General features: G+C 62.4%; 52 protein-coding genes and 1 pseudogene (2 of these 53 running past the window's edge). 30 read left to right on the top strand and 23 right to left on the bottom strand.

From position 1 onward, the window contains the following. From FW796_RS09640 to FW796_RS09615, 6 genes are all read left to right on the top strand, one after another. On the top strand, positions 1-914 hold the 3' portion of the coding sequence (locus FW796_RS09640; RefSeq protein ID WP_346632138.1) for a glycosyltransferase family 4 protein. 187 nt of this gene lie to the left of the window's left edge; only the last 914 of its 1101 coding nucleotides appear in the window; its start codon lies beyond the left edge, outside the window; its stop codon occupies positions 912-914. Continuing rightward, positions 914-2332 carry an O-antigen ligase family protein gene (locus FW796_RS09635; protein ID WP_446439280.1) on the top strand — a complete coding sequence of 473 codons (1419 nt, stop codon included), beginning with the start codon at positions 914-916 and terminating at the stop codon, positions 2330-2332. Before FW796_RS09640 ends, FW796_RS09635 begins: the two co-directional genes overlap by 1 nt. Continuing rightward, a complete protein-coding gene (locus FW796_RS09630) occupies positions 2329-3150 on the top strand; it encodes an acyltransferase (RefSeq protein ID WP_446439279.1) in 822 nt (273 codons plus the stop codon). Before FW796_RS09635 ends, FW796_RS09630 begins: the two co-directional genes overlap by 4 nt. Before the next feature lie 9 nt (positions 3151-3159). Then, positions 3160-4575: a lipid II flippase MurJ gene (locus tag FW796_RS09625; protein ID WP_346632141.1), complete on the top strand. Its 1416-nt coding sequence runs from the start codon at positions 3160-3162 to the stop codon at positions 4573-4575. Positions 4576-4591: 16 nt separating this feature from the next. Next, positions 4592-5518, top strand: coding sequence for a glycosyltransferase family 2 protein (locus FW796_RS09620; protein WP_346632142.1), 927 nt, complete (start codon positions 4592-4594; stop codon positions 5516-5518). A 128-nt stretch (positions 5519-5646) separates the two neighbouring features. Continuing rightward, positions 5647-5901, top strand: a complete 255-nt coding sequence (locus FW796_RS09615) for a hypothetical protein (protein ID WP_346632143.1) — start codon at positions 5647-5649, stop codon at positions 5899-5901. A gap of 43 nt (positions 5902-5944) precedes the next feature. On the opposite strand, the gene FW796_RS09610 is transcribed toward FW796_RS09615, so the two are convergent. Then, positions 5945-7132 (bottom strand): molybdopterin molybdotransferase MoeA, encoded by a 1188-nt coding sequence (locus tag FW796_RS09610; protein ID WP_446439312.1) that lies wholly within the window; start codon positions 7130-7132, stop codon positions 5945-5947. A gap of 22 nt (positions 7133-7154) precedes the next feature. Continuing rightward, entirely contained in the window at positions 7155-7694 is a 540-nt protein-coding gene (moaB, locus tag FW796_RS09605; RefSeq protein WP_346632144.1) for a molybdenum cofactor biosynthesis protein B, read from the bottom strand. 284 nt (positions 7695-7978) lie between these two features. On the opposite strand from moaB, the gene FW796_RS09600 reads away from it, so the two are divergent. Next, a complete protein-coding gene (locus FW796_RS09600; RefSeq protein ID WP_015636515.1) occupies positions 7979-8200 on the top strand; it encodes a YgdI/YgdR family lipoprotein in 222 nt (73 codons plus the stop codon). Positions 8201-8272: 72 nt separating this feature from the next. On the opposite strand, the gene FW796_RS09595 is transcribed toward FW796_RS09600, so the two are convergent. The 6 genes from FW796_RS09595 to FW796_RS09570 form a co-directional block, all read right to left on the bottom strand. After that, positions 8273-9163 carry a pseudouridine synthase gene (locus FW796_RS09595; protein ID WP_346632145.1) on the bottom strand — a complete coding sequence of 297 codons (891 nt, stop codon included), beginning with the start codon at positions 9161-9163 and terminating at the stop codon, positions 8273-8275. Positions 9164-9240: 77 nt separating this feature from the next. Next, entirely contained in the window at positions 9241-9561 is a 321-nt protein-coding gene (locus FW796_RS09590) for a transcriptional regulator (RefSeq protein WP_102860926.1), read from the bottom strand. A 40-nt stretch (positions 9562-9601) separates the two neighbouring features. Continuing rightward, positions 9602-10048 carry a S24 family peptidase gene (locus tag FW796_RS09585; protein ID WP_346632146.1) on the bottom strand — a complete coding sequence of 149 codons (447 nt, stop codon included), beginning with the start codon at positions 10046-10048 and terminating at the stop codon, positions 9602-9604. A 111-nt stretch (positions 10049-10159) separates the two neighbouring features. Continuing rightward, complete coding sequence (locus tag FW796_RS09580) at positions 10160-10396, bottom strand: glutaredoxin family protein (RefSeq protein WP_102860924.1); 237 nt, start codon at positions 10394-10396, stop codon at positions 10160-10162. A 69-nt stretch (positions 10397-10465) separates the two neighbouring features. Next, positions 10466-11437 (bottom strand): acyltransferase, encoded by a 972-nt coding sequence (locus FW796_RS09575; RefSeq protein ID WP_346632147.1) that lies wholly within the window; start codon positions 11435-11437, stop codon positions 10466-10468. A gap of 37 nt (positions 11438-11474) precedes the next feature. Next, on the bottom strand, positions 11475-12569 hold the full coding sequence (locus tag FW796_RS09570; RefSeq protein ID WP_404937431.1) for an acyltransferase family protein: 1095 nt from the start codon (positions 12567-12569) through the stop codon (positions 11475-11477). Between the two features lie 212 nt (positions 12570-12781). On the opposite strand from FW796_RS09570, the gene FW796_RS09565 reads away from it, so the two are divergent. Then, positions 12782-14737 (top strand): monovalent cation:proton antiporter-2 (CPA2) family protein, encoded by a 1956-nt coding sequence (locus FW796_RS09565; protein WP_446439278.1) that lies wholly within the window; start codon positions 12782-12784, stop codon positions 14735-14737. A gap of 50 nt (positions 14738-14787) precedes the next feature. On the opposite strand, the gene FW796_RS09560 is transcribed toward FW796_RS09565, so the two are convergent. Then, on the bottom strand, positions 14788-15996 hold the full coding sequence (locus tag FW796_RS09560; RefSeq protein WP_346632555.1) for an ammonium transporter: 1209 nt from the start codon (positions 15994-15996) through the stop codon (positions 14788-14790). A gap of 333 nt (positions 15997-16329) precedes the next feature. Here FW796_RS09560 and FW796_RS09555 point away from each other — a divergent pair, with 333 nt between their 5' ends. From FW796_RS09555 to FW796_RS09510, 10 genes are all read left to right on the top strand, one after another. Further along, positions 16330-16644 carry a DUF883 family protein gene (locus tag FW796_RS09555; RefSeq protein WP_011062506.1) on the top strand — a complete coding sequence of 105 codons (315 nt, stop codon included), beginning with the start codon at positions 16330-16332 and terminating at the stop codon, positions 16642-16644. A 1-nt stretch (position 16645) separates the two neighbouring features. After that, a complete protein-coding gene (locus FW796_RS09550) occupies positions 16646-17035 on the top strand; it encodes a phage holin family protein (protein ID WP_123727081.1) in 390 nt (129 codons plus the stop codon). Beyond that, entirely contained in the window at positions 17032-17373 is a 342-nt protein-coding gene (locus tag FW796_RS09545; protein WP_346632150.1) for a hypothetical protein, read from the top strand. The genes FW796_RS09550 and FW796_RS09545 overlap by 4 nt, the downstream gene beginning before the upstream one ends. Positions 17374-17581: 208 nt before the next feature. Continuing rightward, on the top strand, positions 17582-18745 hold the full coding sequence (locus tag FW796_RS09540; protein WP_346632151.1) for an EAL domain-containing protein: 1164 nt from the start codon (positions 17582-17584) through the stop codon (positions 18743-18745). A gap of 238 nt (positions 18746-18983) precedes the next feature. Further along, positions 18984-20315, top strand: coding sequence for a deoxyguanosinetriphosphate triphosphohydrolase (locus FW796_RS09535; RefSeq protein ID WP_446439277.1), 1332 nt, complete (start codon positions 18984-18986; stop codon positions 20313-20315). Positions 20316-21082: 767 nt separating this feature from the next. Further along, a complete protein-coding gene (locus tag FW796_RS09530) occupies positions 21083-22807 on the top strand; it encodes a ShlB/FhaC/HecB family hemolysin secretion/activation protein (RefSeq protein ID WP_446439276.1) in 1725 nt (574 codons plus the stop codon). A 101-nt stretch (positions 22808-22908) separates the two neighbouring features. Then, positions 22909-27867 carry a hemagglutinin repeat-containing protein gene (locus FW796_RS09525; RefSeq protein ID WP_446439275.1) on the top strand — a complete coding sequence of 1653 codons (4959 nt, stop codon included), beginning with the start codon at positions 22909-22911 and terminating at the stop codon, positions 27865-27867. Between the two features lie 249 nt (positions 27868-28116). Continuing rightward, positions 28117-28743: a response regulator gene (locus FW796_RS09520; protein WP_404937435.1), complete on the top strand. Its 627-nt coding sequence runs from the start codon at positions 28117-28119 to the stop codon at positions 28741-28743. Between the two features lie 43 nt (positions 28744-28786). Next, positions 28787-30505, top strand: a complete 1719-nt coding sequence (locus FW796_RS09515) for a response regulator (protein ID WP_446439274.1) — start codon at positions 28787-28789, stop codon at positions 30503-30505. A 184-nt stretch (positions 30506-30689) separates the two neighbouring features. Then, positions 30690-33641, top strand: coding sequence for an HD domain-containing phosphohydrolase (locus FW796_RS09510; RefSeq protein WP_404937436.1), 2952 nt, complete (start codon positions 30690-30692; stop codon positions 33639-33641). A 3-nt stretch (positions 33642-33644) separates the two neighbouring features. Here the strand turns inward: FW796_RS09510 and FW796_RS09505 are convergent, their stop codons facing one another. Further along, positions 33645-34127, bottom strand: coding sequence for a GAF domain-containing protein (locus tag FW796_RS09505; protein ID WP_446439273.1), 483 nt, complete (start codon positions 34125-34127; stop codon positions 33645-33647). Next, a complete protein-coding gene (locus tag FW796_RS09500; protein WP_446439272.1) occupies positions 34124-35014 on the bottom strand; it encodes an ATP-binding protein in 891 nt (296 codons plus the stop codon). The genes FW796_RS09505 and FW796_RS09500 overlap by 4 nt, the downstream gene beginning before the upstream one ends. Before the next feature lie 165 nt (positions 35015-35179). Here FW796_RS09500 and FW796_RS09495 point away from each other — a divergent pair, with 165 nt between their 5' ends. After that, the gene (locus FW796_RS09495; RefSeq protein ID WP_346632157.1) at positions 35180-37501 is read left to right on the top strand and encodes a hybrid sensor histidine kinase/response regulator; all 2322 of its coding nucleotides are present in this window, start codon (positions 35180-35182) and stop codon (positions 37499-37501) included. Here FW796_RS09495 and FW796_RS09490 read toward each other — a convergent pair. From FW796_RS09490 to msrB, 3 genes are all read right to left on the bottom strand, one after another. Continuing rightward, positions 37485-37946 (bottom strand): MarR family winged helix-turn-helix transcriptional regulator, encoded by a 462-nt coding sequence (locus FW796_RS09490; protein ID WP_346632158.1) that lies wholly within the window; start codon positions 37944-37946, stop codon positions 37485-37487. The genes FW796_RS09495 and FW796_RS09490 overlap by 17 nt on opposite strands. Beyond that, complete coding sequence (locus FW796_RS09485) at positions 37943-38428, bottom strand: glutathione peroxidase (RefSeq protein WP_123727069.1); 486 nt, start codon at positions 38426-38428, stop codon at positions 37943-37945. The genes FW796_RS09490 and FW796_RS09485 overlap by 4 nt, the downstream gene beginning before the upstream one ends. Before the next feature lie 102 nt (positions 38429-38530). Continuing rightward, positions 38531-38923 carry a peptide-methionine (R)-S-oxide reductase MsrB gene (msrB, locus tag FW796_RS09480; protein ID WP_123727068.1) on the bottom strand — a complete coding sequence of 131 codons (393 nt, stop codon included), beginning with the start codon at positions 38921-38923 and terminating at the stop codon, positions 38531-38533. Positions 38924-39147: 224 nt separating this feature from the next. On the opposite strand from msrB, the gene FW796_RS09475 reads away from it, so the two are divergent. Both FW796_RS09475 and htpX read left to right on the top strand, forming a co-directional pair. After that, positions 39148-40359, top strand: a complete 1212-nt coding sequence (locus FW796_RS09475; protein WP_123727067.1) for a pyridoxal phosphate-dependent aminotransferase — start codon at positions 39148-39150, stop codon at positions 40357-40359. Positions 40360-40675: 316 nt separating this feature from the next. Continuing rightward, on the top strand, positions 40676-41563 hold the full coding sequence (htpX, locus tag FW796_RS09470; RefSeq protein WP_016965069.1) for a protease HtpX: 888 nt from the start codon (positions 40676-40678) through the stop codon (positions 41561-41563). Positions 41564-41631: 68 nt separating this feature from the next. Here htpX and FW796_RS09465 read toward each other — a convergent pair whose 3' ends face one another. Continuing rightward, on the bottom strand, positions 41632-42297 hold the full coding sequence (locus tag FW796_RS09465) for a thiopurine S-methyltransferase (protein ID WP_446439271.1): 666 nt from the start codon (positions 42295-42297) through the stop codon (positions 41632-41634). Between the two features lie 102 nt (positions 42298-42399). On the opposite strand from FW796_RS09465, the gene FW796_RS09460 reads away from it, so the two are divergent. Further along, on the top strand, positions 42400-43167 hold the full coding sequence (locus FW796_RS09460; RefSeq protein WP_346632160.1) for a DODA-type extradiol aromatic ring-opening family dioxygenase: 768 nt from the start codon (positions 42400-42402) through the stop codon (positions 43165-43167). A gap of 98 nt (positions 43168-43265) precedes the next feature. Here FW796_RS09460 and FW796_RS09455 read toward each other — a convergent pair. Then, positions 43266-44973: pseudogene (locus tag FW796_RS09455) on the bottom strand (DEAD/DEAH box helicase). Positions 44974-45359: 386 nt separating this feature from the next. On the opposite strand from FW796_RS09455, the gene FW796_RS09450 reads away from it, so the two are divergent. Then, the gene (locus tag FW796_RS09450; RefSeq protein ID WP_346632161.1) at positions 45360-46151 is read left to right on the top strand and encodes a crotonase/enoyl-CoA hydratase family protein; all 792 of its coding nucleotides are present in this window, start codon (positions 45360-45362) and stop codon (positions 46149-46151) included. 52 nt (positions 46152-46203) lie between these two features. Here the strand turns inward: FW796_RS09450 and FW796_RS09445 are convergent, their stop codons facing one another. After that, positions 46204-46959, bottom strand: coding sequence for a spermidine synthase (locus FW796_RS09445; RefSeq protein ID WP_102860905.1), 756 nt, complete (start codon positions 46957-46959; stop codon positions 46204-46206). A gap of 160 nt (positions 46960-47119) precedes the next feature. Here FW796_RS09445 and FW796_RS09440 point away from each other — a divergent pair, with 160 nt between their 5' ends. Continuing rightward, positions 47120-48466, top strand: a complete 1347-nt coding sequence (locus FW796_RS09440; protein WP_123727063.1) for a class II 3-deoxy-7-phosphoheptulonate synthase — start codon at positions 47120-47122, stop codon at positions 48464-48466. Positions 48467-48533: 67 nt separating this feature from the next. On the opposite strand, the gene FW796_RS09435 is transcribed toward FW796_RS09440, so the two are convergent. Both FW796_RS09435 and FW796_RS09430 read right to left on the bottom strand, forming a co-directional pair. Continuing rightward, complete coding sequence (locus tag FW796_RS09435; protein WP_446439270.1) at positions 48534-49748, bottom strand: winged helix-turn-helix domain-containing protein; 1215 nt, start codon at positions 49746-49748, stop codon at positions 48534-48536. A gap of 65 nt (positions 49749-49813) precedes the next feature. After that, complete coding sequence (locus FW796_RS09430; protein WP_346632557.1) at positions 49814-50035, bottom strand: DUF1127 domain-containing protein; 222 nt, start codon at positions 50033-50035, stop codon at positions 49814-49816. A gap of 97 nt (positions 50036-50132) precedes the next feature. Between FW796_RS09430 and FW796_RS09425 the strand changes: the two genes are divergently transcribed. Continuing rightward, positions 50133-50987 (top strand): LysR substrate-binding domain-containing protein, encoded by an 855-nt coding sequence (locus FW796_RS09425; protein ID WP_346632164.1) that lies wholly within the window; start codon positions 50133-50135, stop codon positions 50985-50987. Here the strand turns inward: FW796_RS09425 and FW796_RS09420 are convergent. Then, positions 50977-51726, bottom strand: coding sequence for a sulfite exporter TauE/SafE family protein (locus tag FW796_RS09420; RefSeq protein WP_346632165.1), 750 nt, complete (start codon positions 51724-51726; stop codon positions 50977-50979). The two genes, FW796_RS09425 and FW796_RS09420, sit on opposite strands and share 11 nt — an antisense overlap. Before the next feature lie 105 nt (positions 51727-51831). On the opposite strand from FW796_RS09420, the gene FW796_RS09415 reads away from it, so the two are divergent. The 3 genes from FW796_RS09415 (at position 51832) to FW796_RS09405 (ending at position 53952) form a co-directional block, all read left to right on the top strand. Then, positions 51832-52782, top strand: a complete 951-nt coding sequence (locus FW796_RS09415; RefSeq protein ID WP_346632166.1) for a LysR family transcriptional regulator — start codon at positions 51832-51834, stop codon at positions 52780-52782. A gap of 75 nt (positions 52783-52857) precedes the next feature. Further along, on the top strand, positions 52858-53319 hold the full coding sequence (locus FW796_RS09410; protein ID WP_346632167.1) for a MarR family winged helix-turn-helix transcriptional regulator: 462 nt from the start codon (positions 52858-52860) through the stop codon (positions 53317-53319). Positions 53320-53532: 213 nt separating this feature from the next. Then, positions 53533-53952: an organic hydroperoxide resistance protein gene (locus tag FW796_RS09405; protein WP_102880441.1), complete on the top strand. Its 420-nt coding sequence runs from the start codon at positions 53533-53535 to the stop codon at positions 53950-53952. 71 nt (positions 53953-54023) lie between these two features. Here FW796_RS09405 and FW796_RS09400 read toward each other — a convergent pair whose 3' ends face one another. After that, positions 54024-54596 (bottom strand): elongation factor P, encoded by a 573-nt coding sequence (locus tag FW796_RS09400; protein ID WP_007931398.1) that lies wholly within the window; start codon positions 54594-54596, stop codon positions 54024-54026. Positions 54597-54644: 48 nt separating this feature from the next. Beyond that, positions 54645-55778 (bottom strand): elongation factor P maturation arginine rhamnosyltransferase EarP, encoded by a 1134-nt coding sequence (earP, locus tag FW796_RS09395; protein WP_404937441.1) that lies wholly within the window; start codon positions 55776-55778, stop codon positions 54645-54647. A gap of 124 nt (positions 55779-55902) precedes the next feature. On the opposite strand from earP, the gene FW796_RS09390 reads away from it, so the two are divergent. After that, positions 55903-56298 carry a hypothetical protein gene (locus tag FW796_RS09390; RefSeq protein ID WP_102860896.1) on the top strand — a complete coding sequence of 132 codons (396 nt, stop codon included), beginning with the start codon at positions 55903-55905 and terminating at the stop codon, positions 56296-56298. A gap of 2 nt (positions 56299-56300) precedes the next feature. Next, a complete protein-coding gene (locus FW796_RS09385) occupies positions 56301-56783 on the top strand; it encodes a GreA/GreB family elongation factor (RefSeq protein WP_404937442.1) in 483 nt (160 codons plus the stop codon). A 6-nt stretch (positions 56784-56789) separates the two neighbouring features. Here FW796_RS09385 and cysB read toward each other — a convergent pair whose 3' ends face one another. Beyond that, positions 56790-56938, bottom strand: partial view of an HTH-type transcriptional regulator CysB gene (cysB, locus tag FW796_RS09380; protein ID WP_102860894.1) — the 3' end only. 826 nt of this gene lie beyond the right edge of the window; only the last 149 of its 975 coding nucleotides appear in the window; the start codon falls outside the window, past its right edge; it ends in the stop codon at positions 56790-56792.

Genomic DNA, 56938 nt, shown 5'->3' with positions numbered 1-56938 from the left:
AGGGGATCCATCGGCTGCCGGGGCGACTGCGCTTCGAGGGCGGCTTTCTCCCCGGCGCGCTGCGGGAGGCTGGCATCGAGCTGTACATCTGCAACTTCAACATGGGCCTGCCCCTGGGCAAGAAACCCCAGGAACTGCGCTATGTGCTGCAGCTGCATGACCTGTTCCAGCTGACCCTGAGCAACAGCCACGGTTCCCGGCTCAAGGAGCGGATCTACGGGCTCAGCGACGCGCTGTCCATCGCTCATTCGGTGAAGCAGGCGGATCGGATCTGGACGCCTTCGCAGTACACCGCCGACGCATTGGTGAAACGCTTCCCGGGAGCCCGGGACAAGGTCCGGGTACTGCCCAATCTGGTCACCGGCTTTCACGGTGAAGCCGCTGACATCAGCGACCTGCAGCTTCCCGAGCGCTACTGGCTGGCAGTCGGCACCCGCGAACCGCGCAAGAACATTCCCTGGTTCGTGGGTGCCTGGCAGGCCGCCCGCCAGCAGTCCCCCGAAGTGCCCGAACTGGTGCTGATCGGCGCTCCGGAGCACCTGCCCGGCGAGCTGCGAACGCTGCATGGCCTGCACTTTCTCAGCGATATCAGCGACCGCCAGCTACATGCCGTCTACCTCAAGGCTCTGCGACTGTGGCAGCCCTCCTACGCCGAGGGCTTCGGGCTGCCGGTGATCGAGGCCCTGAGCGTCGGCACCCCGGTGGCGGTGGCCAGCGGCTCGGCCCTGGACGAAATCACCCCGGCCACCAGCCCGCGCTTCTCCCCCACCGACAGCAACGCCTTGAGCCAGCTGATGGTGCAACTGGCCAGCGCCTCAACGGAAGATCCCGAGACACTCAAGGCCTGGGCCGACGGTTACGCCGAGAGCGCCTATCGCCAGCGCTTCGATGAACTGCTCGAGGAACTCAAGTAATGCCCATCGCTCTGCCAGTGGCGCTGACCTTCAGCCTGGTCTTCGGCGTGCTGATCTGGCTGCTGCCACCGTTGAAGGTACTGGTGCTGATGGTCGGCATCGCGGCAGCGGTGACGGTACTCCGCCAGCCCATGCGCGGGCTGCTGCTGTTCGCCGTGCTGGCGACTTTCCTGCCTTACTCGACGGTACAGATCGGCCTGCGCACGACGATCTCCGAAGCCCTGCTGCTATTGGTCTGGGCCAGTATTCTGCTGCAGAGCCTGCTCTCCAATCTGCCGCCTGCCCCCAGGCTGCTGCGCACCGAAAAGCTGCTGCTGGCGCTGATGGCCTTCAGCGCCTTGCCGTTTGTCATCGGTCAACTGACGGTGCATGCCGACGGCAACGGGCCGGTGAACTGGGTGCGCTGGCTGCTCAACCTGTCGGCGCTGTTCCTGGTACGGCGCCTGCTGCAGGAACCCAAGGCTCGGGAGCAGTTGGTCGGCGGCTTGCTGCTGGGCACTCTGTTGCTTCTGCTGCTGTCGATTCCGATGTTTCTGAAAAACGGCAGCGCCACCGCCATGACCCCGATCCTGGAAAAGCTCGGCTACGGCGGTATCGAGGTGCTGGGGGACAGCCTCAGCGCCCTGGCCAATCGCATGGGCTCGCCCTGGATGCACCCCAACGTCACCGGCGGCGCCATGGCGCTGCTTCTGCCCCTGGCCTTCTGCTTCGGCCTGACCCGCAGCGGCTGGCAGCGCAACCTGGGGCTGGCCGTGGCCCTGCTTGGAGCGGCCGGGCTCTTGCTTTCCGGCTCCCGGGGCGCCTTGCTGAGTCTGTTGATCGTACTGATCTGGATGGCCCGTCAGCGCGTGCCCTATACCGGGCGCATGCTGATGGGCGGCTTGGTCCTCGGCGCCTTGCTGCTGATGTCCTACCCACCGCTGCAGGATCGCTTGCTGACCCTGTTCTCCTCCAACGATGCCAGTACCAGCGTGCGGGTCGACGAGTACTCGCACTTCCCCGCGGCCATGGCGATGTTCCCCTTCGGCATCGGCTTCAAGGTCGACCCTCCCGTGCCGGGCACTGGCCTGTGGGGCATCTCCAACCTGTGGCTGAACTTCATCTACAAGATCGGCGTACCCGGCATGCTGCTATTCGTCGCGGTGATCTGGAGCTGGTGGCGGGAAACCCGCGGCACCGGGCTGCAGGTCCGCTTGAACCGCGACAACGCTCTCTGGCTCGGCAGCGGCGCCGGTCTCAGCGCCGCCCTGATCAGCGGCCTGTTCGACCACTATTTCAGCTTTACCCAGGTGCTGATCGCTCTGTTCTGGCTGCTGCTGGGCCTCAATCTGCATGAAGCCAGGCGTTTGCGGCTCAAGGCCGGGGTACCCATGCCACGGGTTACTTCAGACTCCCTTCCCTCAGGAATCCGCCCATGAAACATCGCCTTTTCCACTCGCAGAACCTGAAGCAGGCACTGCCTGAATATGCGCACAAGATGGGCGTGAGCCTTGAGGAACTGGAGGCGGCCTATCAGTGGATGCTGGAAAACGACGTGGTGTTCGAACAACCGCTCAAGGGCAACGTGCTGACCTACATCAGCTACCTGAACATCGAGTCGAAGATCGAGCCGCCCTTGCCCCGGCGCTTCTATGCCTTGCTGGGCCGCGAGCTCAAAGGCGCATTGATCCCCATGTATGGCATCAACTGGCCGACCCTGCGCGACCGCATGCTGCGAGTCTGGGAGCAGGTCTACAACATCCTCATCTGCAAGATCCCCAGCCACACCCTGCGTCTGTTCTGGCTGCGCATGGGCGGCGCGAAGATCGGCAAGGGCTCCACCGTCTGGCGCAACACCGAGGTGCTTGGGGTCGACAGCCTGCGCATCGGCCAGGACAGCACCGTGGCCTGGCACTGCCAGCTGGATGCCCGGGGCGGGCTGATCATCGGCGACCATGTGACCATCGCCTCCCATGTACTGATCATCGCCGGCGGCCATGACCTCAAGGAGCCGGAATTCTGGGCCGTGGGCGGGCCGATCTATATCCATGACTACGCCTGGATCGCCAGCCGGGCCCTGCTGTCCTTCGGTGCCGAGATCGGTGAGGGCGCGGTGGTCGGCGGGCAGTCGGTGGTGTCCAAGCCAGTGCCGCCCTATGCCATCGTCAGTGGCCCGGACGCGATCATCAAAGGCGAGCGCTGCCGCAACCTCAACTACAAAGTGGGCGGCAAAGGCCTGTTCACTTTGTTCCACTAGGCCACGCCCATGTTCGGCGCGACGCTGTGGCTGACTCTGGCAACGCTGACCGGACTGGCCGCCGGCTTTGCCCGGGAATGGCTGCTGGTGGCGGCCTGGGGCGCCGGGGGGCAGAGCGACGGATTCCTGGTGGCGATGTTCCTGCCCGAAGCCTTGCGCATGGCCCTGGCCGCAGGCCTGCTCAGCGCCGCCGCATTACCCCTGTATCAGCAACGCTCGGCCCCGGAACAGCAGGCCTGGCTCAGTGCCCTGACCCCGCGCCTGCTGCTGTGCGGGCTGTCACTGGCTGCGCTCCTGAGCCTCGGCGCGCCGTTGTGGGTCCGCCTGATCGGCCCCGGACTGGGCAGCGACGGCTACGCCCTGGCCAGCGGTGGCTTGCGCTGGCTGGCCTGGTGCGCTCCGGGGTTTGTCCTGCACAGCCTGTTCTGTGTGCCGCTGCAAGCCCGATCGCGCTTCGTCCTGGCCGGCCTGGGCTCGCTGCTTTTCAACGTGCCGCCGGTGATCTACCTGGCCAGCTTTCATCATGACTCGACCCCCGTCGGGCTGGCGGGCGCCTGCGTGCTGGGCAGCGTGCTGATGCCCACGGTGCTGCTGCCGAGCCTGCTGCGGGATGGCTGGCGCCCCTGGCGGATTCAGGGCGCTCCCGGCGCCGGTCGCGAACTGCTGCAACGGATCGGCCCACTGCTGAGCAGCAACCTGGCCAGCCAGGGCCTGGCCCTGCTGGAGCGCATGGCCGCATCGCTGCTGGGGGAAGGGGCGGTCACCTGGATCAACCTGGCGCGCAAGTTGATCAACCTGCCGCTGATTGCCCTGATGAGCCTCAACCAGGTGCTGCTCGGACTGATGAGCGGCAGCGCCGGCGAACAGCGCCTGGGCCTGCTGCGCAAGGGCCTGAGCAGCGCCACCCTGTTGACGATTCCGGCGGTGGTAGGGTTGATCGGCGCAGCGGCGGCACTGGTTCATCTGCTGCTGCCCAGCCAGGCCGCCGGCAGTCCCCTGCCGGAACTGCTGGCATGGTTTTCGGTGCCGCTGATGTTCGGCGCCTGGAACGCGCTGCTGGCCCGCTACGCCTACGCAGCGGGGGATACACGCATGCCACTGGCTTGCGAGCTCGCCGGCAGCCTGCTCAACGCCTTGCTGCTGGCCTTGCTGCCGTACTTCTTCGGCTTGATCGGCATCGCCCTGGCGGCCATCTGCGGCGTGATCCTCACCGGGTTGCTGCTGATGCGACGCCAGCAACTGCTGGGACTGGTGCCTTGGCGCAGCCATTGGCTGATCGGTATCGGCGGTATGGCACTGGCCGCGCTGTTCCTCCATCCGCTGACCTCGACCTGGTGGCAACTGGGATTGAGCAGCGCCTGTGGCCTGCTGCTGTTGCTGACCCTCGCGGCCTGGCTGCGGCCCTGGCGCCCGAACCTGATCTGAACCGGAGGGATGGACAATGTCGACACTGCGCGTGGCCTGTGTGATCCCGACCTACAACGGCCGTCAGGACCTGTCCCGGCTGCTGGACTCCCTGGACATCCAGAGCGCGGCGTTCGATACCCTGATCGTCGACTCCAGCTCCAGCGACGGCAGCTACGAGCTGGCGCTGGCACGCGGCCCCAGCGTGCTACGCATCGACAGCCGCGACTTCAACCATGGCGGCACCCGGCAACTGATGGTAGAGCGCAACGCCGACTACGACGTGTACGTGTTCATGACCCAGGACGCCTACCTGGAGGATGCCGAGGGCATCGCCCGCATCGTCGCGCCCTTCGCCGACCCGCAAGTGGGGGCGGTGTGCGGTCGCCAGCTGCCACACTTGAATGCCAGTCCCCTGGCCACCCACGCGCGGCTGTTCAACTACCCGCCGACCTCCCAGGTGAAAAGCCTGGCTGACGTGCCGACGCTGGGAATCAAGACCGCCTTCATGTCCAACTCTTTCTCCGCCTACCGGCGCGAGGCCCTGATGCAGGTCGGCGGCTTTCCCAAGCATGTGATCCTGTCCGAGGACATGTACGTGGGCGCCAGGATGCTCCTGGCGGGCTGGAAGGTTGCCTACGAAGGTCGAGCCTGTTGCCGCCACTCCCATAACTACAGCCTCAAGGAAGAGTTTCGCCGCTACTTCGACATCGGCGTGTTCCACGCCCGGGAGCCCTGGATTCGCCAGGCATTCGGCGGTGCCGGCGGCGAGGGCCTGCGCTACGTCAAGTCCGAGCTGCAGTTCCTCGGTCCGCGGCGCCTGCTGCAATGGCCGGGGTCGCTGCTGCGCAACGGGGTGAAACTGATCGCCTACAAACTCAGCCAGCAGGAACGCTATCTGCCCCTGGGCCTGAAGAAAAGACTCGGCATGTACAAGCGCTACTGGGACAGCCCCTACGCGTGAACTGCAGGTCCGAGTTTTAAAGCGAATTTCCTGACCGAAGAATGAGAATTGCCTGAATTGACCCTGCAGAGCCAATCAGTGACTGTGGATGCCAGGCGCTGACGCCTTACACAGGGAAGTGCACGGTCATGAACGACAAGGGGTTTTATCCACGAGGGCAATCACCGCTCAATCGCATCAAGGGCAGTTCCTGGCTGGCGGACCCACCGGCTCGGGACTTCGACTTGCCGCACTCGTCCGAGGCCTGCCCGACTCACTCCAGGCTGTTATCGATACTCAAGCGCCTGGCCTGGCTGACGCTCACGGCCTCGATACTGGCCGGCCTGGTGACCTGGGGTTTGCACAGCCGTTTCGGCCTGCTGCTGTTACTGCTACTGCGCTGAACCGCGGAGTGCGGGCCCGGTGCTGAACCGGGCCCGGGTCCGCTCAATCCAGCACTTCACTCAAGGGAATGAAGCTGACCCAATCGCCTTCCTCCAGGGTCCGCCCCTCCAGCACCTCTACCAAACCTTCGGCCCAGGCCGCACTACGCAGTACGCCCGAACTCTGGTTGCGATAGATGATCGCCCGCCCATTCTCCAGGCGTCCGCGCAAGTATTCGCGACGATTGCCAGGCTGGGGCCAGACAAAACCTGCCGGCACCTGGAAGCTCAATGGTTGCACCTGCTGCACGCCCTGGCGCCGCAACAGATAAGGCCGCGCCAACAGGGCGAAAGTCACCAGGGTCGATGCCGGATTGCCCGGCAGGCCAATCACCGGTACCCCACGAAAGTGTCCGAAGGTCAGGGGTTTACCAGGCTTGATCGCCAGTTTCCACAGGGCCAGCTCACCGGCTTCCCGCAGGGCGATGCCGAGAAAGTCCGCCTCCCCCACCGAGACCCCACCGGTGGACAGGATCAGGTCCACATCCCCCAACTCCGCCAGGCGCTGACGGGTCGCGGGCAGGTCGTCGGGGAGGATTCCCGCATCCAGCACGTCACAACCCAGACGCTGCAACCAACTGCACAGCAGCACTCGATTGCTGTTGTAGATCTGCCCCGGACCAAGAGGCCGGCCAGGCTCCACCAGTTCGTCGCCGGTGGACAATACCGCCACCCGGACTCGACGCAGCACCTCCAGCTCGGCACATCCCAAGGACGCCGCCAGGCCCTGCTCGATGGGCCCCAAGCGCGTACCGGCCGTCAGGACCTGCTCACCCACAGTGGTTTCCTGGCCCTGGGGGCGGATGTTCTGGCCGACCTTCAGTGGCTCGGTAAAACGTACTCGCTGATCGTCCTGAACCTGGGCGTTTTCCTGCATCTCGACGCAATCCGCACCCGCCGGCAGCGGAGCGCCAGTGAAGATCCGGGCACAGGTTCCAGGCTGCAAGGGTTCGGGGGACTGTCCGGCGAAAACTCGCTGGCTGACCGGCAAGGGCTCACCCTTCCAGTCCTCAAGGCGCAAGGCGTATCCATCCATGGCGCTATTGGGCCAAGGCGGCAGATCCAGACTGGATACCAGCGCCTCAGCCAGTACCCGGCCTTCGGTGGCGGCCAACGGCAGCCGTTCACGCTCGACAATGGGCGCCGCCTCGGCCATGGCCAACAGGCGCTCCAAGGCCTCCTCCACTGGCATCAAGGCCCCCTGCTTGCCCGGCTTACCCACGGGATTCACAGGGCGCCGCCTGTTTCAGATGAGGGACGAAGTTGCACGGCCGATGCCGCGAGTCCAGTTGCTCGGCCAGTATCCCGTCCCAGCCGGTACGCACCGCATTGGTGGAGCCCGGCAGGCAGCACACCAGGGTGCCATTGGCCAGACCGGCCAAGGCACGGGACTGCACAGTGGAGGTGCCGATATCCGCCACCGATATCTGCCGGAACAGCTCGCCGAAACCATCGACCTGCTTGTCCAGCAGGCAGGCCACCGCTTCCGGAGTGCTGTCGCGACCGGTAAAACCGGTGCCGCCGGTGATCAACACCACCTGCACCACGTCATCGGCGATCCAGGTCGCGACCTGGGCGCGGATCTTGTACAGATCGTCCTTGAGCAACACCCGCGCAGCCAGACGATGGCCCGCGGCGCCCAGGCGCTCGACGAAGACCTGGCCGGAGGTGTCGGTTTCCAGGGTGCGGGTGTCACTGACGGTCAACACCGCAATGTTCAGGGCAGCAAAAGGTACATCAGCCTTGGCTTTCATAGGCTCGATCCAGAGGTAGGAGACACAGCCCGGTGTTATATCACAGCCCTTTGTTCCGACGCCGCTGCGGGGTCGGCATTCACCTTGCCCCGGACTTCCAGCGCAAGCAGCCCAGGCATCGAGAAAGCCAGATCTCGGACGATCAGACACTGTGAGTTAAGCTGCAGCCGCCAACGCCTGCGATCCGCCCGGCAACGTGACAGAATGTCCCTGGCCAAGGAACTTGCAGGCGTTGTATACGTCTGAAGACCAGCACTCAAAAGTACTCATTTCGGAGACACACAATGACTCAACGGACCCTCGCCACTCTCATGCTCGCACTGGGCCTGGCCACTCTCGCCGGTTGCGCCTCGCCGACAGTGATCACCTTGAATGACGGTCGCGAAATCCAGGCCGTCGATACCCCTAAATACGACAAGGATTCCGGCTTCTACGAGTTTGAACAACTGGACGGCAAACAGACTCGCATCAACAAGGATCAGGTGCGCACTGTCAAGGAGCTGTAAGTCCGACAGTGGTTGTTTTGCTTCCATAAAACCCGCCTTTGGCGGGTTTTATTGTTTCTGCGAGACGGTTTTTCACCACTGCAGGCTGATGCGGCTTTCGAACTCGCGCTCCTGCCCGGTCAACGGATCGATGAAGCGCAAGCCCTGGGCCAGCAGCTTCAGTGGATTGTCATAGTCGTCCTCGGCATCCTTGAGCACCTCGGGATAGAACGGGTCATTGCAGATCGCCGCTCCAAGGGCACTCATGTGTACCCGCAACTGGTGCTTCTTGCCCGTCACCGGGTACAAGGCATAGCGCCACAGGTCGCCCTGCCTTTCCCTGACGTCGATGGCAGTTTCGGTATTGCTCGGCCCCTCTGCCTCCTGCATGCGGAAGAAGGGCTCCCCGTTCACCAATCGGCTTTTGTGCACCAGGGGGAAAGTCAGGTGTGGCAAGGCACCGGCAATGGCTTCATAGCGTTTCTCGATCTGCCGGGTGGGGAACAACGCCTGATAGGCCGAGCGACTACCGGGATGGGCAGAAAAAAGCACCAGCCCCGCCGTGTGCCGGTCAATGCGATGCAGGGGCACCAGACTCGGGTTGTCCAGGTGGCGGATAAGGCGACGCAGCAAGGTCTGCTCGACGTACTCGCCCGCAGGGGTGACCGGAAGAAAATGCGGTTTATCCACCACCACCAGATGCTCGTCGGCATAGAGGATGGTCTCCTGCACCGGGATTACCTTCTCATCCGGCACCTCGCGAAAATAATGAATCCGCAAGCCTTCGCGATAGGCCAGGTCCAGGCTGATGGGCTGGCCCTGCCCATCCAGCACCCGGCCGCGGGCAATACGATCCAGCCATTGCTCACGACTGATGGCCTTGAAGTGATCACACAGGCAATCCAGCACCGTCGGCCAGGAGCCGGGGGGCAGGTACAAGGTGCTGGCCTGGTGCTGTGCAGCGGAAAAGCTCGCGGAGGACATACAAAAGCTCGAAGGATCAATGCGAAGCGGCATTATCCAACAGCGACCCTCAGGAACCTAGAAGCAGTTTGCCCACCTCAGGCACAGGAGTGCTTGGCCTGGGCCGCTGCCTCGGTGAACTCCTTGAGCCAGCGCAGCACATCCACCGCCTCCCAGCGGCCCGGATCATAGAGGGCATAGAGCAAACCCTGATAACCCACCACATCCAACTGCCGGTGGTAACCCGCGCGCTGGAACAGCGCTTCGATCTCGGCAAAACAGGTATTGAAGTGCAGCTTGTTGAAAGGTGTCTTGCCCTCGGTGACCAACCCATCCAGGCGCAACTCAAGCACCGCCTCACGGAGCACATCGGTGGACATGCTGTTCACGCTGTTTTTCAGTTGTTCGACATTGACCATCATTTATTCCTTTAACGGTTTGAAGCGTCCGCCACATCCATCAGGGCTGCTTGCGCCCCACATAACTGACCACCCACAACACCACGCCCCAGATCTCGATCGAACCCAGGTCATCCAGCACCAGAGAAGGGATTGAAGGACGCGCCGCCTTGAGCAACAGACCACCACGAGGATCGGGGGCCAGCAGGCGCAGCGAATATTCATGGGCGCCTTGAGGACGTACCACAAGGTACTGGTCCACCACCGGGGTGGCCGAGCGATCAACAATCAGCCGGTCCCCAGGGTAGATGCCAAAGCCCAGCAGGTTGTCGTCGTCCACCAGCAGGCCGTGGATCTGAGGAGCCCCCAGACCCAGGGTCCGATCCAGGGAAAACCCGCTACCGGTGGGCTCATTGGCCAGGGAAGCGCAACCGCTGTCACCCAGTTCCAGAAAACAGGCTGGCAACGGCTGTAAGCGTTCGGTACCGGTCAGGAAAGTGAGAGACATGGCGAGACTCCTCGATAGCTGTATATGCATACAGTAAACGAATCGACGGATCTCGCCAATGAATTCCGACCACGGGCGACAGGCGGAAGCCCGGATGTTGCAAGCCAAGCGTCAGCGCAGGAACGCCACCACCTGCTCAGCGTCGAAGGGCCAGCCGAGCTCGGCGCCATTGTCCACCCGGCGCAGCACCGGGATGCGCAGGCCATAGCTTTCGAACAGCTCCTGACTCTCGGCAATGTCCACCAGCTCGACCATCAGGCCGTGCTCCACCAGAGGCATCAACTCGGCTTCGGCCAGCTCGCACAGATGGCAACCAAGGGTGCCGAACAATTGGCATTCAGGGGGCATGACAGTGCAACCGTAAAAGAACAGGCCGTTATTCTAGGCCCGGTAGAAAAAGCCGTCGACCCGACATCTTCAGAGAATGAACCGTACCCGGCGGCTGGCCAGGATCAACAGCGGCGCCACGCCAAAAGCCAGTACCAGCACCAGCCCCGTCATCGGGTTGCCGTAAACCATTCCCAGCGCCAGGGCACCGTAGATGAACCAGGGGTGCACGTAGTACACCGCCGAAGACAGCTTTGCGGCGAAATTGCTTTCACTGCTCCGAACGTACACCAGCGGCAACAAAAACAGCGCCGGGGCGATCACCAGCAACGACAGGAGAAAATCGAAGTTCTGCTGGACGTCGGCCCGCAGGACAAAGTTCACCCCGGCCTCGGCCAGGATCACCCCCAGCCCCAGGATCAGCCAGCACCAGACGACGCGCCGGCTGAGGTGCTGCGCCAACTGATGCCGGGCACAGAGAAAGCCGATGGCCATGAACGGAAAGCCCATGAACAGGAAGTTGCGCGCGGTGTAGTCGTTCTGGTTGAAATGCTGGGCAAACTCGTTGGGCAACTGGAAGTACACCCGTGCGTACTGCAGGCACAGGCCGCTGAGGAAGGCCAGCAACGCCAGGCCGGCCAGGGGCGCAGAACGCCAGTTACGCAGCAACAGCAACACCACCCCGCCACCGAGCATGCCCAGCAGGTACCACAGGTGGAAATAGCCGATCAGCAACTTCTTCACTACTCCCAGTATCCCGCCCAGGCTGAGGATGGTCGCCGGATCGACGTATTGCGGGCTGTAGACCAGCATCCAGAACAAGTAGATCAACAGGCCGCGCTTGAACCACTGGGCAAAGGAGTGACCGCCGCTAAGGGTCTGGTACAGGTAGTAACCGTTGATGATGAAGAAGGTCGGCACCGCCACCCGGAACAGGCCGTTGCACAGCACATAGCCCGCCCAGTTGTAGTTGCCCCCCAACAGTTTGCAGTGCAACGCCACCACCATCACCGCCAGCAGGACTTTCAGGGCATCAAGATTTGCATTGAGGACTTTCGGCATCGATGGCTACCCGAATAAGCAGGAACAACCCTGGCCGTTACACCGGATCGAAATGTTTACGCTGGGGCGCGGAGCTGAAGCGGCGTTTGCAGTAGGCCGTGGCGCGATCGAGGATCGGCTTCTCGTAGAACTGGTATCCCACCCAGCCATAACAGACCACCGCCGTCATCATCAGTACACAGAAGACCAGGTTGTCCACATAACTGGCAGGCCAGGAGCCGACCACCTGCCAGGCCCTGCCCACCACCCCCAACACCAGCAGATGAGATAGATAGATGGTGTAGGACATATCACCCGTAGCCGTCAGAAACCCAGGCATCCGGATCAACTGCCGCCGCTCCAGCAGCGCCAGGGACAGCACCAGCGTGCCAAACGTCAGCCCTACCGCCAGTACTCTTGGCAACCCCTCGGTGAAAAACAGCTGATAGCCATGGATCAGCGGCACCCCCACCAGCAACGCCGCGGCCAGCGCGCCCCAGACCAGCACCGTGGGCACCCTGGTGCTGTAGGGCCCATAGAAAAACAGCGCCAGGGCACTGCCGGCAATGAATTCCAGCGCATAGGGATGCAGCATGATCTTCAGCGCCGGGGAATAGTCCTGCCAGCTCTGCAACAGGTTGAAGACCACCAGCGCCAATGCCCACAGCAGCAGAATCAGCGGCAGGCGCCGCTCCTTGAAGAACAGGAACACCGTGAACATCAGGTAGAACCACAATTCGAACAGCAGCGACCAGGCCACCATCACCAGCAGCACCTTGTCATTGGGCAGCAGCAGGAACGACATCCACAGGTTCGAGCCGCCATGGCTGCTGTTCACCAGCCCCGGCTGCCACAGGTACACCCCCAGGGTGATGAAGAAATACAACCAATAGGTCGGGTAGATCCGTGACAGGCGATTGAACAGGAAGCGCTGGGTCTCGAGGCTCTTCTGGAAGCGTCCGCGGCTGACAATGACCATCACGAAACCGCTGATGACAAAGAACAGATCGACCCCGAGCTGGAAGAAGTCCAGCCATGCCGGCAACAGGATGTCGCCACCGGAATACTTGCTCTCCACCGACATCATGTGAAACAGCACCACGCCCAATACCGCGATGCCCCGCAACCCTTGCAGCGAATACAGACGCTCCATAAATCTCTCCGGCTCCTCACTGGCAGGCACCTGCAGACCCGCCCGGGCGCAGCTTTTCTCAACAGGCCTTGAGCATAGCGAAGGCTCATGAATATGAGACATTCTCGATAAAGAATGACGTGAGTCAGAATCGTTTACCGCCAGCCGGGCGATCCTCGCGCCTTTTTGCCTCTAGGCTTTGCCCTGCCCGCCCCCTTGTCCGGAGATGCCCGTTGTTTGCCAATCTGCTGATTATTCTCGCTTCGTCACTGGTGGTCATTGCGCTGTTCCGGCGCCTGAGCCTGCCACCGGTCCTGGGCTATCTGTCGGTGGGGCTGATGGTCGGGCCCACCGCCCTGGACTGGGTCAATGACAGCGAGGACCTGCCGGACCTGGCGGAACTGGGGGTGGTCTTCCTGCTGTTTTCCCTGGGCCTGGAATTCTCCCTGTCGAAAATGCTCGCCCTGCGCCGCGTGGTGTTTGGCCTGGGCAGCCTGCAAGTGCTGTGCAGCGGCCTGATCCTCGGCGTGCTCCTGGCCTTGTTCGGCATGCCCCTGACCTCGGCGCTGATGCTGGGTACCGGCCTGGCCCTATCGTCCACCGCCATCGTCAGCAAAGAGCTGACCAGCCTTGGCGAGATCTTCAGCAGCCACGGACAGAACGCCATCGGTGTGCTGCTGTTCCAGGACGTGGTGGCGGTGCTGTTGCTGACCCTGGTCCCGGTCTTCGCCGGCCACAGTGACCAGGCCTGGTACTGGGCCCTGCCCGCCACCCTGGGCAAGACCCTGGTGCTGTTCTTCGGCCTGCTGCTGGCCAGCCGCTGGCTGCTGCCCCGGCTGTTCCACGAAGTCGCCGCCTCCCACTCTGCCGAGCTGTTCGTGCTGCTGGCCCTGGTGATTGTGCTACTGACCGCCTGGCTCACCCACTTGCTGGGTCTGTCGCCGGCCCTCGGGGCCTTCCTGGCCGGCATGCTGCTGGGAGAAAGCCACTACCGGCACCAGATCGAAGCCGATATCCGTCCGTTCCGCGACATTCTCCTCGGGCTGTTCTTCGTCAGTATCGGCATGCTCATCGACCTGCAACTGTTCATCGACCACAGCCTGTTGATCCTCGGCCTGACCCTGGCCCTGCTGCTGATCAAGGGTTCGGTAGTGGCCGCCCTGCTCAAGCTGCGCGGCAGTGACGGCGAGACCGCCTGGCGCAGCGGCCTGGCCCTGGCCCAGGGTGGTGAGTTCTGCTTCGCCCTGATGGCGCAGATGCAACTGAGCCAGATGATCCCGTCGCAGATCAGCAGCCTGCTGCTGGCTGCCACCTTCTGCTCCATGCTGCTGACCCCGCTGCTGCTGCGCGCCGCCCCGGTAATCACTGCCCGCCTGCACCGCAAGCCCAACCAGGCCGCCCAACTGGAGGAAATCAGCGCGCAGAACGCCCAGTTGCAGGGCCACGTCCTGATCTGCGGTTATGGCCGGGTCGGCCAATCCATCGGACGTTTCCTGCGCCATGAGCAACTGCGCTACATCGCCCTGGACGATGATCCGGTGCGGGTCCAGGAAGCCTCGGCGGCGGAAAGCTGCGTGCATTACGGCGACTGCCGGCGAAGTGACCTGCTGGCGGCGGTTGGCCTGGAGCGGGCACGACTGCTGGTGATTGCGGTGGATAAGACCGACATCGCGCTGAATGTACTCAAGGCCGCGCGGCGCCTGGACCGCAACGTGCCGATCCTGGTACGGACCCGGGATGACAGCCAGTTGGCGGAACTCAAGGCCGCCGGCGCCAATGAAGTGGTGCCCGAGCTGTTGGAGTCGAGCCTGATGCTGGCCTCCCACGCCCTGATCATGCTTGGCCTGCCAGAGCAACGGGTACAACGCACCGTGGACGAGGTGCGGCACAGCCGCTATCGCCTGCTGCACGGCTTCTACCATGGGGCGCAAAGCAGCACCCAGGACAATCACGAACCGCCCGCAGTACAGATGCACGCCGTGAACCTCGACGCCGACGCCCACGCCTGCAACCGGGTGCTGCAAGAGCTGGGGCTGGAAGCGCTGGGCGTGGATGTGCGCGGGATACAGCGCGATGGCCGCGATCTGCCCCTGGGCCAGACCTCGCGCCTGCAAGCCGGCGACCGGGTGCTGGTGTCCGGCACCCAGGCCGCGATCGAGGCCTGCGAAGCACGCCTGCTGGGCGGTTGAGGCCGTCCCGCCCTGGCCCCGAGCAGCTCGTTGCCAGGGCCCTTGGCCGCTCAGTCCTGGCTTACGGCACCGATCTTGTGCAGCGACAGGTCAGCGCCGTAGTACTCCTGCTCCTGGGTCAGGCGCAGCCCGCAGACGGCCTTGATCACGCCATACACGGCGAATCCGCCCAGCAGCGCCACCAGTACCCCGAGGCCGGTGCCCATCAACTGGCTGGCCAGGCTGACACCGCCCAATCCACCCAATGCACTCTGGCCGAAGATCCCGCAGGCAATCCCGCCCCACACACCGCACAGGCCATGCAGCGGCCAGACCCCGAGCACATCGTCGATCTTCCAGCGGCTCTGGGCAGCGATGAAGCACCAGACGAACAAGGCCCCGGCAATCGCCCCGGTGACCAAGGCGCCCACCGGATGCATCAGGTCCGAACCGGCACAGATCGCCACCAACCCGGCCAATGGCCCGTTGTGCAGGAAGCCCGGGTCATTGCGCCCAACGATCAACGCCGCTACGGTGCCGCCGACCATGGCCATCAGCGAGTTCACCGCCACCAGCCCGCTCACCCCTTGCAGAGTCTGGGCGCTCATCACGTTGAAACCGAACCAGCCGACAATCAGGATCCACGAGCCCAACGCCAGGAAGGGAATGCTCGACGGCGCGAACGCCACCAGCTTGCCGTCGCGATAACGGCCGTTGCGTGGCCCCAGCAACAGCACCGCTGCCAGCGCCAGCCAGCCGCCCATGGCGTGCACCACCACGGACCCGGCAAAATCATGGAAGCTGGCGCCAAAGCGCTGTTGCAACCAGGCTTGCACCCCGAAGTTGCCGTTCCACACCAGCCCCTCGAAGAACGGATAGACGAACGCCACGATCAGCACCGTGGCGCACAATTGCGGCACAAAACGCGCACGCTCGGCGATGCCACCGGAGATAATCGCCGGAATCGCCGCGGCGAAGGTCAGCAGGAAAAAGAACTTCACCAGACCGTAGCCGTGGTCGGCACTGATCACCGCCGCCGGTTGCAGGAAGCTCACGCCATAGGAGATCCAATAGCCTATAAAGAAATAGGCCAGGGTCGAGACGGCGAAGTCGCTGAGGATTTTCGACAGTGCATTGACTTGGTTCTTCTGCCGGACCGTGCCCACTTCAAGGAAGGCAAAACCGGCGTGCATGGCCAGGACCATGACCGCACCGAGCAGAATGAACAGGGTGTTGGAACCGTGGACCAGGGTGTCCACAGCGCTTTGCAGATTTTCCATGGAGTAGGCAGATCCGAAATCGGCCATCATCTCCCCGGCTCCACGGCCGGCCTTGCACCAAGTTGGCTCCGGGACGCGTCATCATGCGTAATCGGTGAACCGTTTTGGCGCGCCAGGGGCCGTACGCGAAACCACGGGAAGGCGATTGACCTGAGGTTGTGATTTTTTTGCCCAGGGTTTACGCGGGCTGCAGCGCCACCCTTGCTCGTTTTCGGCGCAAGCCTCACGTCTTGCGCACCAGGACAAAGCAAAAGCTGTACCAGACAATTACAGTGAACCTTCGCTCGGGGCTCACACTCATAGCTCACACACGCAATCAACGGAGAAACAACCATGGCCAGCAAAACGGCGAAGACGGCTCAAGAAGTACTGATGGCGGATTTTCAGGCACTGGTCAGTGACACGGAGCGTCTGCTGGAACACACCGCGACCCTGGCCGGCGACCAGGCCGATGAATTGCGCGAGCAGATCCACGACAGCCTGCTCAAGGCCCGGGAAACCCTGCAACTGACGGAGGACTCCCTGCGCCAGCGTGGCCAGGCTGCAGTCACCGCCGCTGAGGACTATGTGCAGAGCAACCCTTGGCAATCCGTCGGTATCGCTGCCGGCGTCGGCTTTCTCATCGGCCTGCTGGCGACGCGGCGCTGATATGGCTATCGGCGAATCCACTTCGTCCGGCAGCGGTCCAAGCGCGTCCTCGCGGCGCCTGGGGGCTGCTGTCCTGGGCCTGTTGCACAGCCACGTCGAATTGTTCGGCATCGAGTTGCAGGAACAGAAAGCGCGCACCGTAAGCCTGCTGCTGTTCGCCGGCCTGGCCCTGGTGTTTGCCCTGCTGTTGCTGGTGGGGTTGTCGGCGCTGGTGCTGATCCTGCTGTGGGACAGCTACCGCCTGGCCGGGATCATCGGCCTGTGCGTGTTCTATACCCTGGCGGCACTGTTCTGCGGCCTGCGCCTGAAGTCGGCGATCTTCGATGAATCCTCGCCCTTCCACGCCACGCTCGAAGAGCTGGCCAATGATCGGGAGCGCCTGCTGCCATGAAGTTGCCGGACATTCCGCAAAACACCTCACGCCGGGAAATGCGCAAGGTACTGATCCGCCTGCGCATGGAAATGCACCGCCAGGAAATCCGCCACGAGTCCCAGCAATTGCTGCAACCCCTGCAACGGGTCCGCGGCCTTGGGCAAAGCTGGCAGGAAGGCTTTGGCATCAAGCACGCGCCACTTTGGGGCGTGGCGGCGGTGACCCTGTTGGGGTTCATCACCGGCAAGGGTGCCAAGAGCGGCGGCACCAGCAGCCTCACCCGTCTGATACGCCTGGGCACCAGCCTGTTGCCACTGATCAGGCTGGCGCTGCAAGGCACCTCGCGCAAACCCTGAGCGACCAACAGCAACCGGCCTGCAAGCAGCCTCTGCTGATCTGGCTGCATTCTTGCTAAGCAACCCGGATCGGCCCCCTTACCCAGGGGCCGATCCAGGGTGTGTGAAAACGCCGTATTGCCGAAAACGGCAGTGTTCACACAGCCTGGACGCCTGTCTACCCGACAGCCTCAGCTCCCTACCAACAAGACTCTGATAAGGAGGCCCTGTGATCGACGGGCAACCGCTCGCCTGCTTCCAGCCATTTATCGATACCGCTACCGGGCGCATCGCCGGGGTCGAAGCCCTGGGCCGCCTGCGCCAGGGCAATGGGCAACTGGCGTCGGTGGGGCCGCTGTTCGCCGATCCCCGCACCCCTTCCAGCGCCTTGCGCCGTCTTGATCGCCTGGTCCGCGACGACGCTTTGCGCCGCCTCCACGAAGCCCCGGCGGACTGGTTCCTGAGCCTGAACATTTCCCCACGCTGGATCAGTCGATTGCGGCCAGGCCAGCCATTGCCCAGCCTCAAGCAGTTGCAGCAAAACGATGTCGATCCACGGCGCATCGTCTTCGAGATCACCGAGCTGGGGGGCAACAGCCAGCGCCTGACGGAGGTGGTGGCGCGCTATCGCCAGGCGGGGGCGCGAATCGCCATCGACGATTTCGGCGCCGGCTACTCGCAACTGGACCGGGTACTGGCGCTGCAACCGGACATCCTCAAGCTCGATATGCGCCTGTTTCAGGCCGCTGCCCGGGGCGGGCCCAGCAGCGATGTGGTCAAGGCCCTGGCACAGATGGCGGAAAAAACCGGCTGCTGGATCATCGCCGAAGGAGTGGAAACCGAGGCCGAACTGGATTTCGCCCTGGAGTGCGGTTCCCGTTATGTACAGGGCTTCCTGTTTGCCCGGGCCGAGGAACAGCTGTTCGCCAGCGATGCCTTTGTCCAGCCCTTCGCCCGCCTGCGGGAGCGCTATGTGCGGCACAAGCTGGCCGAACGCAACCGCCTGATGCGCATGCGCCAGCAACTGGCAGAGCTGATGAACCTGTTGCAGGCCTGGGCCCAGGCTCAGGCCCCCATCAGCCAACTGCCCGCAGTGGAGGCCTTTCCCTGGCTGCTGCGTTTCTACCAGTGCGACCGTCACGGCACCCAACTGACGCCCAACCTGGAATGGCGCCACAACCGCTGGCAGGCCGACAGCAGCTACGTGGGCCACAACTGGTCCTGGCGCCCGTACTTCTATCACCTGCTGGCCGAAGGCTGGGAAGAGCGCCGCCTGACCCTGTCCAACACCTACCGCGACGCCACCAGCAACCAGTATTGCCTGACTGCCGGCCAGTTCTTCGACAACGGCCAGCGCCTGTTGCTGATCGATATCGACGCTGCCGGCCTGTAACCCCACCCCATCTGCCGGCGAGCGCGGCGACGTGATGGATGCACGACCTACGGGCCCTTTCGCCGGCAAGCCGGCTCCTACAGGTGAGGCGCAGGCCAGGCCATTGCCGTGCAGGAGCTGGCTTGCCAGCGAAGGCGTCCGCCAGATGGATACATGAGCGCAGGCCATGCGCCTCTTGCGGCCACGCCCGGGAACCCGGAAGCTGGGCGCCTCAGTTTTTTTTCGGAGAGACCCCGCCTTGGATTGGCAGACCCTGCTCACCCGCGAACGCCTCGGAAAGCCAGTGCACAGCCCAGAAGAACTCGGCCGTAGCCCTTTCCATAAAGACCATGACCGCATCATCTTCTCCGGCGCCTTCCGCCGCCTGGGGCGCAAGACCCAGGTGCACCCGGTGTCCAGCAACGACCATATCCATACCCGCCTGACCCACTCCCTGGAAGTCAGTTGCGTCGGTCGTTCCCTGGGCATGCGCGTGGGCGAGACTCTACGTGGCGCCCTGCCCGACTGGTGCGAACCCAGCGACCTGGGGATGGTGGTGCAATCCGCCTGCCTGGCCCACGACATCGGCAACCCGCCCTTCGGCCATTCCGGCGAAGACGCCATCCGCCACTGGTTCCAGCAGGCCGCCGGACGCGGCTGGCTTGACGCCATGAGCGAGGCGGAGCGCCTGGACTTCCTCAATTTCGAAGGCAATGCCCAGGGTTTCCGGGTCCTGACTCAGTTGGAGTATCACCAGTTCGACGGCGGCACCCGGCTGACCTACGCCACCCTCGGCACCTACCTCAAATACCCCTGGACCGCGCGCCACGCCGACTCCCTGGGCTACAAGAAACACAAGTTCGGCTGCTACCAGAGCGAACTGCCGCTGCTGGAACAGATCGCCCACAAGCTGGGCCTGCCGCAGTTGGAGGAACAGCGCTGGGCCCGGCATCCGCTGGTGTACCTGATGGAAGCGGCGGACGACATCTGCTACGCCCTGATCGACCTCGAAGACGGCCTGGAGATGGACCTGCTGGAGTACGCGGAGGTCGAGGCCCTGCTGTTGGGGCTGGTGGGCAACGACCTGCCAGAAACCTATCGCCAGCTGGGCCCGGGGGACTCTCGCCGACGGCGCCTGGCGATCTTGCGGGGCAAGGCCATCGAGCATTTGACCAACGCCGCCGCCCGGGCCTTTGTCGAACAGCAGGACGCCCTGCTGGCCGGCACCCTGCACGGCGACCTGGTGGAGCACATGCACGGCCCAGCCAAGCGCTGCGTGCTCAACGCCAAGGACGTAGCACGGCGCAAGATCTTCCAGGACAAGCGCAAGACCCTGCACGAGATCGGCGCCTACACCACCCTGGAAATACTCCTGAACTCCTTCTGCGGTGCCGCACTGGAGCAGCACGGCGGCAAGACTCCGTCGTTCAAGAACCAGCGGATTCTCGATCTGCTGGGCAACAATGCACCGGACCCGAACTGGCCGCTGCACAAGTCGTTCCTGCGGATGATCGACTTCATCGCTGGCATGACCGACAGCTATGCCAGTGAAATGGCCCGGGAAATGACCGGGCGCTCAAGCCCGCAATGACCCTCCTCCATCAAGTGCCTGGCTGCGGCGCCAGGCACTTGATATGACCTGCAACATCCAATCGACAACTAAGGGATTCCCCTAGACGGGCCATCACAACAACGACCCGTGAACTTCGAATATGCGCCGAGACAGGGGGCAGCACACTCGTGATTCCGGGCATCTCACTCTGGAGCTTCAGTATAAGGAATTCCCTGACAATCATTACTTCAATTAAAAACAGGCGAGACTAGAGCAACTACTCGAATAGAAAGAGCAACTAGCCATAAACACTCACCGCAGTCGTTAACGTTATTGCCCCGTCATCACAGAATTACACACTTCACCTGGATTCAACCAAACATCCTACCTTTCAAAAATCCTCATAATTCGCTGCACCCCTTGCCGATCAAGGCCGACAGGAAAATTTTGTTAGCCTTCTATGCATTTACAATTTACGTACAAATCGAGTTTTTGCTTTCGGATAGTCTCAATTTCATCCAGTAATTCCCCCGCTGACCACCCCCGGAAAAATTAATTTCACACTGCGCTGTAACGTTTCGACCAGCACTCACTCAACCCTTTTGTCATAACCTGAATTTGCACTGAAGCACCCGGCTCTCACTCAGGATTTGTCACTCTCGAGCACTTGAAGATTGGCCCCCGATATAGATATCGACGGCGCCTCATATTCACAGTGCAGAACTTAAAGCGACGTCACTAGTTGAGCCTCACCGATCGGCTTTTCTGTTGTTCGTCACTTGGTCTTTTTACAGTAAGGATGCCAAGTGCCCTATTCATCACGCACTGACCGCTCCCTTCTCGCCCACACCGGCAACTGGTGCCTGGGACTGGTACTGGGTCTGACCTGCCTGACCCCGGCCTTGGCCGACGACCTGCAACCAGGCCAGGAAGCCCTGCGCCTGCAGCAGCAACAGCAACGGGACCTGCAGCAGTTGCAACTGGAGCAGCGCCAGCGGCAGATGCAGCGCGGCAGCTTCAGCAGCACCCCGGCCACGCCCACCCTGCCGGAACAGACCGCCAGCGACAGCCGCTGCTGGCCCCTGAGCGGCACCCGCATCGGTGGCGTCAGTCTGTTCGCCAAGACCCGGCTCAATGACTACATCAAGCCGTACGTAGCGCCGTGCATGGGGGTCAATCAGATCAACCAGCTGCTGGCAGCCATCACCCGTCTCTACGTCGAGGCCGGCTACATCGCCAGCCGCCCCTACCTGGCCAGCACCCCGGCTGCCGGCCACAGCCTGGATATCCTGGTGGAAGAAGGCTACGTCGAAGCCATCGAACTGGCCGACCAGAGCCTGCCAGTCTCCTTGGGCGGGGCTTTCCCGGGCATGCTCGGCAAGCCCCTGAACCTGCGAGACCTGGAGCAGGGCCTGGATCAACTGAACCGCCTGCGCTCCCTGGACCTGACCGCCGACATCGCCCCAGGCAGCCAGCCCGGTGCCTCGCGGATCATCCTGCGTTCGCGCAGCAGCGCCGCGCGCTGGGGCCTTGGGCTGGGTGTGGATAACCTCGGCAGTGCCGGCACCGGCCGCGACCGGCAGTCGATCAACCTCAATCTGGACAGCCCGTTGCAGATCAACGACGCGCTGAACCTGAACTACAGCGACACCCTCAACCACGGCCCGCGCTACAGCCGCAGCAGCAGCCTGTTCTACTCGGTGCCCTACGGTTACTGGACCTACAGCCTGTTCGCCAGCCACGCCGAATACCGCGCCCCGCTCAAGCTGGCCCGCACCACCCTGTACAACAGCGGCCGCACCGACATGGTCAGCGGCCGCGCCGACCGGGTGCTGTGGCGCGACCAGAGCCACCAGCTCAGCGCCAACCTGCAACTGGCCTACAAGGATGTGGACAGCTACCTGCAAAAAGCCCACCTGCAGATCCAGAGCCCGACCCTGACCGTGGCCGAGGCGGGGCTCAACCTGTTCTGGCTCAACAGCGCGGTATGGAACCTGGATGTCAATTACGCCCAGGGCCTGACCTGGTTCGGCGCCGATCGCGACTCGCAACAGCTGCAACGCAACCTGCCCCAGGCGCAGTTCCGCAAGTACCGCGCCGGCCTCAGCCAATGGCGCAACGGCCAGTGGGGCGAGCAGCGCTGGCAATGGCAGAGCCAGCTCTCGGCCCAGTACAGCCCGGACCCGCTGCCGGCCATCGAGCAACTGCTGGGCACCGACGATTCTGCGGTGCGCGGCTACCGCATCAACAGCGCCTCCGGCGCCATCGGCGCGGTCTGGCGCAACACCCTGCGCCTACCCCTGAACAGCGACCTGCCGGTCAAGATCACCCCACGCCTGGGCCTGGACAACGGCTGGATCAAGGCCGAGCACGGTGCCCAGAGCCGCCATCTCGGCGGTGCCAGCCTGGGCCTCAACCTGGCGTGGAAAAAACTCCAGGTCGACCTGGATTACCAACGCAGCCTCACCACCCCGCAGGGCTTTCGCACGGAGCCGGAAGTCTGGCTGGCCAGGTTCAGCCTGCAGATTTGATCAACCGCCGATTAGCCTGAAACACCCGATGAACCTGAGCACCACGCGCCGTTGCACCCAAGAAAGCAACGCCCGGCTCACCCACTCAGCACGAGGTTCTCATGCCTGACAACACTCATAGATTCAACCTTTCACCCCAGGGCACACTGCGCTGGACCATCGCCGGCCTGCTGCTGGTGTCCCATCTGCCCCTGGCCCTGGCCGGCGGAATCACCGTGGTCGAAGGCCCCGGCGGCACCCCACAGCTGCAAAACCAGGGTGGCGTACCCATCGTCAACATCGTCGCGCCCAATGCCGGCGGCCTGTCCCACAACCAGTTCCTCGACTACAACGTCGGGCAACAAGGCGTGGTCTTGAACAACGCCCTGCAGGCCGGGCAATCGCAACTGGCCGGGCAACTGGCAGCCAACGCACAGCTCCAGGGCCAGGCGGCCAGCGTGATCCTCAACGAAGTGATCAGTCGCAACGCCTCGCAACTCAATGGCGCCCAGGAAATCTTCGGCCGCGCCGCCGATTTCGTACTGGCCAACCCCAATGGCATCTCGGTCAATGGCGGCAGCTTCATCAACACCCCCAACGCCAGCCTGGTGGTGGGCCGCCCGGAACTGCAGGACGGCAAGCTGCAGGGTCTCGACACCCAGGGCGCCCGAGGCCAGCTGGATATCCACGGCGGCGGCCTGCGCAATGCCGAAGGCTCGATCAACCTGATCGCCCCGCGCATCGACAGCAAGGGCAGCCTCGCCGCCCGGGACCAGTTGAACGTGACCGTGGGCCGCAACCAGCTCGACTACCCCAGCGGCAAGGTGCTGAAGGTCGACCCGACCAGCCACACCCAGGATCAACGCATCGATGCCAGCCTGTTCGGCGCCATGCAGGCCGGACGGATCAACATCGTCAGCACCGCCGAAGGTGCTGGAGTCCGCGTGGGCGCCGTCCAGGTGGATGGCCGCGACGGAGTCAAGCTGAGCTCCGCCGGTGATCTGGACATCCGCGGCGAGGCCGTGGCCAACAGCCTCGACGCCACGCGCGCCGGCGTGCGCAGCCAGGGCGATATCGAACTCCACGGTGCCAAGGACCTGACCCTGGCCGCCACCGACGTCAGCGGCCGCAACGTCAAGCTCGATGCCGGGCGCAACCTTACCCTGAGCAGTATCGAAAGCCGCAAGCTCCAGGAAAAACGCCAGCAGTGGGACAAGAGCACCATCGGCATCACCTGGGAAACCTATGACCGTACCGAGACCGACAGCGATACGCGCCAGCACGGTAACAAGGTAGTGGCCCAGCATGACGCCGAGCTGAACTCCGGCGCCAATACCCAGATCCAGGGCAGCAGCGTCGAAGCCGGCAATCGCCTGAGTGCCCGCAGCGGCGGCGACATGCAACTGACTGCCGCCACCGAAACCCAGACCCAGCGCGACCAGGGCCAGCACCGCAAGCACCTGTGGAAGGAAAACTGGGACAGCGCCAGCAGCCAGCAGCGCAGCGTCACCAGCCAGCTCAAGAGCGGCAAGCAACTGCAACTCGACAGCCAGCAGAAACTGCGCCTTGAGGGCGCCGAGCTGCACAGCCAGGGCGACATCCAGCTGGCCGCCAAGGACGTCGACATCAACAGCGCCAGCCGTCGGCAGAGCCAAAGCAACCAGCAGTACTCCGGTGACCTGGTGGGCGGTGGTTTCTTCGGCAAGAACGCCGACGGCGACCAGGGCAAGACCGAGAACCAGGGCAGCAAGGTCAACGCCGACGGCAAGCTGATCGTGCGCGCCGACAGTGTGCGCATCAGCGGCAGCCAGGCCCGGGGCGGCACCCAGGCCAGCGTCATCAGTGAAAAGGGTTCGCTGACCATCGACGGTGTGCAGGACACCTCCCACCGCAACAGCCACAGCAAGGACAGCAAGTTCTTCGGTATCGCCAAGGATGAAAGCCGTCAGCAGCACAAGGACAGCACCACCGTCAGCAGCCAGGTGCGTTCGGACAGCAACCTCAAGCTGCAAAGTGCCGAGGACCTGACCATCAGCGGCTCCCAGGTCGCCGCTACGGGAGCACTGGACGCCAGCGCCAAGGGCACGATCAAGGTCGTCGCAGCCGAAGACACCCAGCACGACAGCAACAGCACCCAGAAGCGCGGCTTCGACGCCTACGCCAAGGAAAACGCACCGGGCACCGGCCAGTACCGGGCTGGGGTTCGCTACCAGGATGAGCAGCGCAACGACAGCAGCGACAGCACCCGGCAACAGGCCTCCAGCCTCACTGGCGGCACCCTGGCGGTCACTGCCGGCGAGGATCTCAAGGTGCAAGGCAGCGACCTTGCGGCCACGGCCGGCGATGCCAGCCTGAGCGGCAAGAATGTCCAGCTGCTGGCCGCGGACAATAAAACCCAGAAGCACAGCGACAGCACCACCACCGGTGGCGGCTTCTACTACACCGGCGGCCTGGATCGCGCCGGCAACGGCGTGGAAGTGGCCCACAACAGCAGCCAGGACAGCAGCAGCAAGAGCACTGCCCAGACCAGCAACATCGCTGCCAGCGGCAACCTGACCATCAATGCCGGCAACCGCCTGAGCACCGAAGGCGCCCAGGTCAAGGCCGGCGGCGCATTGCAGGTCAATGCCGCCGAGATCGACAATCAGGCCGCGCACAACAGCGAAAGCAGCAGCCACAAGGAGAACAACTGGGCGGTGGATGTCGGCGCCAACGTCGAATACAAGGGCGTCACCCGCCCCATCGAAAAGGCCATCCAGGGCGTGGCCCAGCGCAAGTTCCACCAGCCTGGGGTGCTCGATGCCCTGGAACAGCCCAATGTCGGGCTCGATGTGGATGTCAGCCACCAGAACCGCCAACGCAGCGAAAACGCCAGCACCGCAGTGGTCAGCCAGCTGAGCGGCGCCCAGGTCGCGGTCAAGGCCGACGGGCAACTCAAGGACCAGGGCACCCAGTACCGCGCCACCGACGGTGCCGTGCAGATCAGTGCCGGCAGCCTGGTAGCCAGTGCCGCCAGCGATACCCACAGCAGCAGCGAACAGGCCGTGGACGCCAAGGTTGGCGTGCGGGTCTACACCAACACCGGTGAAGACCTGAACATCCGCGCCAGTGGTGCCGGCGGCAGCAGCAACGTCACCAGCAGCACCGAGAAGGCCCAGGTCGGCAGCTACGCCGGCAGCCAGGGCGTGGACATCAAGGTCGGTGGCGATGCCAGCTTCGAAGGCAGCCAGTTCAATGGCGGCCTGGGCGGCGTCAACATCAAGACCGACGGCAAGCTGGCACTCAATCAGGCCAATGACCGCCAGAGCAGCAGCAACTCCAGTCTGCGTGGCGATGCCTCCCTGACCCTGGGCACCACTCCGGGTACCAGCGGCACCAACCTCAACGTCGGGGCCGGGTTGCAACTGGATCACAAGAGCCTCGAGCAGCAGGACAGCCAGGCGCGGGTCGCCAGCATCCAGGGCCAGGGACCGGTCAACCTCAAGAGTGCAACCGACCTGACGCTGCAAGGCACACAGATCGGCAACGCCGCACGTCCGGCCGGCGACATCACCCTGGACGCCGGCGGCAAGCTCGACCTGCAAGCGGCGGTGGACACCCACCATAGCCAGGGCAGCAACCTCGGTGGCGGCTTCACGGCCGGTGGCAGCAAGACCAGCAGCGAGCAAAGCAGCGGCAAGAGCGTCAACCTCAGCGCCAACTTCAACATTGGCCGAGTCTCTGAAAACGACCAGAGCCAGCGCGGCGCCCAGCTCTACAGCCAAGGCCAGGTACTACTGGGCAGCGCAGCCGAGGGCGACAACGCCATTCACCTGCAGGGCACGCGGATCGACGCCGCCAAAGTGGTGCTGGATGCGGCCCAGGGCGGCATCTACCAGGAGTCGGCGCAATCCACCCAGGCTCACAACAACTGGGGCCTGACCCTGGGCGCCGGTGGCAGCATGGGCAAGACCACCCTGGCCGACGCCAGTGAGCACGACTCGCCGAAAGTCGATCGCGGGATCAATGCCCGGGTCAAGATCGACGTCGATCAGCGTCAGAGCACGACTCAGCACAACAGCCTGATCAAGGCCGATCAGGTGACCCTCAACAGTGCCGGCAACGTGCATCTGGCCGGCGCCAACATCGAGGCGCAGCGGCTCGACGGGGCCATAGGTGGCGACCTCAACATCGAAAGCCGTCAGGACCGGCTGCGTAACACCCAGGTCAACATCGACGCCAAACTGGACGTGGCGAAAAACCAGCCGGGGCTGGTGAGCAAGCTGGCCAAACCCGCCGGCCCACTCAAGGACAGCCTGCAGGCCAAGGCCGAAAAAGGCTTCGACAAGCACCGCGAAAAGCTGGAAAACGCCGTCGACAAAGGGGTGGAAAAGGTCAGTTCGGCCAAGGACAGCGTGGTCGCCAAGGCCAGCGACGCCAAGGAGCGCCTGGGGGAGAAACTCAGCCGCAGCGGCAGCTACGACGTCAACCCTGAACCACGCGGCGCCATTGGCAACGGCGTGGACAAGGCCAAGAACTACCTGGCCGACAAAGCCGACGCCGTGGGCAACCGTCTCTCCAGCCTGAAAGAGCGCTTCTGGCCAAAAACCAGCGACAGCTATTCGGTCAGCGAGAAGAACACCGCCGGCAGCAAGGTGGCCAATACCGCTGAAGGCGTGCTGTTTGGCGACAAGAGCGGTAATACCTCCTATACCCCGAGCTTGAAGCTGAACGTCAGCCACGAGAGCAAGAACCGCGTGGAACAGGCTTCGGGGATCAGCGCTCAACAGGGCGTCAACCTGAAGGTCGGCGGCGAAACCCAGCTCACCGGTGCCCGCATCGGGGCCAGCGAAGGTCGCGTCGAACTGGGGGGGTCCAAGGTCACCAGCACCGACCTGGCCGGCTCGGAATTGCGCGTGGACGTCGGCGCCAATCTGTCCAAGTCACCGGTCAACGTTGCCCTGGGCAGCGCTGCCGAACTGACCCGTAAACAGGACGACGCCACCCAGAAGGACCAGTTGTTCAACCTCGGTCCGCTGCGTGTCGGCGGCCACAGTGACAGCCAGCTGCTGCAAGCCGGCATCGATCAGAAAACTCCATGAGGCCCAGGCCGCCCTCCTCGCGGGGGGCGGCCTGCGATGGCATTCACCAGCGCCTTTTAGCGGCCGTCCCCTACGGCCCGATGCACATCTATCCGACTTTAACTTCCCTTCACTGCCAACTGGCTGTAATACCTCCCCTTATTCGTTGTAGGACCCGTCTTAGATTGGGTTTTTCCACACTTTCGCAACTACTTCCACTCCCTCAGCTGGGCTACTGTTCGAACCTCCATTTACCGGCAGGAGACCAGCATGGGCTCAGTACTTATCGTTGATGATCACCCCGTCATACGCCTGGCCATTCGCATTCTGCTGGAACACGAGGGCTATAAAATCTTCGGGGAAACCGATAATGGAGTCGATGCCTTGCAAATGGTCCGCGAATGCGAACCGGATCTGGTCATACTCGATATCTGCATTCCAAAACTCGATGGCCTGGAGCTGCTGGAGCGCTTGAGCAACATGCCCAGGCCCTTGCGAATCCTGGTCCTCACAGCCCAGTCAGCGGCCTTGTTCGCCAATCGCTGCATGCGCGCCGGGGCCAGCGGCTATGTCTGCAAACAAGAAGATCTGAGTGAACTGCTCAGTGCCATCAAGGCCATCTGCAGTGGCTACAACTACTTCCCTAGCCAGGCGTTGCAAGTTGATCGGAGCGCTCTTGGTGCAACTTTGGAGTTGGCACAGTTCAATTCGCTGAATGATCGGGAGTTGATGGTGCTGAAACTTTTTGCAATGGGCCAAACCAATAAGGAAATTGCCACGGGCATGTTTCTCAGCAACAAGACTGTCAGTACTTACAAGAAGCGCATCATGCAAAAACTCGCCACCACTTCCATGAATGAACTGGTGGACATGGCCAAGCGCAATGAACTGATATGAAGCGCCAGATCCTGAAGCCCTGGCCTTGCCGAGCGCCCCGGCGATGATCGAAGTCCTGTGCTCGCCATTGGTCGTTATCACGCTGCTGGTCCTGATGCTCGCGTCATGGCTGAACCAGGCCCGACTCCACCGACAACTGCGCAGGCTGCGGCAACAATCAGGGGCACTGGAACAGTCAGTGGCCGCCCTGGACACCGGCAAGCGCCAAGCTGAAGAAGCCAACCGGCGCAAAAGCCAGTTCCTGGGGCACATGGGCCATGAAATCCGCACTCCGCTGAACGCCTTCATCGGGCTGCTGGAGCTGATGCTGCAACGAACCGGGGCCCATTCGCGAAACCATGCCTCCCTGGAACTGGCCCTGGGCGCCGCCAGGGATTTGCGCGAGCTGCTCGGGGACCTGCTGGACATCAGCCGGATCGAATCCGGCCACCTGCAACTGAACCCAACCTGGAGCAGCCTGCGGGGCAGCGTCGATGGGGTGATGGGAGTGTTCCAGGCCCTGGCTCTCCAGAAGCACCTGGACCTCAACCTTGAGTTCAAGGCACCGGAGCCGGAACCCCTGGTGCTGATCGACGCCCTGCGTTTCAAGCAGGTGCTGGCGAATCTGCTGAGCAACGCGATCAAGTTCACCCACCAGGGTGCGGTGCAGGTCAGATTGCAACTGCAACCTGCGATGCGTGCGGGGCACTACGAGCTGAAACTGCAGGTGCTGGACACCGGCATAGGCATTCCCCGGGAGGAACGGCAACGGCTGTTGCAACCCTTTGCCCAGGTTGACCCGCACAGCCAGTCGCCCCGGGACAGTACCGGGCTCGGGCTGCCCATCAGCCATCAGCTGTGCCGGCAGATGGGCGGCAAACTGAGCCTGCACGGGCGCAGCGGCCCCGGCAGCGAAGCCCGGGTGGAGTTGCCCCTGGCCGGACGAGAGGGAGCTGCCGAGACCAGCCCGGCCAACGTGCCCCAGGCCAACCAGCTGCCTCTGGACATCCTGCTGGCGGACGACCATCGCGCCAGCCTGACACTGCTGCAGGAACAACTGGAATACCTCGGGCACCGGGTCACCTGCGCCGGGGATGGGCGGCAGGCTTATGAGCAATGGCAAAAAGGCGATTTCGACCTGCTGATCGTCGATTGCAACATGCCCTTGATGAACGGCTATCAACTGGCCGAGGCCATCCGCCGGAACGAAGCGCGGCAACAGCGGCCGGCGGTGACCCTGCTCGGTTGCAGCGCCAGCGACGATCCCCAGACAATCCAGCGCTGCCGCAATGCCGGCATGCACGACTGCCTGCTCAAGCCCCTGGACCTGAACCTGCTGGGCCAGAAGCTGGAGACACTCAAGGCGCTGCCCAGGGCGGACAGTTTCAGCATGTCGGTCCTGCGCACCCTGACCCGCAACCAGCCATTGTTTGTCTTGCGCATGCTCAAGGAGCTCCTGCAGTGCTGTCGCGAAGATCGCCTCGCCCTGGGGCTCATTCCGGCCGACGATCCCCAGGCGTTGCGGGCCCTGGCACACAAGGTCAAGGGCTCGGCGCAAATGGTCGGCGCCACCTCTTTGCAGGCCCGTTGCGAAGCCCTGGAGCGGGCCTGCCAGGACAATGCCGGGATCGATGCCAGCGCTGCAATCAACGCCCTGGACCTGGCCCTGCTGCGTTTTACCCAGTCCCTGCTGCAGCATCTGGATCAGCATCCGCAACAGGCGCCGGCCGCTTCCTCCCCTGCCGCGAATCCAGGGGGCTCAGACCTCGCGGATCGTCGATGATCAAGCCTCTTGCCAGGCACATATCAAAAGGCCAGTATTCCAGCGCCATGATTCACCTCCGCGAGGTCCGTGCCCACGGACTTCCCGACACCCTAATCTCCAGGCAGGGCCAAGGCAGAGAGTACCGGCCTTAACTATGCTTGGTTCCTGAGCCATGCCTGATGTGCCCTTGGAGAGAATTGGAATGCCGAGCACGCCACCGCCTGCACAACGTCGCTTTCCTCTTCATATCCATATCAGCGCGATGTTCACCCTGCTGCTGCTCCTGACTGGCGTAGTGCTGGGTATCTACAACTACCAACAGACCACCCGCATCATTCTGGGCAGCAGTGAAAAGCTCTTCCAGCGCATCGAACAGGATGTGCGCAGCGACCTGAAATCCACCTACAACCCCATACGCCACCTGCTCAGCCTGCTGGCGGACAGTCCGGCGGCCCAGGCTTCGAACCTGGAACAGCGCCTGGCGCTGCTCAGACCGTTCAGCCAGTCGTTGCTGGACAACCCGGACCTGGCCTCGCTGTACCTGGGATATGCCAATGGCGACTTCTTCATGGTGCGGCCACTGCGCAACGCCGAGATCAAGGACAAGCGCCATGCCCCGCCGGACAGTGCCTACGAAGTCTGGAGCATCGAGCGCAATGCCAGCAGCGGCCAGGTTCACTCCCAGTCGCTGTTCTATGACGCAGGGCTGTCCCTGATCGACCGCCTGGAACACTCCGACGAGCGCTACGACCCGCGAACCCGCGACTGGTTCTCCAGCGCCCGAAGCGATGCCGACCAGATCACCACCCGACCCTATGTGTTCTATTCCACCCTCAACGTCGGCACCACCCTGGCCCGGCGCAGCGGCAGAATGGCGGTGATCGCCGCCGATCTGACCCTCGAACAACTGTCGTCGACCCTGGCCAAGCACCGGGTCACACCGGCCACCGAGGTGGCGCTGCTGGATGACCAGGGCAACGTCGTGGCCTACCCCGAAAGCCACAAGCTGCTGCTGGAGCAACGCAGCGCGCGCCTGATCAAGGGCAACGACCTGAACCCGGTGCTCGATGCCCTGTTGCAGGGGCAGACCACTGACGGTCACTTGCAGGCCCTGGGACGCAACTGGATAGTCGCCAGCAGCCATATCGCCGAAGGCGGACCCGGCGGGCTGCAACTGGCGTTGCTGGTGCCCGAGGACGAACTGCTGGCCGATGCCTACCGCCTGCGCTGGCAAGGGGCCTTGATCACGCTGACCACCCTGCTGCTGTGCCTGCCCCTTGGCTGGCTGATCTCGCGCATTCTGGTGCGGCCACTGCACGCCCTGGTACAGGAGGCGGATGCCATCCGCAGCTTCAATTTCGACTACCCGGTGTCGCGGCGCTCGCCCGTGCTGGAGGTGGACCAACTGAGCCTGTCCATGGCCAGGATGAAGGAGACCCTGGCCAGTTTCTTCGAGATCAACGCCAGTCTGTCCGCCGAAACCCGCTTCGATCCCCTGTTGCAACGGGTGCTGTTCGAGACCGTGAAGATCGCCCAGGCCCAGGCCGGGCTGATCTACCTCTCGGAAAGCAAGGGTTCGCGCCTGGAGCCCTATGGCCTGATCATCGATGGGCAACTCCAGGACCTGCCGCGCTTCAATATCGCCACCAAGGACCTGACGGACCCGAGACTCCCGGACTGGCTGCATCAATTGACCGACAACGACAATGTGGTCACGACCCTGGGTTTCGAACAGGCCGGCAGCCTGCAAAGCGTGCTACTGGCCCTGGACAGTCCCAGCGCCCATCTGGTGGGCATCCGCTTGCGCAATCGGCACAACGAAACGGTGGGCATGCTCTTGCTGTTTCTGGTGGACAGCGGCACCGAGGCTGACCTGGACAAACTCAGCCCAGACCGTATCGCCTTTATCCAGGCCGTGTCCGCCACCGCCGCGCTGTGCATCGAGAGCCAGCGCCTGCAGAACAAGCAGAAGCAGTTGCTGGACGCTTTTATCCAGTTGCTGGCCGGTGCCATCGATGCCAAGAGTCCCTACACCGGCGGCCACTGCCAGCGCGTGCCGGCCCTGACCCTGATGCTGGCCGAAGCCGCTGCCGCCAGCCAGGACCCGAGGTTCGCCGCCTACCAACCCAGCGACGACGAGTGGGAAGCCTTGCATATCGCCGCCTGGCTGCATGACTGCGGCAAGGTCACGACCCCGGAATACGTGGTGGACAAGGCCACCAAGCTGGAAACCCTGAATGACCGGATTCATGAAATCCGCACCCGCTTCGAAGTGCTCAAGCGCGATGCCTGGATCGACTACTGGCGGGCCGTGGCCGAAGGCGCCGAGGCATCCACCCAGGCCGCCGAGCGCGACGCCCGCCTGCAGGTCCTGGATGAGGATTTCGCTTTTGTCGCGCGCTGCAATCTGGGGGCCGAGTTCATGGCCGAGGCCGACCAGCAGCGCTTGCAGAACATCGCCCAGCGCACCTGGAGCCGGACCCTGGATGATCGCCTGGGAGTTTCCTGGGAAGAGCAGCAACGCCAGGAGCGCACGCCAGCGCCCAGCCTGCCGGTGCAGGAGCGACTGCTGGCGGACAAGCCGGAACATCTGCTGGAGCGCAGTGCCGTGGAGATCATGGCGGCGGACAATCCCTGGGGCTTCAAGCTCCAGATGCCGGCCCACAAGTACAACCGTGGCGAGCTGTACAACCTGAGCATTCCCCGGGGCACGCTGACCGCCGAGGAGCGCTATGTGATCAACCACCACATCGTGCAGACCATCATCATGCTCGAGCACCTGCCCTTCCCCAGCCACTTGCAGAACGTGGCGGAGATCGCCGGCGGCCATCACGAGAAAATGGACGGCAGCGGCTACCCCAAACAGCTCAAGCGCGAGCAGATGAGCCTGCCGGCGCGGATGATGGCGATTGCCGATATTTTCGAGGCCCTGACTGCGGCAGACCGTCCCTACAAGAAGGGCAAGACCCTGAGTGAAGCGCTGAACATCATGGCCATGATGTGCCGCGACGCCCACATCGACCCGGAATTGTTCGAGTTGTTCATCCAGCAACGGATCTACCAGCGCTACGCCGAACGCTTCCTGGCGCCGCAGCAGGTGGACCCGGTGGATCAGGACGCACTGTTGCAGAAGGCGGGCTTGAGCGCCCGCTAGACGTCAGAAGTCGCTCAGGCGCAGGAAGATCGCTGCCAGTTGCTCGATCCCCGCCTGGTCCGCCACGCTGAAGCGGGCCAGCTTGGGGCTGTCCAGGTCGAGCACGCCGATCAGCCGGCCATCCTTGAGCAACGGCACCACCAACTCGCTGTTGGAAGCACTGTCACAGGCGATGTGTCCGGCAAAGGCATGCACGTCTTCCACTCGTTGGGTCTGCAGGGTGGCCGCAGCAGTGCCGCACACCCCACGGCCAAAGGGAATCCGCACGCAGGCGATCTGGCCCTGGAACGGGCCGAGCACCAATTCCTGGTTGCGGTTGAGGTAGAACCCCGCCCAGTTCAGGTCATCCAACTGGCTGAACAGGAACGCCGAGAACTGCGCCGCATTGGCGATAAAGTCGCGTTCATCGGCCAACAGCGACTCCAGCTGTGCGCACAGCAACCCATAGCCATTGAGGCCTTGGCCGGCGCTTTGCAAATCGATCATGCTTTTTGCTCCAACAACTGCAAACCCACCCAATAGCGGGCAAATTGATAGGCACAACGGCCGTTACGGTTGCCCCGGCCCGTGGCCCAGCGCACCGCCAGAATGTCCAGGGCCTCGTCGCGCTGCCACATCAGGCCCGCCTTGCTCGCCAGCTCGCCGATCCAGTGCTCCACCACATTGAGGAAGTGTTCCTGGGTGAAGGGGTAGAACGACAGCCACAGGCCAAAGCGGTCCGACAAGGCAATTTTGTCCTCCACCGCTTCGCTGGGGTGCAGTTCGCCGTCGACGCGCTTCCAGTTCTCGTTGTCGCTTTCCTTTTCCGGCACCAGGTGCCGACGGTTCGAGGTGGCGTACAACAGCACGTTCTCCGGAGCCTGCTCCAGGGAGCCATCGAGTACGCTCTTGAGCACCCGGTAGTCGCCCTCGCCGGCCTCGAACGACAGGTCGTCGCAGAACAGCACGAAACGCTGGGGCAGCTTGACCAGTTGCTCCACCACCCGCGGCAGGTCCGCCAGGTGATCGCGCTCGATCTCGATCAGCCGCAGACCGCCCTTGGCGTGCTCGGCCAGCAAGGCACGCACCAGGGAGGATTTACCGGTGCCACGGGAGCCCCAGAGCAAGGCATGGTTGGCCGGCAGGCCGTCGAGGAACTGCTGGGTATTGCGTGCCAACTGCTCGCGCTGCTTGTCGACCCCGATCAGATCGCTCAGGCGCATATCCAGGCTGACTTCCAGGGGCAGCAGGAAGCCGCTGCGGCCTTCACGCTGCCAACGGGCTGCCAGGCATTGGTTCCAGTCGATGCTCTGGCGCAAGGTGGGCAGCAGCGGTTCGATCCGGGCCAGGACAGCATCGGCACGTTCAAGAAATGCATTCAATCGGGCATCCACGACTTTTCCTCAGGCACGTTCAAGGTAATGATGCGTCACACAGACCAAACGCCGTCCTGATCAAAGGGTCTATCGCCTTATCAGCTGCTGCCAGGCCAGGCCGGCAACCAAAGATGATCAGCTATGCTTGCGCAGCGAAGGGAAACGAAAGTGGTTCAGCCCCCCATGGATATCAAGTTCACCAACCGCCTGTCCTATAAACAGGCACGGCTCACCGTGCTGGTGGGTTTCATTCTGGGGACCGCGCTCAGTCTGCTGCAAATCGGCATCGATTATGCCAGCGAAGATGCCTCCATCAATCGTGAAATTCAGTCACTGCTGGAAATCAGTCACAATCCGGCCTCACGCATTGCCTACAACATCGACTCCGAACTGGCCCAGGAACTGACCCTGGGCCTGCTGCGTTCCCCGGCGATCATTCGTGCGCAGCTCATCGACAACAACAATACCCTGTTGGCCAACGTCGAACGGCCCGCGCAACAGAGCCGTTACCGGGCCCTCAGCGACTTCCTGTTCGGTGCCGACCGGCAGTTCGAGGACCGTCTGTACCTCAGCCACCTGCCCGAGGAGTCTCTCGGCACCCTGCACCTGGACGTCGACACCTACGCCTTCGGCAGCCGCTTCCTGCGCCGTGCCGAGGTCACCCTGATCAACGGCTTCGCCCGTAGCCTGATCCTCACCGGGATTCTCCTGGCCCTGTTCTACGTGATGCTGACCAAACCCCTGGTGGGGGTAATCCGCGAGCTCAGCAGCCGTGACCCGCGCAGCCCGCAACAGACCAGACTGGAGTTTCCCCACGGCCACGAGAACGATGAAGTCGGGGTCTTGGTCAAGGTGGCCAACCAGCAGTTCGAGATCATGGCCACCGAGATCCAGCAACGACGCAATGCCGAGAACCGCCTGACCGAATACCTCGGACAGCTGGAAAACATCGTCTCGGCACGCACCACCGAACTCAAGGCCAGCAACGCCCGGCTCAGCCAGTCCAACGAGGAGCTGGAAGTCGCCCGGCGCACCGCCCTGGACATGGCCCAGGCCCGCGCTGCGTTCCTGGCCAACATGAGCCACGAGATCCGCACACCGCTCAACGGCCTGCTGGGAATGATCGCCCTGTCCCTGGACAGCCCGCTGAACCCCGAACAGCGCCAGCAACTGTCCATCGCCCACGACTCCGGCAAAGTCCTGGTGGAGCTGCTCAACGATATTCTCGACATGTCCAAGTTCGACGCTGGGCAGTTGGAGCTGGAGCGCATCCCCTTCGACCTCGGGGTGCTGGTGGAGGACACCGCCAACCTGTTGTCGCAGAACGCGGCAGCCAGCGTGGAACTGGCCTGCCTGATTGCCCCGGACTTTCCGGCCCTGGTGCTGGGGGACCCGATGCGGGTGCGGCAGATCGTCAGCAACCTGCTGTCCAATGCCCTCAAGTTCACCCGCTTCGGCCGGGTCGATGTACGCCTGAGCACCCTGGGCGACGGAGTGCGTATCGAGATCTGCGACACCGGCATCGGCATTGCCCAGGAAGCCCAGGTGCGGATCTTCCAGCCCTATACCCAAGCGGGCGCCGGTATCACTCGCCAATACGGCGGCACGGGGTTGGGACTGGCCCTGACCTACAACCTCTGCGAGGCCATGAACGGGCGCTTGAGCATCAGCTCGGAAGTGGGCTTCGGCAGTCAGTTCTGCGCCGATCTGCCGCTGCCGTGCCACACCCCGGCCGTTGCGCCACCGGCGCTGTCCGGCAAGATCATCGCCATCACCGACGCTGGCAGCGGCCTGGCTGAACTGCTGGGTTCCCTGCTGCCGACCTGGGGGCTCGACTACCAGCGCTACGACATCGAGGACTCGCTGGCCGGGCTCGACCCCGACCTGCTGATCACCGATTGCCCGGAATGCCTGTTCGGCCTGCGCCCGGCCATTACCGCGCCGATCCTGCTGGTGACCGCCTATGGCAGCTTCCTGCCCAGCGAAGAGGCCAGCGCCCTGGCGCCGCTGCAGCAACAGGCTCGCCCCCTGGCGCGCAATGCCTTGTATCAGACCCTGCGCCGCTCGTTGCTGGCGGAAACCATTACCCTCAATGACGCCCAGCTGGAAATGCCCGCGCAGATCCGCCGGGCAGACATCCTGCTGGTGGAGGACAACCCGGTGAACCAGCTGGTGGCCAAAGGCATGCTCAGCAAGCTCGGCTGCGCCGTGACCGTGGCCGCCCATGGCGCCGAGGCCCTCAACCAGCTGGAACACAACCGCTTCGACCTGGTGCTGATGGACTGCAACATGCCGGTCATGGACGGTTACGAGGCCAGCCGACAGATCCGTCGCAGCGGACGCTGGCCGGACTTGCCGATCATTGCCCTGACCGCCAATGCCATGCCCGAGGAGCGCGAACGCTGCCGGGTGGCGGGCATGAGTGACTACCTGGCCAAGCCATTCCGTCGCGAGGAACTGATCGCCCTGCTGGATCTGTGGGTGCCCACTACGACAAGGCTTTGATCTGCTGCAGCAGGTGATCGAGGCCGTCACGCAACTGGTCCAGACTGTTGAGGTCGACCCCGCTGTCGCACAGCAGCGCCGCCTTGAGCGGCGGCACCTGATCCCGTAGCGCCAGGCCTGTTTCACTCAAGCTCAGGTGCACTTCCCGCTCATCACGCCCTGAGCGTTGACGCTGCACCAGTTGCAGCTGCTCAAGACGCTTGAGCAGCGGGGTCAGGGTGCCGGAATCCAGGGACAGACGCTCCCCCAGGGCCTTCACCGTTGGCTGCGGCACAGGCGCCGCCTGCCACTCCCACAGCACCAGCATCACCAGGTACTGCGGGTAGGTCAGGCCCAGACAGTCGAGCATCGGCTTGTAGCCACGAACCACCGCTCGCGAGGCAGCGTACAGTTTGAAGCACAGCTGGGAATCGAGTTTCAGTGAATCCACCGACAGGTCGTTCATTTGAGCAGGGCTTCAATCTCGCGGCTCAGGTCCTGAGGCTTGGTCGCTGGCGCGAAGCGCTTGACCAGCTTGCCGTCCTGGCCAATCAGGAACTTGGTGAAATTCCATTTGATGCCCTGGGAACCCAGGACCCCGGGTGCACGTTTCTTCAACTGGACGAACAGCGGGTGGGCGGCGGCGCCATTGACTTCGATCTTCTTGAACAGCGGGAAGCTGACGCCGTAGTTCAGCTCGCAGAACTCGGAAATCGCCCCTTCATTGCCCGGTTCCTGCTTGCCGAACTGGTTGCACGGGAAGCCCAGCACCACCAGGCCCTGGTCCTTGTAGGTCTGCCACAGCTCCTCCAGCCCCTTGTACTGGGGGGTGAAACCACACTTGCTGGCGGTGTTGACCACCAGCACAGCCTTGCCGGCGAAGTCCGCCAGGGTCTTCTGTTCACCCTTGATGGTGGTGCAGGGAATAGTCAGCAGCGAATCGGTCATGGCAGCAATTCCATTCAAGATAAGAGGCGGAAAAATAGCGCCCAATTAAATTGTGCGCAATTTAATTAATCGAAAGGCGACTCCGAAGAATCGCCCTGTTACTTAACGCGGAACCAGATCCAGGCACACCGAGTTGATGCAATAACGCAAGCCGGTGGGCGGCGGACCGTCCGGGAAAACATGGCCCAGGTGGGCATCGCATTTGGCACAGACCACTTCGGTCCGGATCATGCCGTGGCTCACGTCACGAATCTCGACCATGGCACTGTCGGCGATGGGTTCAAAGAAACTCGGCCAGCCACAACCGGAGTCGAATTTGGCCGTGGAGTCGAACAGCGGCTCATTGCAGCAGATGCAATGATAGACCCCATCGGTCTTGGTGCCGTTGTACTTGCCCGAGAAGGGGCGTTCGGTGCCCTTGAGCCGGCAGACGTTGTACTGCTCCGGATCGAGCATCGCCCGCCACTCTTCCAGGGTTTTTTCCAGCTTTTCCATGGTCCTTCCTCTGCAACGGAAAAAGCCCGATCTGTATCTTTTCCACGGATCGGGCGGCACGTATGATTGCGCCTCGTCAGACGCCAGTCTGGCAGCCGCGTTACACCCATTCAAACGGATTTTGCCGCAGCCGGTGCGGGCTACAGGCCGGTGTGACACGGCAGGATTCCCAGTACGGTAGTTCATCCTCCGCCTGGATCGTTCATTTTCGGGAACACATCGCCATGCAGGTCAGCAAATCGAACAAGCTCGCCAACGTCTGTTATGACATTCGCGGCCCAGTGCTCAAGCACGCCAAACGCCTGGAAGAGGAAGGCCATCGCATCCTCAAGCTGAATATCGGCAACCCGGCACCCTTTGGCTTCGAAGCGCCGGACGAAATTCTTCAGGATGTGATCCGCAACCTGCCCACCGCCCAGGGCTACAGCGACTCCAAGGGCCTGTTCAGTGCGCGCAAGGCGGTGATGCAGTACTACCAGCAGAAACAGGTGGAAGGCATTGGCATTGAAGACATCTACCTGGGCAACGGCGTCTCCGAGCTGATCGTGATGGCCATGCAGGCCCTGCTCAACAATGGCGACGAAGTGCTGGTCCCGGCGCCCGATTACCCGCTGTGGACCGCCGCGGTGAGCCTGGCCGGCGGCAACCCGGTGCACTACCTGTGCGACGAGCAGGCCAACTGGTGGCCGGACCTGGCCGACATCAAGGCCAAGATCACCCCGAACACCAAGGCCCTGGTGATCATCAACCCGAACAACCCCACCGGCGCCGTGTACCCCAAGGAAGTGCTGCTGGGCATGCTGGAACTGGCCCGTCAGCACAACCTGGTGGTGTTCTCGGACGAGATCTACGACAAGATCCTCTACGATGACGCTGTGCATATCTGCACCGCCTCCCTGGCGCCGGACCTGCTGTGCCTGACCTTCAACGGATTGTCCAAATCCTATCGGGTGGCGGGTTTCCGTTCCGGCTGGGTGGCCATTTCCGGTCCCAAGCAGCATGCGCTGAGCTATATCGAAGGCATCGACATGCTGGCCAACATGCGCCTATGCGCCAACGTGCCCAGCCAGCATGCGATCCAGACCGCCCTGGGCGGTTACCAGAGCATCAATGATCTGGTGCTACCGCCGGGCCGCCTGCTGGAACAGCGCAACCGCACCTGGGAGCTGCTCAACGACATTCCCGGGGTGAGCTGCGTGAAACCCATGGGCGCGCTGTACGCCTTCCCGCGGATCGATCCTAAGATCTGCCCGATCCACAATGACGAGAAGTTCGTCCTCGACCTGCTGCTCTCGGAAAAGCTCCTGGTAGTCCAGGGCACCGCGTTCAACTGGCCTTGGCCCGATCACTTCCGCGTGGTGACCCTGCCTCGGGTAGATGACCTGGAACAGGCCATCGGTCGGATCGGAAGTTTCCTCAAGTCCTACCGCCAGTAATCCGTACGACGCAGTGCGATCCTGACCCGATCGCACTGCGATTAATTCAGCAACACATCTTCACTGCCCTGCTCCACGCCCCTTCTATAAGCTTGCACTTTCTACCCTGCCCACTGTCACAAGGTCTGCGCCGAAGTCGGGGGTTGGCCGTGCCTGACAATCGCCTGTGACAATCCCCGATGAAGTTGCAAGGCGAGCGTCTAGCCCCGGGCCAAGCGACACAGTTTGAAATAGAAGCCGTATTGAATAGGCCGTTGCTGCACCTTATATACCCCGCAGTACGCTACATCTTTAGCTTGAGGAGATTTCTACAACCATGATGCGAATCCTGCTGTTTTTGGCCACTAACCTTGCGGTCGTGCTGATTGCCAGCATCACCCTGAGCCTTTTCGGCTTCAACGGGTTCATGGCGGCCAATGGGGTTGACCTGAACCTCAATCAGCTGCTGATTTTCTGTGCGGTCTTTGGTTTTGCCGGTTCGCTGTTCTCACTGTTCATCTCCAAGTGGATGGCGAAGATGAGCACCAGCACGCAGATCATCACTCAACCGCGCACCCGCCATGAGCAATGGTTGTTGCAAACCGTTGAGCAACTATCCCGCGAAGCCGGGATCAAGATGCCCGAAGTGGGTATTTTCCCGGCCTACGAGGCCAACGCCTTCGCCACCGGCTGGAACAAGAACGACGCCCTAGTGGCGGTCAGCCAAGGCCTGCTGGAGCGTTTCTCGCCCGATGAAGTCAAGGCCGTGCTGGCCCACGAGATCGGTCACGTTGCCAACGGCGACATGGTGACCCTGGCACTGATCCAGGGCGTGGTGAACACCTTCGTGATGTTCTTCGCGCGGATCATCGGCAACTTCGTCGACAAGGTGATCTTCAAGAACGAAGAAGGCCAGGGCATTGCCTACTACGTGGCGACCATCTTCGCCGAACTGGTTCTGGGCTTTCTCGCCAGCGCCATCGTCATGTGGTTCTCGCGCAAGCGGGAATACCGTGCCGACGAAGCCGGTGCTCGCCTGGCCGGCACCAACGCCATGATCGGCGCCCTGCAGCGCCTGCGCTCGGAACAGGGCCTGCCGGTGCATATGCCCGACACCCTGAACGCCTTCGGCATCAACGGCGGTATCAAGCAGGGCCTGGCTCGTATGTTCATGAGCCACCCGCCGCTGGAAGAGCGTATCGACGCCCTGCGTCGTCGCGGCTGATCAGCCAACCGGAAACACCCAAAAGGGCGACGCGAGTCGCCCTTTTGCATGGCGCGGGAAAATACCTGTCAGCGTCCGCCCTGCTTTTCCAGACGATAGACTCGCTCCACCAGCCGCGTGACTCCATTCTGGAGAAACTTCCAGCTCTCCCCAAGAATATCGCGCTCAACCTCTACCTCCAGCTGCCAAGTACTCCCGAGCCGCTGACGGACTTCATCGTCGAGTACCGCGAATGGCGGACCGTCCAACTGGGACTGATCGTAATCCATGGTAATCAATAGCCCCTTGCAGCCCGCAGGTAGCAGAGCATTGAGGTGCGCGGCGTAGCGCTGACGCATTTCGGGGGGCAAGGCGATCATCGCGGCACGGTCGTACAGTGCGGTACAACCCGCCATATCCTCGGCAGCCAGGGTAAAGAAGTCGCCGCACCAGAGCTGGATCGGACCATGGGCATAGACCTTGAAGCCGCCTTGCTGGCTGAGCTGCGGTTCTAGATTGTGCTCGCGAAAGAAGTCCTCAACGGCCTTCTCCGCCAACTCGATGCCCAGCACCTGAAAACCCTGGTTGGCAAGCCAGATCAGGTCCAGGCTCTTGCCGCACAGGGGCACCAGCACCCGCGCGTCCGTGGGCAGGCCCAAACCCGGCCAGTACTGTTGCAGGTAGGGATTGACCTCTGCTAGGTGAAAGCCGATCTGATCGCGCTCCCAGCGCTTGTGCCAAAAGTCCGCGTGCATGAGAAGTCCTTAAAATTCGATCAAAAAGCGCTAAAACTTATATTAGATTTAGATCAATGATCTGATTGAAGATGGCGCATCTTAACCTTCAGGACCTTCTTCATGCTTCCCAGCCTGTTTATCTCCCACGGTTCCCCCATGCTGGCCCTGGAGCCCGGTGCCAGTGGTCCCGCCCTGGCCAACCTAGCGGCACAGCTGCCACGCCCCAAGGCCATCCTGGTGGTTTCAGCCCATTGGGAGAGCCAGGATCTGCGGGTCAGCGCCCACCCTCATCCGGAAACCTGGCATGACTTCGGCGGCTTCCCCGCCGCCCTGTTTGCCGTGCAATACCCGGCTCCCGGCGATCCTGAACTGGCGGCACAAGTGGTGGAGCTGCTCAAGGCCGACGGCCTGCCGGCGCAGCTGGACAACCAGCGCCCCTTCGACCACGGCGCCTGGGTGCCGCTGTCGCTGATGTACCCGCAAGCAGACATCCCGGTGATCCAATTGTCGCTGCCCAGTCGCCTGGGCCCCGCCCTGCAGACCCGCATCGGTCGTGCCTTGGCGAGCCTGCGGGAACAAGGCGTGTTGCTGATCGGCTCCGGCAGCATTACCCACAACCTGCGGGAACTGGACTGGCACGCTGGCCCGGAAAGTGTCGAACCCTGGGCCAAGGTCTTTCGTGACTGGATGATCGAAAAACTGGCGGCCAACGACGAAGCAGCCCTGCACGACTATCGGCAGCAGGCACCGAATGCCGTGCGCAGCCACCCGAGCGATGAACACCTGCTGCCGCTGTACTTCGCCCGAGGTGCCGGTGGCGAATTCAGCGTGGCCCACCAGGGGTTCACCATGGGCGCGCTGGGCATGGATATCTATCGCTTCGGCTGATAGCTCTCCGGCAAGCCGACGCCTGCAAATCCCAGGCAAAAAAAATCCCCGAACCAGTCGGGGATTTTTTATGCCTGATCAATCAGCCCGAGGGCGGATCAATCTTCGCGGTAGCGACGCAGCTTCAGCTGCTTGCCGGCAACGCGAGTGTCTTTGAGCTTGGTCAGCAGACGGTCCAGACCGTCTTCCGGCAGCTCTACCAGACTGAAGCTGTCGCGCACCTGGATGCGACCGATAGCCTCACGAGCCAGGCCACCTTCGTTGAGGATCGCGCCCAAGAGGTTCTTGGCGGCGATACCGTCACGAGCACCCAGTGCGGTACGGCAGCGCGCACGACCTTCGCCCAGAGGCATTGGCGCGCGACGCTCACGGTCACCACGATCTGGACGATCACCGGAACGCTCAGGACGATCACCACGTGGAGCGCTGTTGGGCACCAGTGGACGCTCTTTCTCGATGGCTGCCAGGTTCAGCGCTTGACCGTTGGTGGCCTTGCGCAGCAGGGCCGCGGCCAGGGCACGCGGGCTGCAACCGATATCGGCAGTCAGGCGATCCAGCAGCTCACCGTGGGTGGCTTCAGCGTCAGCTACCAGAGGCGACAGGCTGTTGGTCAGCTTCTTGATGCGAGCATCAAGAACAGCTTGGGCGTCCGGCAGACGAACTTCGGCAACCTTCTGACCGGTCACACGCTCGATCACTTGCAGCATGCGGCGCTCACGCGGAGTCACCAGCAGCAGCGCACGACCTTCGCGACCGGCACGGCCGGTACGGCCAATACGGTGCACGTAGGATTCCGGGTCGTATGGCATGTCCACGTTGAATACGTGGGTGATGCGCGGTACGTCCAGACCACGAGCGGCTACGTCGGTCGCGACAACGATGTCCAGACGGCCATCCTTGAGGGAGTCGATGACGCGCTCACGCTGGTTCTGGGCAATGTCACCGTTCAGCGCAGCGGCCTTGTAGCCTTTGGCTTCCAGGGCACTGGCCAGATCCAGGGTCGCTTGCTTGGTGCGCACGAACATGATCAGGGCGTCGAAATCTTCAACTTCCAGCAGGCTCAGAACAGCAGAGGTCTTCTGGTCAGCGTGAACCAGCAGGTGAGCCTGCTCGATCGCGGTGACAGTCTGGGTCTTGCTCTGGATCTTGACGTGTTTCGGGTCCTTCAGGTGACGCTCGGCGATGGCCCGGATCGACTGCGGCAGAGTGGCCGAAAACAGTACGGTCTGGCGGGACTCAGGCATGGCCTTGAAGATGACTTCCAGGTCATCCATGAAGCCCAGCTTGAGCATTTCGTCGGCTTCGTCGAGAACCAGGTGGTTCACGGTGGCCAGGACTTTTTCGTCGCGACGCAGGTGGTCGCACAGACGGCCCGGAGTGGCGACAACGATCTGTGCGCCATTACGGATTGCTTTCAATTGTGGGCCCATCGGCGCACCGCCGTAGACGGCCACAACAGTCACGCCCGGCATTTGCTTGGCGTAGGTTTCGAAAGCGGTTGCAACTTGTAGCGCCAACTCACGGGTTGGGGCCAGGATCAGAGCTTGCGGCTCGCGCTTGGACGGATCAATGCGGTGCAGGATAGGCAGGGCAAAGGCAGCGGTTTTACCGGTACCGGTTTGCGCCTGACCAATCATATCGTGACCGGCAAGGATGATCGGGATCGACTGCTGCTGAATAGCCGAAGGCTCTTCATAGCCGGTAGCGACTACTGCAGCGACAATATTGGGATGAAGTTCAAGAGCGGCGAAGCCGCCGATTTCCTGGGTCATGGGTCTGCCTCTAAGTGCATCCGCAAAGACCCATGCTCCAAAGCTGCGCATGCCGTGTAAGACTCAAGAGTCACCCTGGCAGCTTTGTCGGCGGGGATTTGCGAAAACGATTGGATGAATGGATCGTCAAGGATAGTCCGCGCAGCGGACAAGCAGCCGAAGCTGACTTCGGGGAATTGCATTACCTAAACGTGGCCCGGCTAAAGGCCGGCGCGCACTATACCGGAATTACTCAAAAAAGGGAGTTTTTTTTATCGGAAAACTCCGCTGAACGCCCGATGGTCACGGGCTTTGCGCAGACTCGGACGGCGCGCTATTTTGCTCAGGCCCGCAGCTGTTGGTCGTAACGCTAAAACGATTCACCTTTGTGCTTGAAAGCCTTCCTGCACATTCCCTGCTTCCCCCATGAGGATCGCGCCCATGAATCAGCCCAGTGCCAGCCGTGTCAGCCGCGAACAACGCGGTCACCTGTTTCTAATCGGCCTGGACCGGGTCGCCAAGCGCAATGCCTTCGACCTTGAACTGCTCAACCAGTTGAGCCTGGCCTATGGTGAGTTCGAAGCCAGCAGCGAAGCCCGCATCGCCGTGGTATTCGGCCACGGCGAACACTTTACCGCGGGGCTGGACCTGGCCAATGTCGGCGCCACCCTGGCACAGGGCTGGCAGGCACCTCCCGGCGGCTGCGACCCTTGGGGGGTGTTCGCCGGACCGCGGGTAAGCAAGCCTGTGATAGTCGCTGTACAGGGTTACTGCCTGACCATCGGAATCGAACTGATGCTGGCGGCGGATATCAATCTGTGTGCCAGCAATACGCGCTTTGCCCAGATGGAAGTGCAGCGCGGCATCTTTCCCTTCGGCGGCGCGACCCTGCGCCTGCATCAACTGGCCGGCTGGGGCAATGCCATGCGCTGGTTGCTGACCGGTGACGAGTTCGACGCCCATGAAGCCCTGCGCCTGGGGCTGGTCCAGGAGGTGATGGCCAGTGAGGACCTGCTGCCCCGGGCCATTGAACTGGCCGAGCGGATTGCTCGGCAGGCGCCGCTGGGGGTGCAGGCAACGCTGATGTCAGCGCGTCAGGCCAGGCTTGAAGGCGAGACGGTGGCCGCTCAGGGCTTGCCGCCGCTGATACACAAACTGATGAACAGCGAGGACGCCAAGGAAGGCGTGCGGGCGATGATCGAGAAGCGGCCGGGGGTGTTCAAGGGGTGTTGAACAGGCCGGCCGGCAGATTGTCTTCGCCGGCGAGCCGGCTCCTGCAACAAGCTCATGTGGCGGGGCGAATGGCCTTGATCAGCGACTGCAGGGAATAGCCCAGGCGCGGGGCCAGGGCTTCGGCCCGGGCGGTCAGGCTCGGCAGGTCCAGGTCCTGCTCCAGGTCGGACGGCACGATCAGGATCACATTGCCCTCCTTCACCGGCAGCTCCCAGTAGTGGCGGTGATAAAGGCCACGCAACAAGGCTGCCCCCAGGGGCTTGCCGTCATCGGTGGCCCACTGGTTGATCACCAGCCAGCCTCCGGGATTGAGGCGCTTCTGGCAGTTTTCCAGAAAGCCCCAGGCCAGATGGCCGACGCCCGGGCCGACATCGGTGTACAGGTCGACGAAGATCAGGTCGGCGGATTCGGCACTGTCCAGCAACTCCAGGGCGTCACCGACTCTTATATAAAGACGCGGATCATCGTCCAGGCCCAGGTACTCGATGGCCAGGCGTGGAACATCCGGGCGCAGTTCAATGGCTTCGACGTCTTCCAGAGGCAGGAACTTCAGGCAGGCCTGAGTCAGGGTGCCGGCGCCCAGGCCGAGAAACAGTGCGCTCTCCGGTGCCTCATGGCACAGGGCACCGATCAGCATGGCCCGGGTGTAGTCGTACTCCAGCCAGCTGGGATCGGCGGTGAACACGCAGCTTTGCTCGATGGCGTCGCCAAATTCGAGGAAGCGGTAGTCCGCCACTTCCAATACCCGAATCATGCCGAACTGGTCATGAACCTCGGCGAGCACACGCTCGACGCGCTCCTCAGTCATTTCATCTCCTAGTCGCGGGGCTCGCAATCGGGCCGGCGCGATAAACCAACCGCTCGGCAGCGAGCGGGAAAGGCGCGATTGTCGGCCAAGCGAGAGGAGCAGGTCACGCACTAATTTGCTGCTAACATGCCCCTCCCACCGTAAAGCACTCGAGTCCGCGATGAGCCAACCCTGGAGCCCCGACAGCTGGCGCGCCTTGCCGATCCAGCAACAACCCCAGTACCCCGACGCTGCGCATCTGCTGCAGGTCGAGCAAACCCTGGCCAGTTATCCACCGCTGGTGTTTGCCGGTGAAGCCCGGGAGTTGCGCCGCCAGTTTGCCGAAGTGACCCAGGGCCGCGCCTTCCTGCTCCAGGGCGGCGACTGCGCCGAAAGCTTTGCCGAATTCTCCGCCGCGAAGATCCGCGACACCTTCAAGGTGCTGCTGCAGATGGCCATTGTCATGACCTTTGCCGCCGGCTGCCCTGTGGTCAAGGTCGGACGCATGGCCGGCCAGTTCGCCAAGCCACGCTCGGCCAACGACGAAACCATCAATGGCGTGACCTTGCCGGCCTATCGCGGCGACATCGTCAACGGCATCGGCTTCGATGAAAAAAGCCGGGTGCCAGACCCGGACCGCCTGCTGCAGTCCTACCACCAGGCCACGGCCACCCTGAACCTGTTGCGGGCCTTCGCCCAAGGCGGCTTTGCCGACCTGCATCAAGTGCACAAGTGGAACCTGGACTTCATCGCCAACTCGGCCCTGGCCGAGAAGTACAGCCAGCTGGCGAACCGCATCGATGAAACCCTGGCCTTCATGCGTGCCTGCGGCATGGACAGCTCGCCGCAACTGCGCGAGACCAGCTTCTTCACCGCCCACGAAGCGCTGCTGCTCAATTACGAAGAGGCCTTTGTCCGCCGTGACAGCCTGACCAACGACTACTACGACTGCTCGGCGCACATGCTGTGGATCGGCGACCGTACCCGCCAGTTGGACGGTGCCCACGTCGAGTTCCTGCGGGGTGTGAATAACCCGATCGGGGTCAAGGTCGGCCCGAGCATGAACACCGAGGAACTGATCCGCCTGATCGACATTCTCAACCCGAGCAACGATCCAGGCCGTCTCAACCTGATCGTGCGCATGGGCGCCAACAAAGTCGGCGACCACCTGCCGCAACTGATCCGCGCGGTAGAGAGCGAAGGCAAGCAAGTGCTCTGGAGCTCTGACCCGATGCACGGCAACACCATCAAGGCCAGCAGTGGCTACAAGACCCGGGATTTCGCGCAGATCCTGACCGAGGTCAAGGAATTCTTCCAGGTGCATCAGGCGGAAGGCAGCTATGCCGGCGGCATTCATATCGAGATGACCGGGCAGAACGTCACCGAGTGCATCGGCGGCGCACGGCCGATTACCGAGGATGGCTTGTCGGATCGCTACCACACCCATTGCGATCCACGGATGAATGCCGACCAGTCCCTGGAATTGGCCTTCCTGATTGCCGAGACCTTGAAGCAGGTCAAACGCTAAGAGCGCTTTCGCAGGCGAGCCCGCTCCTACAAGGGCTGTGTAGGAGCGGGCTCGCCCGCGAAGCTCTTCACGCCAGCACCTCACGCAGTCGGCGCGCACCCTCACGCTGGCAATTGAGCTGAATCTGTTCCAACCCCAGCCAGTCGGCCATCTTTCGCAATTGCGCGGCCAATGCCCGGATTCCCTCTTCATCCAGACCGGGCTCCTCTTCATGCACCCCATGCACCGCCAGACGCCCCAGGGCCCGCTCCGCTCGCAGATCGACCCGAGCGGCAATCCGCTCGTGATGCAGGAACGGCAACACGTAATAGCCATAGACCCGCTTGTGCCGGGGCGTGTAGATCTCCAGCCGATAGCGGAAATCGAACAGCCGCTCAGTGCGGCTGCGCTCCCAGATCAGTGAATCGAACGGTGACAACAGCGCACTGGCCTCGACCTTGCGCGGCACCTTGACCTGCGGCAAGCAATAGGCCGGCTGACGCCAGCCCTGAACCTCGCAGACCAGCAACTCACCGGACTCCACCAGTTCGGCCAGTCGTGCACGGCTGTCGCCTGGATCGAGACGAAAATAATCCCGAAGGTCCTTTTCCGTGGCCACGCCCAAGGCGGTTGCGCCATGCAGCACCAGGCGGCGCTGGGCCTGAGCCTCATCCAGCAGCGGTTGCCGAAGGATCTGCGGTGCGATCACTCGCTCCGGCAAATCGTACAGGCGCTCGAAACCGCGGCGCCCCGCCACCGTCACTTCACCGGCCGCGAACAGCCATTCCAGCGCATGCTTTTCATCGCTCCAATCCCACCAGGGCCCGGCACGTTCCTCACGGGTGGACAGACTTCCCGCGCCCAACGCTCCTTGCGCCTCAACCGCGGCCATTACCCGACGGACAGTGGCCTGGCGCTCCTGGCCAAAGCGCGTCAACTGGGAGTAGATGCCCTGCCCCTGCTTTGCCCTCTGCATCCGCCAGCGCATCAGCGGGTACATGGACATGGGCAGCAACGACGCCTCATGCCCCCAGTATTCAAACAACGTGCGTTGCCGGCCCTGACTCCAGGCGGCCTGGTCGAGCAACTGCTGTGGATAACTGCCAAGGCGGGAAAACAACGGCAAGTAATGCGCCCGCACCAACGCGTTGACCGAATCGATCTGCAGCAGACCCAGGCGTTCTATCTGCTGATTGAGGCGTGCGGCCTTGATCGTTGCCGACGTCTGGCGCCCGCCGAACCCTTGGGCCGCCAGTGCCAGACGTCGAGCCTGCTTGAGAGAGAAAGAGCATTGTGCGGGCATGGGAGTTCTCCTTGTCTGCCCGCACGCTAGCGCACCGGGAACCGGCTTGTGTAGCGCTCTTGCGATTATTTATGCATGGGGTCGTCCCAGAACGGACGGACCCTCTCGTGCTCGACATCGGCCCGAGTCAGCCCCATATCCTTCAACGCTTCATCGCTCAGCCTCGCCAGCATCCGGCGCTCGTGCCCGATCTCGTACCAGCGTACGGCCTTGTGCCATAACGCACTGGGCGAAAGCGCCTGAAATGACAGTTTGTGGACCAGCAAATAACCCTTTTGACCTTTCATCATCTTGCCCTCCAGTGGGGATGACGTCAGTGTCTGCTCGGGATTAAGATCAATCCAACGAATGTTTCTTATGCCATTCATCTCAGGATTTGATGGAATGTCCCAGTTCCCCAGCATCGACACCGAAGTTCTGCGCACCTTTGTCGCCATCGCCGATGAGGGCGGTTTTACCCGGGCCGGTGAACGGGTCAATCGCACTCAATCCGCGGTGAGCATGCAGATGAAACGTCTGGAAGAGGATGTGCTGCAACGCCAGCTGTTCCAACGTGACGGGCGCCAGGTCAAGCTCACCGCCGAGGGTCAGGTGCTGCTGGGCTATGCCCGGCGCATCCTGAAACTGCACAGCGAAGTGTTCAATACCCTGCGCGAACCGCACATGGTGGGCCTGGTTCGCATCGGCACTCCGGATGATTATGTGATGCGTTTTCTGCCGGGAATCCTGTCGCGCTTTGCCCAAAGCTACCCGCTGATCCAGATCGAGGTGCATTGCGAATCGAGCAAACAGTTGCTGCAACGCCAGGATCTGGACCTGTCCATCGTCACCCGCGAGCCGGGCAGCGAGATCGGCCAGCTATTGCGCAAGGAGCGTTTTGTCTGGGCCGTTGCCCAGTGCTTCAATCCCCACGAGCAATCGCCATTGCCCCTGGCGATGTTCAACAGCGACTGTTTTTGCAGACTCTGGGCCTGCAACGCCCTGGACGCCGCCGGACTCGACTACCGGATTGCCTACAACAGCTCGAGCCTGGCGGCGCTGATGGCCGTGGTCAGTGCAGGGCTGGCGATCACCGCACAACTGGAAAGCCTGATCACCCCGGACATGCGCATTCTCGGTGAGGCCGAGGGGCTGCCCCAATTGCCCGAGGCGAGCATCATGCTGCTGCGCAACCTCAATACTCCCTCCCCCATCACCGAGTGCCTGGCGGAGCACATTGTCGAAGGCTTCAAACTTTAAAGGCCAGCATCACCGCGCACACCACCAGGAAACCGCAGAACAGCGCCCGCAGCAGACGCTCGGGCAACGCATGAGCCACCTTCACTCCCCAGCTGATGCTCAACAGGCCGCCTGCTGCCAATGGCAGACCGATCATCCAGTCAACTTGATGATGGAAGCCGTAGGTCACCAGGGTCACGCCGGTGCTCGGCAACGCCAGAGCCAGGGACAGCCCTTGTGCCACCACCTGGGTGGTGCCAAAGACGCTGGTCAGTATCGGTGTGGCCACAACCGCGCCACCGACCCCGAACAACCCGCCCATGGCGCCGGACGCTGCACCGAGAACGCCCAGCCACGGCCAGGAGTAGCGCATCCGGGCACCGGCCGGTGTGTCGGCCATGAACATCCGCAACAGGTTGTAGGCCGACAGCACCAGGAGAAAGGCGACAAAGCCAATACGCATCTTCTGGGCATCGATGCCCACCGCCCAGATCGAACCGAGCCAGGCGAAACAAAAGCCCATCACTGCCAGGGGCAAGGCATGGCGCAATTCAATCCGGTTGCGCTGGTGGTAACGCCACAGCGCCAGCATCACATTGGGCACCACCATCACCAGTGCCGTGCCCTGGGCAATCTGCTGATCCAGGCCGAACAACACCCCCAGCACGGGAATCGCGATCAAGCCGCCACCGATACCGAACAAACCGCCCACAGTGCCCAGAGCCGCGCCCAACAGCAGATACATCACTAACTCGATCAAAGCCGCTCTCCTCACCTGAGATCTGCATGCTACGCAGTCGGCCCTGGCACGGAAACGCACAGCAACGCACAATGGCTGTGCCGTTTCCGCATAAGCGCTCTGACCATGAATCCCAATACCCTCACCGACCAACTGGGGCTGTTTCTCGATGTGCTGGAAGCCGGCAGCTTTTCCGCCGCGGCTCGCCGTCATCCACTGACCCCCTCCGCCGTGGCCCGGCGTATCGACAGCCTGGAAAGTGCCGTGGGCACCACACTGTTCATGCGCACCACCCATGCAGTGGTTGCCACCGCCGCCGGCCTGGCCTTCGCCGAACGGGCCCGGCGCATCGTCGCTGAACTGCAACTGGCCCGGGCCGAGGCGGTGTCTCTGAGCCATGCGCCGGAAGGCCTGATCCGCATCGATGCCCCGGCCGCCTTCGGCCGCCGTCATCTGGCACCGGCGATCGCCGACTTCCTGGTGCGCTATCCCGGCCTGGATGTACAACTGCACCTGATCGACAGCTTCGTCGACATGCAGGGCTCGCACCTGGGCAAAGTGGACCTGGTCCTGCGGGCCGGGCAACGGGTGGATACCCGGATGGTGGCCACCTCCCTGGCCAGCATCGTACGCATTGCCTGCGCCAGTCCGTCCTACCTGAAGAGCCGTGGCACCCCGACTCACCCCGCTGAACTCAACCAGCACGACGGCCTCGACTGGGATGGCCTGGCACCGTTGTTCGCCTGGCGCTTTGAGTGGGACGGACAGGTGCAAAGTCATCGCCCGCAACGCATCCGCCTCAGCGCCAACAATGCCGAAGCCCTGCTTTCGGGAGCCTTGGCTGGGCTGGGTATTGCTCACTTGCCCACCTGGCTGGTGAGTGAATACCTGTTGCGCGGAGAGCTGGTGCCGTTGTTCTGTGATAACGGTCTGCCCAAGCCGGAAACCGCCGGCATCTATGCCTTACGCATGGAGCAGCATCCCAATGCCCGTAGCCGCCTGCTGTTGGAGTACCTGAAAAGTCGCTTCAGTCCGGTTCCGCCATGGGACCTGGCACTGCAGAGTGCAATGGGCTGACATCGACGAAAATTATCTGGCGCATTAAAGACTCGCCCGCTAGATTCAGGACCATTAACGACCAAGGCCCCCGACATGACCACCGATCGCTCTACCCCGGATACCTGCGAACAGTTGCTGTTGGACAACCAAGTGTGTTTCGCCCTGCACTCCACATCGCTGCTGCTGACCAAGGTCTACAAACCATTGCTGCAGCAACTGGGGCTGACCTACCCGCAGTACCTGGCAATGCTGGTGCTCTGGGAGCGCGATGGGCTGACCGTCGGCGAAATCAGCCAGCGCCTGCTGACCGACCCCGGCTCGCTGACGCCCTTACTCAAGCGCCTGGAAGCCGAGGGCCTGCTGAGCCGCACCCGCAGCCGGGAAGATGAGCGAGTGGTGATTGTCGAGCTGACCGAGCGGGGTCGTGCACTGCAGGGTCAGGCTCGGGAAATTCCCCAGTGCATCCTCGGCGCCAGCGGTCGGACGGTGGAGCAGTTGCGGCAGCTGCAGGAAGATTTGCAAGTGCTGAGGGGGCATTTGCAGAACAGTCTTTGAGGCTTCGCTGGCAAGCCAGCTCCTACAGTTGCGGCTGGTTTTTAGCAAAAATATATTTTTTAAAATCAATGAGTTGAGCCGGAGCCAGAGCCTTAGGCAAAGGGCTGCGTAAAATTTATCTTGCGCACTAAATATTTGAGCGATACATTTATTTCGCACTTACTTAGCGCGCAAACAATTAGCGCAAAAATAACCCAGCACGAGGCTTTCACCATGCAGACTCTCTACACCGCAGTTGCAACCGCCACCGGTGGCCGTGATGGCCGCGCTGTTTCCAGCGACAACATCCTCGACGTCAAACTGGCCACCCCCAAGGAACTCGGCGGGGCCGGTGGGCAGGCGACCAACCCGGAACAGTTGTTCGCCGCCGGCTATTCGGCCTGTTTTATCGGCGCTCTGAAGTTCGTTGCCAGCCAGAGCAAGCGCAAGATCCCGGACAACGCCTCGATCACCGCCCATGTTGGCATCGGTCAGATCCCTGGTGGCTTTGGCTTGGATATCGATCTGCATGTCAGCCTTCCGGGCCTGGCTCAGGAAGAGGCGCAAAGCCTGGTGGATGCCGCACATCAGGTCTGCCCCTACTCCAACGCCACCCGTGGCAATGTTGATGTACGCCTGCACGTGAACGTCTGAAACGGTAAACGCCAGGCATAAAAAAGCCCGACTCAAGGTCGGGCTTTTTCATGTACAAGGTCGGGCCAGGATTAAACCTTGGCACGGCCCTTGTAGGAACCGCCTTCGCGGGTATCGATCTCGATCATGTCGCCGATTTCGATGAAGTCCGCAACGCTCAGCTCGGTACCGTTTTTCAGTTTGGCAGGCTTCATCACCTTGCCCGAAGTGTCGCCGCGAGCGGAACCTTCGGTGTAGTCAACCTGGCGCACGATGGTGGTCGGCAGGTCAACGGAAACCAGACGGTCTTCGAAGAACACAGCTTCGCAAACGTCGGTCATGCCTTCTTCGATGAACGGCAGAACCGCTTCGATGTCTTCGGCGTTCAGCTCGTACATGGTGTAGTCAGTGGTGTCCATGAACGTGTAGGTGTCACCGCTGATGAACGACAGGGTCGCTTCTTTGCGATCCAGGATCACGTCGTCCAGTTTGTCGTCCGCACCGTAAACGGTTTCGGTCTTATAACCGGTCAGCAGGTTCTTCAGTTTGGTCTTCATGATCGCGCTGTTACGACCGGACTTGGTGAATTCAGCTTTCTGAACCAGCCAAGGATCGTTGTCGATACGGATCACGGTACCGGGTTTGAGTTCTTTACCAGTTTTCATTGCGAATATCCGAATTTGGATGGGATTTACAAAAATCTAGGCCGCGTATCATATCCAATTTAGGTAAAACTGCACCAGCGCCGCAGCAAGATCGGCTTGCAAGCCTTGTTCCAGACACCATTGTTCGGCGTGCGCGGCGACTTCGGGCCAGTGTTGCAGCAGGTTTTTCCAGGCTTGGGCCATCGCCGCCTCGGTATTCCAGGCTTGCCACAGGGCCCGCACCGCCGCCTGGGCGTCAGGTGAAAGCGTCCGAGTGTACAAGGCGAGAAAGGCCTCGAGCTTGTCCAGATGGATGTCTTCGTCCTGACGGTAGATATGCCAAAGCATCGGCCGCCCGGCCCATTGCGCCCGAACAAAGGAGTCCTCTCCACGCACCGCGTTGAAATCGCAGCACCACAGCAGACGGTCGTAATCTTCCTGGCGAACAAAAGGCAGGACCTGGACCGTCAGGGACTGCCGGATCTGCAGGCTGCCCACACTCAACGACACGTCTCCCAGCCAGCGCTGTACATCTCCCAGGATGCGCCCTTCGGGCACCAGCAAATGGGTCTGTTGCGTATCGAGTGCCAAGGCGTCGAGCCAGCTGCCAAGCCCGGCATTTTCATAGGCGAACAGCGATATCAAGCGACAATCAGTTGCAGGGGTCACCCCCAGCCCCTGGAGAAAATCCAGCTTGGCCTGACGATCCCGCTGGAAAGCCCGACGCCGCTCCAGCAATCCGGCTTCGCGCAGCAAACCACCCGTGCCGGCCTGGAACCCGGGAAAGAAGAAGTACTTCTGTACGCCACGAAACTTCACTGACGGCAGGCCGTGGCAGCCACTGACCCAGTCCTCGGCGCTCAGGTAATCCAGGTTCAGCCACAAGGGCGCACGCTGGCGCTCGGCCATCGCCTCCATATAGGCATGGGGCAACTGACAGGCAAACGCGGCGATCACCACATCGGCTGCAGCTTCAGGTTGCCACTGGGCCGGCCAGTGTCGTACCTCGACCCCATCCTGAATTTGGCTGTGTCGCTGGGAGTCGATCTCTGGACAGATCTTTTCAAAGGCCCGCAGATCATCGACCCACAAACGCACCGTGCATTGATGCTCGGCCACCAACTGTCGGGCCAGGCGCCAGGTCACGCCGATGTCGCCGTAGTTGTCGACCACGCTGCAAAAAATATCCCAGGAGGCTTTCATTCCAGTCCCCGATTGGCAAAGGCGCCGATTGTCCGCATAAATGCTCCTGCGCAGAAGAGCCAACCTCGATTAATCTTCATGCGACAATCAGCCCTCGCCCACTATCGCCCGCCAGGAGGCAACCATGTCCTATCGCCCGCCCGCTCGTCGCTCCTTGCGCATCAGCTTCAATGCCCTGGCGCTCAGCGGCAGCATTGCCCTGGGCCTGTGGCTGGGTTTTCTGGCGATTGCCCTGACCTGCTGGCTGGCCTCGCACTTTCTCTTCAGCCAGCAACTGGCCCCTGTAGCGCAAGCCGTGCAGCAATTGGCGAAGCCGCCGGTGGTTGCGCCGGAGCCGCCCAATCGGCTGTTCGAGCAGTATCAGGAAAACCTGCGCAAGAACGAAGAGTTGCAATCCCTGGATAACGCTCGTAGCAACCCGCGCAACCTGTCCAATCCCAAATGCCAGTTCTGGTTGCAACAGGACCAGACTGCCCCCAGCGAAAAGAGCCGGGCCAACGTCCTGCAGTTCTGTAATTGATCATGAATAAACAGTCTGTCTGCCAATTGATTCTGCAACAGCTCCGAGAGGATCTGGAGGTCGCGGTGCGCGCTGCGCAAACCGCCTACGAAACCGCCACTCACGAAGAGAATATCGCCGAGAACAAGTACGACACCCTGGGACTGGAAGCCTCCTACCTGGCGGCCGGCCAGGCTCGGCGGGTCGAGGAAATCCGTCAGGCACTGAATCTCTGGCAGAACCTGACTCTGCGATCCTACGACCCACAGGCCGGGATTCAGGTCGGTGCGTTGCTGGGACTAGAGGATGAAAACGGCCACGAACAATGGCTGTTTCTCGGCCCCGATGGGGCTGGCCTGAAAGTCTATGTGGTGGGTCAGCTGGTGACCGTCATCACCCCGCGGTCACCGCTGGGCAAGAGCCTGATGGGCAAGTTCGAGGGCGACGAGGTGGAGATCGTGGTGGCGGGCGCTCGGCAACAGTTCACTGTCACCGAGGTCCGCTAGCTGAAATCAGTGAACCGGCAGTTCGACGCCGTCGAACAGTTCTTCCAGTTCCTGCTTGTTATGGCATTGAATCGCCTTGGCCATGACTTCGCGCGTCAGGTGCGGGGCAAACTTCTCGATGAAGTCGCACATGAAGCCGCGCAGGAATGTACCGC

It is taken from the genome of Pseudomonas sp. 910_21 (assembly GCF_052850735.1).
This window is presented reverse-complemented; position numbering and strand designations above follow the sequence as displayed.

What these genes read in the sequence shown, in the direction of transcription:
- FW796_RS09635 (WP_446439280.1), top strand. Translation starts at nt 914, where the DNA reads ATGCCCATCGCTCTGCCAGTGGCGCTGACCTTCAGCCTGGTCTTCGGC.
- FW796_RS09630 (WP_446439279.1), top strand. Translation starts at nt 2,329, where the DNA reads ATGAAACATCGCCTTTTCCACTCGCAGAACCTGAAGCAGGCACTGCCT.
- FW796_RS09625 (WP_346632141.1), top strand. Translation starts at nt 3,160, where the DNA reads ATGTTCGGCGCGACGCTGTGGCTGACTCTGGCAACGCTGACCGGACTG.
- FW796_RS09620 (WP_346632142.1), top strand. Translation starts at nt 4,592, where the DNA reads ATGTCGACACTGCGCGTGGCCTGTGTGATCCCGACCTACAACGGCCGT.
- FW796_RS09615 (WP_346632143.1), top strand. Translation starts at nt 5,647, where the DNA reads ATGAACGACAAGGGGTTTTATCCACGAGGGCAATCACCGCTCAATCGC.
- FW796_RS09610 (WP_446439312.1), bottom strand. Translation starts at nt 7,132, where the DNA reads ATGCCAGTGGAGGAGGCCTTGGAGCGCCTGTTGGCCATGGCCGAGGCG.
- moaB (WP_346632144.1), bottom strand. Translation starts at nt 7,694, where the DNA reads ATGAAAGCCAAGGCTGATGTACCTTTTGCTGCCCTGAACATTGCGGTG.
- FW796_RS09600 (WP_015636515.1), top strand. Translation starts at nt 7,979, where the DNA reads ATGACTCAACGGACCCTCGCCACTCTCATGCTCGCACTGGGCCTGGCC.
- FW796_RS09595 (WP_346632145.1), bottom strand. Translation starts at nt 9,163, where the DNA reads ATGTCCTCCGCGAGCTTTTCCGCTGCACAGCACCAGGCCAGCACCTTG.
- FW796_RS09590 (WP_102860926.1), bottom strand. Translation starts at nt 9,561, where the DNA reads ATGGTCAATGTCGAACAACTGAAAAACAGCGTGAACAGCATGTCCACC.
- FW796_RS09585 (WP_346632146.1), bottom strand. Translation starts at nt 10,048, where the DNA reads ATGTCTCTCACTTTCCTGACCGGTACCGAACGCTTACAGCCGTTGCCA.
- FW796_RS09580 (WP_102860924.1), bottom strand. Translation starts at nt 10,396, where the DNA reads ATGCCCCCTGAATGCCAATTGTTCGGCACCCTTGGTTGCCATCTGTGC.
- FW796_RS09575 (WP_346632147.1), bottom strand. Translation starts at nt 11,437, where the DNA reads ATGCCGAAAGTCCTCAATGCAAATCTTGATGCCCTGAAAGTCCTGCTG.
- FW796_RS09570 (WP_404937431.1), bottom strand. Translation starts at nt 12,569, where the DNA reads ATGGAGCGTCTGTATTCGCTGCAAGGGTTGCGGGGCATCGCGGTATTG.
- FW796_RS09560 (WP_346632555.1), bottom strand. Translation starts at nt 15,996, where the DNA reads ATGGAAAATCTGCAAAGCGCTGTGGACACCCTGGTCCACGGTTCCAAC.
- FW796_RS09555 (WP_011062506.1), top strand. Translation starts at nt 16,330, where the DNA reads ATGGCCAGCAAAACGGCGAAGACGGCTCAAGAAGTACTGATGGCGGAT.
- FW796_RS09550 (WP_123727081.1), top strand. Translation starts at nt 16,646, where the DNA reads ATGGCTATCGGCGAATCCACTTCGTCCGGCAGCGGTCCAAGCGCGTCC.
- FW796_RS09545 (WP_346632150.1), top strand. Translation starts at nt 17,032, where the DNA reads ATGAAGTTGCCGGACATTCCGCAAAACACCTCACGCCGGGAAATGCGC.
- FW796_RS09525 (WP_446439275.1), top strand. Translation starts at nt 22,909, where the DNA reads ATGCCTGACAACACTCATAGATTCAACCTTTCACCCCAGGGCACACTG.
- FW796_RS09520 (WP_404937435.1), top strand. Translation starts at nt 28,117, where the DNA reads ATGGGCTCAGTACTTATCGTTGATGATCACCCCGTCATACGCCTGGCC.
- FW796_RS09515 (WP_446439274.1), top strand. Translation starts at nt 28,787, where the DNA reads ATGATCGAAGTCCTGTGCTCGCCATTGGTCGTTATCACGCTGCTGGTC.
- FW796_RS09510 (WP_404937436.1), top strand. Translation starts at nt 30,690, where the DNA reads ATGCCGAGCACGCCACCGCCTGCACAACGTCGCTTTCCTCTTCATATC.
- FW796_RS09505 (WP_446439273.1), bottom strand. Translation starts at nt 34,127, where the DNA reads ATGATCGATTTGCAAAGCGCCGGCCAAGGCCTCAATGGCTATGGGTTG.
- FW796_RS09495 (WP_346632157.1), top strand. Translation starts at nt 35,180, where the DNA reads ATGGATATCAAGTTCACCAACCGCCTGTCCTATAAACAGGCACGGCTC.
- FW796_RS09490 (WP_346632158.1), bottom strand. Translation starts at nt 37,946, where the DNA reads ATGAACGACCTGTCGGTGGATTCACTGAAACTCGATTCCCAGCTGTGC.
- FW796_RS09485 (WP_123727069.1), bottom strand. Translation starts at nt 38,428, where the DNA reads ATGACCGATTCGCTGCTGACTATTCCCTGCACCACCATCAAGGGTGAA.
- msrB (WP_123727068.1), bottom strand. Translation starts at nt 38,923, where the DNA reads ATGGAAAAGCTGGAAAAAACCCTGGAAGAGTGGCGGGCGATGCTCGAT.
- FW796_RS09475 (WP_123727067.1), top strand. Translation starts at nt 39,148, where the DNA reads ATGCAGGTCAGCAAATCGAACAAGCTCGCCAACGTCTGTTATGACATT.
- htpX (WP_016965069.1), top strand. Translation starts at nt 40,676, where the DNA reads ATGATGCGAATCCTGCTGTTTTTGGCCACTAACCTTGCGGTCGTGCTG.
- FW796_RS09465 (WP_446439271.1), bottom strand. Translation starts at nt 42,297, where the DNA reads ATGCACGCGGACTTTTGGCACAAGCGCTGGGAGCGCGATCAGATCGGC.
- FW796_RS09460 (WP_346632160.1), top strand. Translation starts at nt 42,400, where the DNA reads ATGCTTCCCAGCCTGTTTATCTCCCACGGTTCCCCCATGCTGGCCCTG.
- FW796_RS09450 (WP_346632161.1), top strand. Translation starts at nt 45,360, where the DNA reads ATGAATCAGCCCAGTGCCAGCCGTGTCAGCCGCGAACAACGCGGTCAC.
- FW796_RS09445 (WP_102860905.1), bottom strand. Translation starts at nt 46,959, where the DNA reads ATGACTGAGGAGCGCGTCGAGCGTGTGCTCGCCGAGGTTCATGACCAG.
- FW796_RS09440 (WP_123727063.1), top strand. Translation starts at nt 47,120, where the DNA reads ATGAGCCAACCCTGGAGCCCCGACAGCTGGCGCGCCTTGCCGATCCAG.
- FW796_RS09435 (WP_446439270.1), bottom strand. Translation starts at nt 49,748, where the DNA reads ATGCCCGCACAATGCTCTTTCTCTCTCAAGCAGGCTCGACGTCTGGCA.
- FW796_RS09430 (WP_346632557.1), bottom strand. Translation starts at nt 50,035, where the DNA reads ATGAAAGGTCAAAAGGGTTATTTGCTGGTCCACAAACTGTCATTTCAG.
- FW796_RS09425 (WP_346632164.1), top strand. Translation starts at nt 50,133, where the DNA reads ATGTCCCAGTTCCCCAGCATCGACACCGAAGTTCTGCGCACCTTTGTC.
- FW796_RS09415 (WP_346632166.1), top strand. Translation starts at nt 51,832, where the DNA reads ATGAATCCCAATACCCTCACCGACCAACTGGGGCTGTTTCTCGATGTG.
- FW796_RS09410 (WP_346632167.1), top strand. Translation starts at nt 52,858, where the DNA reads ATGACCACCGATCGCTCTACCCCGGATACCTGCGAACAGTTGCTGTTG.
- FW796_RS09405 (WP_102880441.1), top strand. Translation starts at nt 53,533, where the DNA reads ATGCAGACTCTCTACACCGCAGTTGCAACCGCCACCGGTGGCCGTGAT.
- FW796_RS09400 (WP_007931398.1), bottom strand. Translation starts at nt 54,596, where the DNA reads ATGAAAACTGGTAAAGAACTCAAACCCGGTACCGTGATCCGTATCGAC.
- earP (WP_404937441.1), bottom strand. Translation starts at nt 55,778, where the DNA reads ATGAAAGCCTCCTGGGATATTTTTTGCAGCGTGGTCGACAACTACGGC.
- FW796_RS09390 (WP_102860896.1), top strand. Translation starts at nt 55,903, where the DNA reads ATGTCCTATCGCCCGCCCGCTCGTCGCTCCTTGCGCATCAGCTTCAAT.
- FW796_RS09385 (WP_404937442.1), top strand. Translation starts at nt 56,301, where the DNA reads ATGAATAAACAGTCTGTCTGCCAATTGATTCTGCAACAGCTCCGAGAG.